The following is a 57,671-nucleotide window of genomic DNA, read 5'->3' on the forward strand; positions in this document are numbered from 1 at the left end:
CTGATCATTTAAAGGGATAAAACTAATTTTTTTAACCACTACGCATGGGCTTTCTTTAACAACTAAATGCTTAAAATCCTGTAATGGCTTGGTGTTTTGGTAAGGAGTTTGCTGAGCAATTTGGTCTTGTAATTGCTGGTTAAGCTCTTTTAAACGTTGATCTTGAAGCACCTGACTGGGCAAAGAAACGTCTTCGATGGCATAGACATATTGGTGAAAACCCGCAAAAAGAATAATAGAAGAAGTTATAAAGTTCTTAGTTAACATCTCATATACAGAATTGTACGTATAATCACATTATTTTACATAAACACAATATATATCTCAATATTTAAGAGCATAAAAAAAGCTAGACACACGCCTAGCTTTAAAAGCATTTCATCTTCTAGATTAAATATAATCAACCTTTTGAGCTTTTAAGATATCAAGCTGCAACATTTTTTTCTTTTTATATTTATAGGCAATAAATAAACCAATAAACCAGATTGGTGAACACTCAAGTGCAATTAAAGTATCATGGTCTAATGCTAAAATTACGATAGTAAACACTAAAAACAACATGGTCATCCATGCCATAAATAAACCACCCGGCATTTTATAGTTTGATTGGATGTGTAGTTCAGGGCTTTTCTTACGATAATAAATATATGAAAGCACAATCAACATGAATGTAAAAATACATAAAATTGAAGTGAGCGCTGAAATAATCGTAAATGCGGTCATAACATTTGGAACAATAAATAAAATAGATGTTCCAACCGTTACGCACGCCATTGAAAATACAAGTCCTCTAATTGGAACTTTTCTTTTCGATAATTTGCTAAAGCTTTTAGGTGCGTCGTTGTCTAAAGCCAAACCGTATAACATACGGCTGGTCGCAAAGATTCCACTATTTGCAGAAGATAAAGCTGAAGTCGCAACAACAAAATTGATTAAACCTGCCGCAATTGGTAATCCAACCAAGGTAAACATTTCTACAAACGGACTTTTTTCTGGTGAAACTTTTGCCCAAGATGTGACCGCAATAATACAAACCAACGCGCCCACATAGAACAATAAAATGCGTAAAGGTATAGAGTTAATTGCTTTCGGAAGTGATTTATGCGGATCTTTAGTTTCAGCAGCAGTTGTACCGACAAGCTCAATACCCACAAATGCAAAGATGGCAATTTGAAAGCCTGCCAAGAAACCAGTTACACCATAAGGAAACATCGACTCTGTTTCAAACAAATGGCTCATTGAGGCCTTAACCCCATTTGGAGAAGTAAATCCGGTACCAATTAAATAAATACCAGCCAGAATAAACAGAATAATTGCAGTAATTTTGATGAGTGAGAACCAAAACTCGAGTTCACCAAACAATCGAACGGCCACAAAATTGAGTATGGTCAAGATCGCTAATGATGTAAATGCTGGAATCCAGACGGGTAAATCAGGATACCAAAACTGCATGTACCCTCCGATCACAATCACGTCTGCAATCGCAGTAATAATCCAGTTACACCAGTAGGACCAACCAAGGAAAAACCCCGCCCATGGACCGAGATAAGCTGTTGCAAAATCGGCGAATGTTTTAAAATTCGTGTTCGCAAGCAACAATTCACCCATTGCCCGCATCACGAAGAAAAAGAAGAAACCAATAATTAAATAGGTTAAAACAATTGAAGTACCCGAAACACTTAATGTTTTCCCGGAACCCATAAATAATCCAGTACCAATTGCACCACCGATTGCGATCATTTGAATATGACGATTTGTCAATGAGCGCTGCAATTTCTCTTCTTCTTGATCAGTCATATGTTGACTACCAAGAAGATCTCCTTCCAGGAACTGCTTTCCGTTATTCTTACTCATGTAATATTTACTCCAATTTATAGCAACCGTCGTAAATGCTTTAATAATAAACAAATTATATGATTATTAATTTAGTCCATTAAACCATTCTAAAAAATATTATTAAATCACTTAAGACCTTATAAATTCCTTTTTAAAAGCTATCACCTATAACAATAAAAATTATTCATCATTCCTTTCCTTCATTATTATATTAGCCTGATTTCCAAAATATAATTTCGGTAAACATTTAAAATATATAGATTAATTAAATATTTTATTGATTTACCATTTATATAGAAAAACAGGCTAATTAATTCCAGCTCAGCGAGCAAGATTGTATTTATCCATATACCCAACTTGCGCTAGCGATAATATAGTATTCCTTCTTAAATTTGGTGAAATGTGTAGTAATTTCCGCTTAATTAACAGCCATTCGAAAATGTTCAGTCGCTTTGAGTTTATTGACCACTTCTGGACTCGAAATTTGTTTAACTTGAACACTTAGCACCCGAACTAAAGAGCCATTTTCCACATTCAATTGTTTTGCCTGTTCTTTTGTTAACCGCAATATGTTTTGGTGCGGTTTGCTATACACAAGAATGGCGCGATAATTTTCATAATCATCATTGGCCACAATGTAAGCTTCATCACCTACAGCGATATTTTCAGGTTGTTCAATTTGTACCGCTACAGACTGACTTTCTTTAATTGCCCGTAAATTTTCGATATCCGCTTGCAGCGTTGCGCCACCATCAAAAATATCGATATAGCCTTTATAGCGTAGCCCCTCTTCAAGCAAGAGATTATAGGCTGGTCGAGTATTTGGATGAACAATGCCAATCGCAGCTTTAGCATCGTCAGGTAACATATCGACATAGAGGGGATGTCTTGGCATCAGCTCAGCAATAAAAGCCTTTTGCCCGACTCCACTTAAATAATCAGCCTTGGTAAATTCGATATTAAAAAACTTATGGCCTACCGCATTCCAAAATGGTGACTGCCCATTGGCATCAGAATATCCGCGCATTTCGGCAACAATCGTTTCTTCAAAATATTGACGGAATGCTGAAAGAAATAAGAAACGGACTTTAGATAAAAATTTGCCATTTTTATTTAAGCGATAGTCAGGGTCTAAAAATAAAGTACAAAGCTCACTACAGTTGGTATGGTCGTTACTCAAATACAAAGTCGGTAAAGCGTTATAAACACTTAACGGTTCAGAAGCATGCACTTGTGTCCCAACATGGAAGTTATACCAAGGCTCTTTTAAACCAAGTGCAACTTCAATTCCGCAAACACCGACAACTTTGTTGAGTTCAGTATCTTCTAAAACAAATAAATAAACCTGATCTGCCTTTGGGAGTTCGCCTGTGACTGTTTTACAGGCCCGTTCAATACGTGCAGCCAACTTTTCCATATTGGGCTGCAAAGAAGTCAAACCAAAACCCGCTTTTTTTGCCAACAGGTAAAGGTCATTAACATCTTTAGGTTCGATGTAACGAATAATCATCATGCTGCTTGTACATCCTTTTGAATTTCCACAAAGCGAGCAAGCGCACGTTCAAAGCGTTTTAGACCTTCATCAATATCAGCAAATGGAATAATTAAAGAGGGCGTAAAACGGACAACATTTGGACCAGCAATAAGACTCAGTAAACCTTCTTCGCCCGCAAGGTTATTGATGTCTTTTGCTTTACCAGCGAATTCATCTTTTAACGCACAACCAATCAATAAGCCTTCACCGCGAATCGTTTTAAAGACTTCATATTTTTCATTTAATTTATTTAAAGCGTTTTTATAGTAGTCATGACGCTCTTTGACACCATTAAGCACTTCAGGCGTATTAATAAACTCAAATACTGCACCTGCTACCGCACTCGCTAACGGGTTACCACCATAAGTCGTACCATGTGTACCGACAGAAAAATGCGGAGCAAACTTATCGGTTGTTAACATTGCGCCGACTGGGAAACCACCACCTAGTGCTTTTGCAGTGGTTAATACATCTGGAATAACACCCGAGTTCATGTAGGCATACAGTGCACTTGTACGACCTACACCAGTTTGCACTTCATCAAAAATAAGTAAGGCGCCAAACTCATCACACAGTGCTCTTAAGCCTTTTAAAAATTCGATGTCAGCAGGAATAACGCCGCCTTCACCTTGGATTGGCTCAACAATGACTGCACAAGTTTGTTCATTAATGACCGCTTTTGCAGCTTCTAAATCATTAAAGGCAACATGGTTGATACCATTTGGAAGAGGTGCAAAGTCTTGTGAATATTTAGGTTGACCACCCGCCGAAACGGTAAATAAGGTACGGCCGTGGAACGCATTGTTAAATGCCACAATGCCACTTTTGCCAGCAATACCGCTGTCTAGTCCAACTTTACGAGCCAGTTTTAAAGCAGCTTCGTTTGCTTCTGCACCTGAGTTACAGAAGAATACTTTATCTGCAAATGTATTTTCAGTGAGTTGTTTTGCAAGGCGTAGAACGGGTTCATTTGTATAACCGTTGCCTACATGCCAAAGTTTTGTTGCTTGTTCTGTTAAAGCATTTACTGCCACTGGATGCGCATGACCTAATGCGTTTACTGCAATCCCGCCTGCAAAATCGATATATTCTTTATTTTCTTGATCCCAAATACGTGAACCTTCGCCACGTACCGGAATGAAATTTGCCGGTGCAAAAACTGGAACCATCCACTCGTTAAAGTCATTACGAGAAACTGCAAAATTATTCATCTTATCTAGTCCATTAAATTGAATTATTAGGTTTAACCGATGCCCCTATTATTCAAAATCAAATTGATTCACAAAATTTGTAATTCAGTCAAAAATGAATTAATTTTTACCAATCTGATAATTGACAATTACAATATGGATAACATTGATCAAATTATTTTAGGTTTGCTTAAAGATAACGCACGGATGTCTGTTACCGAGTTAGCCGAAAAAGTTCACGTTTCACGGGCAACGGTAAAAAAGAGAATCGAATATTTGGAGTCTTCGGGCATCATTACTGGATATACAGTACGGTTTAAACCCAATGCAGAACGGAACGTCATCCGTGCATGGATGAGCATTATGGTCGAAGGGACCAAAGCGCAGTCTGTAATTAAAGAATTACGCTTAGAAAGTGCCGTGGAATGTTTGCATAAAACCAATGGCAAATGGGACATTTTGGTCGAGCTACGTTCTGATACTTTAGAAAACTTCGATAAAGTTTTAGAAAGAATCAGGAACATTTCAGGTATTTATAACAGCGAAACTAGCATTCTTCTTGCGAGTCATAAGACCTAATCATCCACTTTAATTTCAATAAATAAGAACTCGAAATTGATGAGCTAAGCACAATGTTTGGCTCATCAAACTGCTTTCGATTAGAAAAATTATTCTATGATTTTTATCAAATCTATTGAACTATTACGACAATGAATCTTTCCTAAAAATCTTCAATAAATTTTTTAATTTTTTTAAATAATCAAATCAAAAACTTAAAATCCAATTTGATTTAAATTCCAACTTTTTTCACTCAATCCCCTCATCAAAGCATTTGACAGAAAATTTAAAACATAATACATATAGTATTATATGTTATATGTTAAAACCTAAGGACAAGGTATAAAAAATGGCTAAAACTCAACTAAAACACTTTATTAACGGCGAATATGTTGCTAGCAAAGGAAATGATTATTTCGACTTGGTAAGCCCAGTGACTGGTGAAGTTTATGCACAATCACCGAATGCAACTGAGGCAGAAGTTGATGCAGCTTATGCTGCTGCAAAAGAAGCATTTAAAATTTGGGGCCGCAGTACACCTTCGACTCGTCAAAAAGCATTACTGAATTTAGCAGATGCTATTGAAGCAAATGCAGAGCGTTTAATTGAGGCACAAAGTCGTAATACGGGTCAGTTAAAACACTTAATTGCATCTGAAGAAGTGGGTGCATCGGCAGATCAGGTTCGTTTCTTTGCTGGTGCTGCCCGCCTACTCAATGGCACTGCTTCAGGTGAATATTTAGAAGGTTTAACCTCTTCTATTCGCCGCGAACCTGTCGGTGTAGTTGGACAAGTTACACCTTGGAACTATCCACTCATGATGGCTGTTTGGAAAATTGCTCCAGCTTTAGCCGCTGGTAATACAGTGGTACTTAAACCAAGTGATACGACGCCTGAAAGTACGCTTTTACTGGCAGAGATTGCTGCACCATTTTTCCCTAAAGGTGCCTTTAACGTAGTGTTAGGCCAAGCTCAGGTGGGTTCAAAAGTTGTATCACATACAACCCCTGCACTCGTTTCTATTACAGGCTCAGTTCGTGCCGGATTACAAGTTGCAGCTTCTGCCGCAGCAAATCTAGCGAAAGCGCATCTTGAGCTTGGTGGTAAAGCACCTGTAGTGGTTTTTGAAGATGCTGACCTCGACAAAGCCGTTGAGATGATTGCTTTAACGGGCTATTTCAACGCAGGCCAAGACTGTACTGCGGCAACGCGTGTGATTGTGGCTGAATCTGTTCATGATGAATTTTTAAGCAAGTTAGTTGAAGCTGCAAAAAATACCCGTTTTGGTGAACCCGATGATCAAGACGCACTTTATGGCCCACTCAACAATGCCAACCAATTAAAAAATGTTAAAGCCTTTATCGACAACTTACCTGCTCACGCCAAAGTTGAAACAGGTGGAAAACAAGCAGACCGTCCAGGCTTCTATTTTGAACCAACCGTTATTAGTGGCTTAAAACAACACGATGAAGCAATTCAAAATGAAATTTTTGGACCAGTGATTACCGTTCAAAAATTTACCGATGAAAATGATGCGATTGAAAAAGCCAACGATGTTGAATATGGCTTAGCTTCAAGTGTTTGGACTAAAGACCATGCCCGCGCAACTCGTCTTTCTCGTGAACTCGATTTCGGTACAGTTTGGATCAACACCCATATTCCTTTGACCGCAGAAATGCCACACGGCGGTTTCAAAAAATCAGGTTATGGTAAAGATTTATCTGGCTACGGTTTTGAAGAATATACCCGTGTTAAACATGTGATGAGTTCAAACGAATAATAACAATGCGTTTTGAAAGGAGATCAAAATGAATAAGCAAGAAATGAAAGACTTGGTGACTAAAGCCCATCACGAGCTCTTTAATTTGCACGATACCACTGCTCTGGACCGTTATTTTTCTGAAGACTTTATAGAGCACTCACCACTCGTTGCAAATGGCATTTCGGGCCTTCGCCAATTGGTAGAAGACTGTCCTGACATGCAACACGAAGCTGTGCGTGTATTGGCAGATGGTGACTTGGTTGCAATTCATGGCCGCTTTCAGGGTCTAGATGAAAACCCTTTAGTTGGTTTTGATATTTACCGAGTGAAAGATGGCAAAATTGTGGAACATTGGGATGGTCTTGTGGCAGAAGCTGCGCCGAATGTGAGTGGTAGAACCCAATTAGATGGTCCAACTGAAATCGTCACTCACCATGATCCAGAGAAAAACCGCGAGATTGTGACCTCGTTCTTTAAGAAGTCATTAATTGATGGCAATTACGAAGCATTTAAAGAATACACTCACGACGATCAGTTCATTCAACATAGTCCAGACATTGGCGATGGTGTTAAAGCAGTTATTGATTTTTTGAACAATATCCGTAATGAAGGACAAGGTTTGGTATACTCCAAAACGCATCGCTCCATTGCTGATGGTCAATTTGTCTTGACACATTCCGAAGGAAGTATTGCCGGAAATCGACATGCCTATTTTGAATTATGGCGTGTGGATAATGGCAAAATTGTTGAACTTTGGGATGCAATACCAGCTGTGCCTGAAGATGAACAGGCAGTCCATCAATATGGCGTGTTTTAATCATTTATCCGTTTCATTAAGCTAAGTCTCTGACTTAGCTTTTAGAGAATTCGCCATGTCAGCATATACGATAATTTTTGCACCTATCGCTCAGGCAACTCGATCGGAACAAGTTGTGGAACGCTTGGAAAATGCAATTATCTCTGGATTGCTCAAAAGCAATGAACAGCTTCCTAACGAGGCGGATCTAGCTCGCTTAATGGGAGTGTCACCCATTACGGTCCGTGAAGCTTTAAATACTTTACGCGTAAAAGGTCTGATTGATACACGACGCGGACGAAACGGCGGAAGCTTTGTTTGCGAGTTGCCTTCCGATTTACTCTTAAACAAGCACCCTCTGCGTCAGGCTTCCAATGAATATTTAGCTGATTTAGGCGAGTTTCATAGTGCAATTTTAAGCCATGGTGCATATTTGGCAGCACAAAGAACTACTGAATATGAACTGGGTAAAATCAAAGAGCTTATTGATCAATTTGAACAAGCAGTTGAACCAGACATACGTGCCCAACTTGATTTACGTTGTTTGTTAACACTTACCTCTTTTGCTCAATCAGCTCGACTGGCAAATCAAGAGTTAACCATACAAGCCGAATGGGCACCGCTCATTGCTGTGCTTTACCAAGATGATCAATTTCATCAACTGGTCGTCGCTCAATACCACCAACTTTTATCATCTTTTGTTCAAGGCAATGAAGATGATGCTGTTATTCAAGCGCGAAAAATCATTTCGATGCTAACAGACCAAATGCTTCGATATAAGTTATCTATTGAATAAAAACAATAAAGTAGAGCACTTATAAAATATCGAGTGAGAAATACGGAATTTTAGGAGTTATAGGAATGACCCAACATTTAGATATAGAAGAGCTTCAAAATTTGTTAAAGACGGTGGTTGAAGAAACGACAGCCATTACAGAAAAGCTGGCAACTAAAGCGAGCAAAATTCTTTCAAAACATGAACCTGAAAAAACAAAAGACGTTAAGCTTTCAGGTTCAGAACGCACAGCTTTGCAAAAAGAAATTAAAAAGGCCTTACAGGAAAGCCATTACAGTCAAGGTATTGGTTTTGCAAGTTATAGCCCTGCAACGCAAGAAGAGCAAGATTATTGGACACTCGAATGGTGGTATAAAAAAGAAGATCAGTTACAACAAGCTAAACTTGAAAACTATCAAAATGCTCAGCGATTTCTAGACTTTCGCTCTTTTGAATGGTTCCATAAACCTGCTCAAAATAAAAGTCCGTGCATCCATGGGCCTTATGTTGACTACATTTGCAATGGCGCATACACCATCACCCTTGCCCATCCGGTCATGATTCGTGATCAATTTATCGGTGTGATTGCTACCGATATTTTAGTTTCCGCACTCGAAAAAATTCTTATGCCGAAACTTAAAAACATAAAACAAAAAGCAATTGTGATTAACGACTCTTCTAGAGTGATTACTTCAAATGATATCACCATCAGAACAGGCACATTATTTAAAGGCCAAAGCCCCGAGCAGTTTCTGTCACGACCGTGTCAATCTTTTCAACTGGTCGTGATCTAGAGTTATATCAAAGATATAAGTATTTGATCTTGCTTTAGGGCATCACCAAGGCGAAACATCCACCAACTTTTGTACAAACTTTCTCCAAATAGACTTGTTTATTCAAGTCTAGGGGAAGTTTTGGCTCAAAAATAGCATCGCTTTTCCGGATGAAAAGCAAAACAACGAATTTGAGGTTGAAATGACATGGAAAATAAAGCGTCTTCCTTAAAAAAACTGTCTCTTTGGCAAGTCACCATTATTGGTATTGCCTACATGACCCCTATGACGGTGTTTGACACTTTCGGTATTGTCTCTGGCATTACCAATGGACACGTACCACTGGCCTATTTACTCGCACTTGGCGCCATGTTACTCACTGCTTGGAGCTATGCAAGATTCAGTAAAAATTCTGAAAAATCAGGCTCGGCATATAGCTATACAGCTGAAAGTTTAGGGCCTAAAAGTGGCTTTTTTGTCGGTTGGTGCTCTCTGCTCGACTATTTGTTATTACCTCTCATTAATGTTTTGCTAGCTGCGATTTATCTGACCGCACTGATTCCAAGTATGCCTTACTGGTTCTGGGTAATTGTGTCGGCAAGCTTAGTCACTTTAGTAAACTGTTTCCGCATTCGGTTGCTCGCCAATTTAAGCCTGTTGTTTGTGTTTGCACCGATCATACTCATGGTCATTTTTGTTTATTTAGTGATTAAGGGTATTGGCTCGACTCAAGGTTATGAGCATGTGCTTACATTGGCGCCACTCTGGCATGAGCACCAATCTTTACTCCCTCTCGTTGCGGGTGCCTCAGTTTTGTGCTTTTCATTTTTAGGTTTTGATGCGGTTACCACGCTTTCTAATGAAACCAAACAACCCACCAAAAATATTCCCCGCGCAGTCATGTTAACGACTCTTGCAGGTGGACTTATTTTCTTCACAGCAGCTTGGTTTATTCAACTTTATTTTCCAAACAATCTTCGTTTTCAGCATCCATCTGAAGCGTTGCCTGAAATTGTGCTTTACGTGGGTGGTGCTTTTTTCCAATCTGTATTCTTATGCGGACAAATTATGAACACTGTAGCTTCTGGCCTTGCCTCTCATGCCAGTGCTTCACGTTTACTGTATATAATGGGTACCGATAATATTTTCCCTAAAAAGTATTTTGGGACAATTCATATCTCATTAGGTACACCATTTTTTTCGGTTTTGTTTGTTGGTCTTATTTCAATGTCCGCGGTTTTTCTAGATTTAGCCCAAATCGTAAGCCTCATCAGCTTTGGTGCCCTAGTCGCTTTTACAGCCGTAAATTTCTCTGTTTTTATGAAGTTTTATATTAAAGATAAACAGCGCGCAGGTTTTAAAAACAAATTTCTAAACCTATTTTTACCGCTTATTTCTGTGTTCAGCATTATTTGCCTCTGGCTTAATCTCGATTCATCTTCACTCATGTTTGGTTGTTTCTGGTTAGCTTTGGGTATTCTCCTATTTATCTATAAAACGATTAAAAAACAAAGTATTGCTATTAGTAATGTTTATTAATTTTTAAGGAACTTTATTATGAAAATTATTTCTAAACCTCAACTTTTAAAAGACGTGGAATATAAACCGAGTAAATCTCTACAAGTGGGTAAAGAGTGGAGCTGGTTAAATCCGAAACATGCAAAATTTGACTCAACTACTGTAGAAGGCACCTCGATAGATAACCCTGCAAACTATTATGAAAGCTCACTTTCTGATTGGCATACTTTTGACAGTTTAAAAGCTGATATTGAATGTGATGTGGTAGTTATTGGCGGTGGTTTATTGGGTTCATCTACGGCCTTACATTTAGCTGAACAAGGCGTAGAGACTGTTTTATTAGAAAAAAACCGTGTAGGTAGCGCAGCTTCTGGACGCAATGGCGGACAACTTACCCCTGGTTTAGCTCGCTGGGAAGCTCAAGAAATGGCTGATCGCTTGAGCTACGAAGATGCCAAAAAACTCTGGCATTTTACCTCTACGGAAGCAATGCAACTGATTGATGACATTTCGGAAAAATACCAACTCAACTTTGACCGAAAATACGGTCATATTACTGCTGCCGTTCATGAAGGACATTTAGTCGGTTTAACACAAGGCGCCGATGCACGAAAATATTTAGGTGAAGACCATACCCGCATTGTGGGTAAACATGAACTCATGGACTACATTAAGTCAGACTACTATACGGGTGGCTTAATTGATGAGTTAGGTGGACAAATTCATCCTTTAGCTTTAAACCGTGGCTTAATTTATGGATTTTGCCAAAATGGCGGTACTGTTTATGAACAAACAGAAGTCATTTCAATAGAAGAAAAAGCAGATGGTATTTATGTTCAAACTGCAAATGCGGTCGTAAAAGCTAAAAAGTCTGTGGTGTTAGCCGTGCACCATGCTTCTTTTAAACTTTTATCAGAGCAAAACAATACTACTATTCCGTTTTATACCTATGTTGCGACGACTGCCCCACTAGAGCTTGATACAAAAGAGCTACTGCCATTTGGGCATCCAGTCTATGACACTCAGTTCCAGATTGATTACTACCGCCCTGTGTTTAATAACCGCTTATTATTTGGTGGTCAAGGTACAGGAACATGCTGGGGACCAGAAAAAACATTAAATTATTTAGAACATCGAATTCACACTGTTTTCCCTCAAATTAAAAATCTAGAGATGGATTTTGTCTGGAGTGGCACCACTGATTTAACCGTAAATGGTGCAGTCGATAGCCGTAAATTTGGCAATAAATTCCCAATTTATGCTGTTCACGGCTGGAGCGGTCACGGCGTTGCTCAGACGGTACGTATTGGTAAAGCCATTGCAAATGACTTTGTTGGGCAATCTAACGACTTTGAAATGTTATCTAAAATTGACCATCAAAATATTATCTTTGGTCGTACCCTTGCACCCGTTGTTATTCCACTCGCTAAAAGCATGTATGGTATTGGTGCAATGATTAATCCGGGCAAAATGGTGTCTTTCTAATTTATTAAAATAACTAATTTTCAAAAAAAGGATTCGTATAGCTTTGTACGGATCCTTTTTATTTAGCTGAGTAAAATCCTTTTCAAACTAGGTTATCCCTAACCAATCTATTACAATAGCGCCAGCTTTTTTATTCAGCGCATATATTTTGAGCAATTCATCTTCCCAATTAAAACGCGGACTTAAAAATCGCCATATCCAGTTAATCGCTATGGGTGGTGCTGTCGGGACAGGTTTATTTTTAGGCTCTGCACAAGTCATCCAGTCTGCTGGTCCTTCTATTATTTTAGGTTATGCCATTGTCGGTTTGGTCGCATTTTTAATTATGCGCCAAATGGGTGAAATGATCGTAGAAGAACCTGTGGTCGGTTCCTTTAGTTACTTTGCACAAAAATATTGGGGGAAATTCCCCGGTTTTTTATCGGGCTGGAACTATTGGGTTGTTTATATTCTGGTCGCGATGACCGAACTGACAGCAGTTGCTAAATATGTGCATTACTGGTGGCCCCACATTCCTGCTTGGATATCAGCCTTATTTTTCTTTGTTTTGGTCACATGTTTGAACTTAGGCAACGTTAAATTTTATGGCGAATCTGAGTTTTGGTTAGCTATTATTAAAGTTGCGGCGGTCATTGCCATGATCGTGTTTGGCTTATATTTATTGCTTACCGCGGGTAATGACTCTATCGCTAGCTTCTCAAACTTATGGCAGCATGGCGGATTTTTCCCGCATGGGTTCTCGGGCCTATTTTATATGCTCGCCTTTTTAATGTTTGCTTTTGGCGGTATTGAACTGATTGGAATGACTGCCGCTGAAGCCGAAAATCCAGAAAAAAGCATTCCACAAGCCATTAACCAAGTCATCTTTCGAATCTTGGTTTTCTATGTGGCTTCGCTTGCTATCATCATGTCACTCATTCCGTGGAATCAGCTTGACCTCGGTGGTTTAGATAAAAGTCCATTTGTGATGATTTTTAGCCAGCTTGGTATTGGTTGGGCAGCGCATTTGCTTAACTTTATTATTTTAACAGCCGCACTGTCTGTTTATAACAGCGGCATGTACGCAAACAGCCGTATGTTATATGGCCTAGCAGTACAAGGCCATGCATCCAAAATTTTTACAAAAGTCAGTAAACAAGGGGTTCCAACACCTGCTGTTATCTTTTCTTCTATCCTAATTTTTGGTTGTGTATTACTGAATTATTTTATCCCAGAAGAAGCTTTAAGCTATCTCATGTACATGGCCGTGGCTGCACTAGTTTTAAACTGGGCAATTATTAGCTTTACGCATTTAAAGTTTAAACGCGCTATGAAACTTGAAAATAAAGTTGCCAAGTTCCCTGCATTAATTTCACCTTTAAGTAACTATATTGTTTTGATTTTCATTGGCATGATTTTATATATCATGTGGACTCAAGGATTTGAAAAATCGGTGATTTTAATTCCAATCTGGATTACATTCATGTTTGGATTATATAAATTTCTGAGTTGGAAAAAAGCACTCTAATATTCAAAAAAGGCTTATTCAAACTGGATAAGCCTTTTATCATTTATCAGCTTGTCACCCTAAGCAACTTCAGAAAATCTATTCAAAAAACCATTCACATTCTATTCATCATTATTAAATTGTTCTCTACTAGACACATGGATATGTAAGCCTTAGTCATTCTAAACATTGGTATTTAATGAGATAATTATTAAAGTACAAGTGTTTACATGATCTATAAATATTTGTGTCAATGTTCAGCTAAAATCAAAACAGACCAGTTTATCGTTACGATCACTCAATAGGCAAAAGATACTGCATCGCAAGACAGGTTCTTTACCCACTGCACTGATTTAGCCGTCAACTGTGTCACTCAATGATGAAAGACAGGAAATTTTATGGAAAAAGCTCTGCAATGTCCTAAGTGTGGTTCTACAGAAATTGAAGCACGTGACCATGACAAATTACTTAGAACAACTGGCGGTGTTTTACTCACAGCTGCCGGTACAACGGCAGGCACTGTAGGTGGCGCTGCGACCGGTGCTACTGTTGGAGCAGCTATTGGTACTGTTGCTGGTCCTTTAGGTGTAATTGTTGGCGGAACTGTAGGGACTTTTGTTGGTGCCATTAGTGCAGGAATTACTGGCGGTGTAGTTGGTAATATTTTTGGTAAGAAAGCTGGCGTAATAATCGACAAGAATATTTTTCAAGATTATCGCTGTTTAAAATGTAAATACCGCTTTAAGCAAAAGAAGTAATTTAAATTAAATAGGAGAACTAGTTGCTCTAGCTCTCCTACCTAATCAAAAAATTTATAAACTATCTGGAATAATAAATTTTTATCTAGCATTTCATATAATTAATCTAGATAGCAGCCTATTTTTAATAAAGTAAAACTTTAGTTAAGACTTTAATTTACTTAGCTACTACTCCATCTTGTTGATATTTTGGTGAACGTGGACCATATAACAACCCCATACCCGGATTATAAGTCGTCGGGGTAAAAAGTTGAGTATTTACCATACTCGCTAATGGATAAGCCCGATCAGTAAAGCTGCCAGCAATCTGTTCAACTAAAGCACCGACGACCATTCCGATTAAACCCGCATTACCATCATTACTTGCTTGAACAAGTTTTTTCTCACCTGTCCAAATCACATCTCCAGTTTTTAAATCAACAAGCTTTGCATCAGCACTTACTGTCGCGACACTCTGAATCACTTGGTATTTAGAACCATATTCTTTAATTCGAATATATAAAGCTGCGTCTGCACCAAAAATCTCTTGTAATTTCTGGGGTGCAATAGACTGAGCATCACTACCATTAGTAACCCCATTCTCTTTAAACATATTGTCTACGACAGAGATTGGGAAAACGTAATAACCAGCTTCTGCCACAGGTGCCACCACAGTAGGCCAATAACTATAAGTCGCTTTTACATCAGGCGAATCATTGACTGGAGGCAATACCAAAATCGATTTTGGCATATGAGCTTTATAAGCTGTAATATCTTTATTAGGTTGTGGAGTAACGGCACATCCAGTAAATGCAAGGCTAGAGATAACCAAACCAGCAATTAGAAATTTCTTCATCATGATTTTGCATTCCCACCATTAGCATTCATTTTTTGCAATAAGCGATCCATTAAAACTGTAGATTCTGGATATACTTGTCGTTCAAGCTGGAAATACTCAATTGCTTTTTGAGAATTATTCTCTTGTAAATACAATAATCCTAAATGTGCATATAAACCTGGCGGAACGGCTAAGCCCTTGCCTTTAGTTTTCTCAATTTCAGCTTCTAATTTTGTGATTTGCGTACTTGGTGTCGCTTTCTCAGGTGAGTTATACATCAAATAGGTTTGATGAGTATAAGTTCCCCAATTATATAAAGGTTGAGGACCAGCGGCACACCCAACCAATCCCATAGCAAGAAAACTGCTTAAAAGAATTTTTTTCATTTAACACATATCCAAAATTATTGAATTGACCAACGGTTATTTTGAATATCTGTTACAAGATTATTAACTGCTTCACGAACAGCTAAATCAAGTACTTTGCCATTTAAAGTCGAATCATAAGAAGCTGTAGAGCCAAAACCTAATACTTCACGAGCACCTAAGGCATATTCACCCGCACCTTGTACGGAATGCACGACTTCAGATGTTTTTACATCAACGACATTTAGATTAACTTTTGCATAAGCAACTTGCTGTTTACCGCGACCTAAAATACCAAATAATTGCTGATCACCTACTTCTTTGCGACCAAACTCAGATACGTCACCTGTGAGAACATAACGAGCACCTTTAATAGATTGGCTTGTATTACTATACCCAACTTCTTGTTTAATCTCAGATAAATTGTCTCGATTTAAAACTGTAAAATAACCAGTTTGCTGTAAATGTGTCTCAAGAATAGTTTTCGCCTGTCCGCCTAGACGGTCTACATTGTCAGAGAAAACACCTCTCATATAACTAGAGCGGTTATCAAACTTACCGATAGAAACAGGAGCCTTTACTCCCGTATATTTAATTTGTGATGTAGCTACAGTTACTTGCGGGCTTTGTATCGTTCTTGAAGTTTCAGTAGTTGAACAAGCAATTAAACCGAAAGAACTCAAAGTAGTAATGATTAATATTTTTTTCATGTTACTCTATAATGATTACAAAATATAAAGAATACATATTATATACAAAAAGACTATCAAATAGTCTAACAATTTAACCATTGAGTAAAAAATACTATTTTTTATTTTATGGATATTTAAATAATAAAAAGCTCCTATTTTGATAGGAGTTATTCGAGTTTGTTTAAAGTGCAATATGCCTGGCTGTCCACAGCATTTAAAAAATAATCCAACAATTGCTCCCTTTCACTAGCTTTATTTGGATCTAAAAGTTGGATGATTGCGCCATCAATCATAAATAAAATCATGTTTGCATCAGCTTTTAAGCCACGACTTTCTAGACTAAATATCAAATCAAAAAGTTCTTTAAGTAGCCATTTTCTATATTCAATCGCCATGCGGTAAGCTCGAGGATAAAGCAGTTTTAATTCAAAAATGGCTTTAAACAAAAGATGGTAAAGACTATTTATATCGACATGTAAGCGGACAATTTCTTTGAGTTTATCGGCTGCGTTTGGATAACGATGTGAATAGACAATTGCCAGTACTTCTTCTTTGAGTCGGCTTTTTTGAAAGATTAGACACATTTCAACAAGGCGTTCTTTCGAGTGAAAGTAGTTATAAAACGTCGCTTTTTGAATTTTGGATTTTTTGATAATCAGGTCTACACCTGCATTATGAAATCCATGCGTGGTAAAGAGTTGGATAGCGGTTTGAATAACCTGTAATTTTTTGGAAGATATTTCTAAAGTTGGCATAGTTTTACCGTTATAAATTCTTGTTGTTTCTAAATGAGATAAAAAGCCTGTGCCCTTTCTGGGAGAAAAAAAGGCACAGCAAAGCCGTAAGACGGTGCTTTGCACATCTCAAGTTTTGTTTTGCTAAGTTTTAAGTAAAAATGACTAAAGCCTGAAAAACCTTATGGCATTCAAGCTGCTGTAAATTTTTAAGTTGTGTCGATATAGACTTTGGCAAAGGCTGCCAAGAAATGATGGATGTGCATAGCCAACTCCTGATTTTGGGAGTTCTGCCAGACATTAATAGAAATTATGGTGGCAGAACGAAAGAGGGTTGACAGACTGGCTCAAGACCCAGCACACCCGAAGGTGTCCCCCTTCCGTCCTACCGCTACAAAAAGGGAGACGAACGGGTCTACATCAAAAAAACGAGTTTTTTCAATGTTCTTGAGCGCGGCCTGTCAAAGCCGGCTGGCAATGTGGCCAGCAGGCAAAGGATAGTGCTCTACCCTATTGCAGTCAAGCACACAAAACCACATTTGTTTTAAATTAGATCATTAAAAAGTAAGGGTAAATAATGAATGAGTTATTGTTAAAGTGGCGTTTATAACGGGATTGAATTTTATATAGATATATTAGTTATAACAGGTAAAATTAGAATATAAAAATGGTAAATGATGAAATTAATGATGTAGAAAGTTTTTCTTAGAATTACTACTAAATTTACAATCACAATAAGTCACCGATACCTTTAAACCTATTATTTATACTTCTCGCGATAAGCTTTCTGCTCCGAATAATTCAACAAAAAAGAGCTGATAAATTATTGCTTGCTTTTTATTCTATTTATTTCAATTTATAAAAAATATATAATATTCTCAATAGTTTTCTAATTATCTATTACATTCAATCAAGATCATATATTTTCAATAAAGAGAATAAAATGCAAGACCAAGCTTTAACCTCTCTTCCTCAAGATATAAATGAGGATCAAAATATTACAACTCCACCAATTTCACACTCAGGAATTCATCATTTTAAGTTTCATGGGAATGCCTCAGAATATTTTGGAATCTGGATCGTTAATATTCTTTTGACTATTATTACTTTAAGCTTATATGCACCTTGGGCTAAAGTTCGTCGCTTACGCTATTTCTATGGCAATACAGAATTTTTTGAACGCCGCTTTGATTTTACAGGGATTCCAACCAAGATTTTGATTGGACGTTTAATTGCATTAGGAATTTACGTCGTATTTGCAATTTCATCACAGTATTCAATGATTGCGACGGTGGTTGGACTAGTTGCGCTATATGCAGCAGTACCTTGGCTAATTCGCGCTACTTTGCGTTTTACTGCAAGAAATAGTAAGTTCGGCAACGCACGTTTTTACTTTGGTGGAACGATAAAAGAATCTTATAAAGTCTTTCTTTTGAGTATATTGGTATATATTTTCACTTTAGGAATCTTTACACCTGTAGCTATTTGGCTATATAAAAAATATTATCTTAATAACTTATATGCTGGACAATTAAATTTTAAATTAAACGCGAAATGGTCTGCATATATGGCTGCAGTTTATATACCAGTTTTTATTGCAATTGGTATAATTGCTATTTTTTCAATCATTTACTTTGCTATGGTAGGAACAATTTCTGGGTTCTCACCGAACGCTATATTCTTCGGAATATTTATGGTATATGCATTTATTGGATTATTTATTTATCCATTAATCGCTGCACGTATTTTTATTACGACATGGAACAATACTACAATTGGAAACAGTCAATTTAAAACAGACTGTAATCAATGGCGTTTTGCATGGATTGTAGCATCGAACTGGATTGTAAAAATCTTATCCATAGGTTTAATGTCTGCTTGGGCTGCAGTTCGTATTCACAAATATCAGATTGAATCGATGAGTTTAATTTTATTAGATGATCCAGATCAAATGATGAATCTAGCTCAACAAGAGCAAAGTGCTTTAGCTGAAGAAATCAGTGATATTTTTGATATCGACATCTCTTTATAATAATTTGAGTTTAATAATTTATGTCCCACGCAGTAGATATCACTTTCTATGATGGCCTAGTGTCTAAACCACACCCTGCTCAGATTTCAGCACAATCTGAATCTGAAGTTCTAATTCGGTATGGTGAGCAATTAGAACTTCAGCGTCATTATCAATATACTGATATGAAATTGATTGGTGCGCTGGGACAGTTACACCCAGTAATTGAATTATCTGATGATGCACGAATTGAGTTTCATAGCGCATTACCAGAATGGTTTAATTACACAACTAAAAAGGTTCAACATTCGATCTGGAAATTTGAACGCTCTCCGGGTCTTATTCTTTTTAGTGTAATTTTTGTGATTACTTTTGCGATCAGTCTAGTCAAATGGGGTGTTCCAGCAACATCCCATTATCTTGCTTTTCAATTACCTGAGAATACTTTAAAGAAACTAGGTGATGAAGCAGAGAATTATGTATTAAATAATTGGACTGCACCCAGCCAATTAGCACAAACCCAAAAAGATCAAATTACTAAACAATATTTGAATACTGTTGCTGAAAACAAACCAGCTAAATTAGTCTTCCGTAAAGGCGATCAGTTAGGGGCTAATGCTGTAGCGCTACCCAATAATACGATTATTATCACAGATGAACTGATCAAATTGGCACATACGAATCAAGAAATCTTAGGCGTATTAGCCCATGAACAAGGCCATTTGGTTTATCGCCATAGTTTGCAACAAGGGTTAACGAGTTTAGGCCTAAGTATATTATACATTGCAATGACAGGAGATAATTCAGACTTATTTACGTCCTTACCTGCCGCTATGATTGGTGCAAATTACTCACGTAAATTTGAATCCGAAGCCGATCTATATGCTTTACAGTTGATGGATAAGAAGCATATCGAAGTCTCACACTTTGCAAATTTCTTACAACGTTTAAGCGATACAACAGAAGAAGGTATCGATAAAAAGAATCAGGCCAACCCACCAACTTCTCAGGAAGAATCTTCAGCTAATAAACTATCTACAGCTGTTCTTGATGCTTTATCCTCTCATCCTGCAACCGAAGAGCGTATTCGAATGGTTCATGATTTTGAGAAAAAACAGAAAGGCGCACAAAATAATTTATAGGCTCACAAAGTCTATCTAGAAAATTTATGGTCTTTAGGAAGTGGAGCATCACATGGTTGATCTGTCTTTACGTTGACCATTTTCACAGGTCCATCATTGTAGATTGTTACCTTGCAGCCTTTTACGACATATTCCTGTTGAATACCACCGTACATTTCATCCTCAGAAACAGGAGATGCAACGTCACAAGCCTCGTCAGCACGGCATATATCCTCTTGCCCACCTACAGCTTCTGCTCCAGCAGCTTCCATTACATCTACAGCACTCTCCTGTACTTCAGCATCTACAGCTTGTATCTTTGCTGCATACGTATTTGAAAGATTTATCATAAGAAAAATTGCAAGAAATAACTTACTACATTGATTTATTAGATTCATGAACTATCCATACCTATTAATTGAAATTCGGTACATATCAGGCGATTTTAATTTGCAAGTTAGTGATGCAAAGGGCTTAGTATTATAAGGAGCTATTCTACCCATAATTATACATATAGCAGCAATAGTCGTCCCGAAAGAATTCATCAAACAATTACAAGATATTGACCATTATGAGGGTGCGATTAACTGCACAATATAAAATTAAACTGAAATCAAAATCTGTCTAACTCAATCCAAATTTTTATGTGGGGTAGAATGAGGGGTAAAATAATAGATATAAAAAAAGCCCCTGTTTTTAACAGGGGCTTTTCGAATTTGGCGGAAGCGGTGAGATTCGAACTCACGGAGGACTCACACCCTCGTCGGTTTTCAAGACCGGTGCATTAAACCGCTCTGCCACGCTTCCATGTGCGTAAGAATACAAAGCTTATTCATTTTATTCAAGAAAAATATCATCGCTTTGTGTTCAAGTGCATATTGTTTCATCAATTTTACAGTTGAGCAGCCAATTCTGCTCCTTCTTTGATCGCACGCTTCGCATCTAGCTCTGCTGCAAGCTTTGCACCACCAATAATATGGTAGTTCGCTATAGTCGACTCGCCTTCTTTTGGCATCAAGTCTTTTACTGACTCTTGACCTGCACACACCACAACCGTATCTACACGTAAAAGTTGATCTTGCCCATTGTGCTCAATCCAAAGCCCTTCATCAGTGACTGCTTTATATTGCACACCACGCAGCATACGTACGCCATGCTTTTTAAGCTGTGCACGGTGTACCCAACCCGAAGTCTTGCCAAGGCCAATACCGAGTGGTGTGGTTTTACGTTGTAATAAATAAATTTCACGGATCGCTGGTTCAACGACTGGCGGCTGCATCCCCCCTTCAGAAATATAGTTTGGATCTGGGTCCACCCCCCATTCACGTTGCCAGTCGGCTAAAGGTTGAGGCTGTGGTTGATGTGGCGGTTTAAGTAAAAATTCTGACACGTCAAAACCAATACCACCCGCACCAATCACTGCAACTTTTTGTCCAACTTCTGCTCCTTTTAGAACTTGAGCATAAGAAAGGACTTGTGGCGCGTCGCTTCCTTCAATTTTTAATGCACGAGGGATTACACCTGTTGCAACAATCACTTCATCAAAACCTTCACGTTCAAGCTGCTCACGATTTACGCGAGTATTTAAACGTACATCCACCCCTGTTTTTTCCAGTTGGACTTTAAAGTAGCGGATCGTCTCGTGAAATTCTTCTTTGCCCGGTACAACTTTGGCAAAGTTAAATTGGCCACCTACATCAGAAGTTGCCTCAAACAGCGTCACTGCATGGCCACGGCTTGCCGCAACAGTTGCCGCCGACATACCCGCTACTCCGCCGCCCACAACTGCAATTCGCTTAGGCTGTTTAGTCTTTAAATAGACCAGTTCAGTTTCATGGCCTGCACGCGGGTTAACCAAACAAGACACACGCTTATTTTTAAAAGCATGGTCTAAACAGGCTTGGTTACATGCAATACAGGTATTAATTTCATCAACACGGTTAGTCGCAGTTTTATTTACCCAAAATGCATCGGCCAATAAAGGACGCGCCATTTGAACCATATCTGCTTTACCAGTTGCCAAAATTTCTTCGGCAGTTTCAGGCATGTTAATTCGGTTTGACGCAATAATCGGGATAGAAATATGCTGTTTTACATGAGCAGTGTAGTCGACAAAAGCTGCACGAGGCACAGATGTTACAATGGTCGGAACACGAGCTTCATGCCAGCCAATACCGGTATTTAATAAAGTCACCCCTGCTTTTTCTAAAGCTTTGGCTACAGTCACCACCTCTTGCATGGTATTACCGTCATGGACTAAATCGAGTAAAGACAAGCGGAAACAAATAATAAATTTCTCACCAACTTTGGCACGGATCGCTTTAACAATCTCGACTGGAAAGCGCATACGGTTTTCAATTTCACCACCCCAACGGTCAGTACGCTGGTTCACGTGGCGACTTAAAAACTGGTTAATTAAATAACCTTCCGAGCCCATAATTTCGACACCGTCATAACCTGCTTTTTTGGCAATATCGGCGCACTGTGCGTAATCTTCTATTGTGCTCAGAATATTTTTTTCAGAAAGCTGGCGTGGTTTAAAAGGTGAAATTGGAGATTTAATTGCAGTTGAAGATACAACAAACGGCTGGTAACCATAGCGACCTGCATGCAAAATTTGCATTAAGATTTTTGAACCATGTTTATGCACAGCATGTGTAACCAGACGATGCTGTGGAATATCAAATAAGCTATTCATGGTTCCGCCAGCAGGTGCTAACCATCCTTGACGGTTCGGTGAAATACCACCTGTCACAATCAGGCCCACCCCACCTTTTGCACGCTCTTCAAAATAAGCTGCCAGTTTTGGGTAATTGTAAAAACGGTCTTCAAGCCCCGTATGCATGGAACCCATCACCACACGGTTTTTAATGGTAGTAAAGCCTAGATGTAATGGTTTTAATAAATTGGCGTAACTTGTCATGCTGCGTCCCAATAATTTTTTGCAACTTGTTGCATAGTACTTTAATACTTTTTTGATAATTTTGGATGACCATGCAAAGAAATTTATCGGAGCTTATGGTCAATCCATTTATTTAAGAACAATACTTCATTCACTTCTTCTTATTCTATAAATAGCCTTATATTTTTTATCAAATTAAAACTTCAAATCAGAACAAGTGAATTAATGCTTTTTTTGCGAAAAAAAGCACCATGAATAGTGCTACAATAGCCGCCATTCAGAATTCTCAAGACCGCCTATATGGGGTCTTTTTCATAAATGTTAGGATTAGCAATGACTGATAATGCAACTATCTTGCAGCATGTACCAGTAGGCAAAAAAGTTGGGATTGCCTTCTCCGGAGGCCTAGACACTTCAGCTGCCTTATTGTGGATGAAACAAAAAGGCGCAGAACCTTATGCATATACTGCAAACTTAGGTCAGCCTGATGAAGATGACTACGATGCAATTCCAAAGAAAGCAGAACAATACGGCGCTGTAAAAGCTCGCTTAATTGACTGCCGCTTACAACTTGCGCTTGAAGGTATTGCTGCGATTCAGTGTGGTGCATTCCATATCAGTACAGGTGGTGTTCCTTATTTCAATACGACTCCATTAGGTCGTGCAGTAACAGGTACAATGTTAGTTACTGCAATGAAAGAAGATGACGTAAACATCTGGGGTGACGGTTCAACTTATAAAGGTAACGATATTGAACGTTTCTATCGTTATGGTTTGTTGACTAATCCGAATCTTAAAATTTATAAGCCTTGGTTAGATCAAAACTTCATCGATGAGCTTGGCGGCCGTGCAGAAATGTCACAGTTCCTGATCGACAACGGTTTTGACTACAAAATGTCAAAAGAAAAAGCGTACTCAACTGACTCAAATATGTTGGGCGCAACTCACGAAGCAAAAGATCTTGAATACTTAAATGCTGGTATCAAAATCGTTGACCCAATTATGGGCGTTGCTTTCTGGAAAGATGAAGTTGAAATTACTCCAGAAGAAGTGACTGTACGTTTTGAAGAAGGTGTACCTGTTGCATTAAACGGTCAAACTTTTGACAATCCGGTTGAGCTTATTCTTGAAGCAAACCGTATTGGTGGCCGTCATGGTTTAGGTATGTCTGACCAAATCGAAAACCGTATTATCGAAGCGAAATCTCGTGGTATTTATGAAGCACCGGGGATGGCCCTTCTTCATATTGCTTATGAGCGTTTGGTTACTGGTATTCATAACGAAGATACGATCGAACAATACCGCATTAACGGTTTACGTTTAGGTCGTTTACTTTACCAAGGCCGCTGGTTCGACTCTCAAGCACTTATGTTGCGTGAAACTGCACAGCGTTGGGTTGCTAAAGCGATTACTGGTGAAGTAACTCTTGAACTTCGTCGTGGTAATGACTACACCATCATGAACACTGAATCTCCAAACTTAACGTACGAAGCTGAACGTTTAACAATGGAAAAAGGCGATTCAATGTTTACGCCAATGGACCGTATTGGTCAATTGACTATGCGTAACCTCGACATTACCGATACACGTGCAAAACTTGGTATCTATACAGATGCTGGTTTGCTTTCAATCGGCCAAGGTTCTGCTGTACCACAACTTGATAGCAAGAAAAAATAATTTTCTTACTTAATAAAAAAGCCACCGACAACGGTGGCTTTTTTATTTCAAATATTTGTGCTCAAACAAGTTCTGCTACTTCCAAAGGTTGATAATAAATCTGGTTACGTCCAAGCTGCTTAGCTCGGTACAAAGCTTGATCCGCAGCGTGAATTAATTTTTCCTGATTTACTTTAAAACCTTCTGTATAAACAGTAAAACCTAAACTAATCGTGACATGCTTAGAAACTAAAGATGCTGCATGAGGAATCGCTTGTCGCTCAATCGCTTTATAAATATTTGCAGCGACGGCATAGGCGCCTTGAGCAGGTGTTTTCGGTAACAGCACGACAAACTCTTCTCCACCATAACGGGCAACAAAATCAACATGCCGAATCGAATTTTTAATTGCAGCGGCAATAGATGAGATGACTTTATCCCCCATTTGGTGCCCATAAAAATCGTTATAATTTTTAAAAAAATCGATATCAATAAATAAAACAGCCAATGGGCGCTTTTCTTGCTTTGCACGATAGTAAAAAAAGTCGAACATCTCATCAAAAGTACGTCGATTTGAGATATTCGTCAGTGCATCCTGCTGGCTTAAATGAAGCAATTCAGATGCCTCAATACGTAAAATCTGTTCGTTAAGCTCAGCAAGCTGATTATTTAAAAAGAGGCTTCTTTCTCTAGACGTAAGCATCGTACTAATTGAAAAACCTAAAATACAACTTCCAAACAGCGCTCTTCCCAAAGCAATAAAATCACAATTCGCTTGCCATAAAATCAGTAGGGAAAAAACACAAAAGGCTGCTGTTAAACCTACATAAAGCATATGTAGAGGCTTTATTCCGCTTAAAATAAAACCAAGCATATACAAGAAGGAAAGTAGTAACATCGACTGGTTTTTAAGAGCAACATTTCCTACGCTAAGGAGCAACATTGCATTGATAATAATGGTCAAAAATACAATGCCACATGCAGCGATATAAAAATATTCAGTGAGTTTTTTAAACTTTGCAAAAACCCAAAATAACAGCAGTGCACAAGCAATATTAATTGCGCTAAGTAAACAGTAAATAAAATCCCAAGTAATATAAGGCACGCCTATGACCAAATAGTCTGTAGGTAGAGCCAGCAATATGAAAATGAGATAGGTTAAAATGCCACTTGCTAAAAACTTTGAGATATTCTGTTTAGTTCGCTCAAGATTTAGACACCAGAATTTTTTTTCTAATTGATGTGGCAGAGGTATATTGGCATAACGATGGGTATGTAGAGTTACTAAATATTCTATTTCTTCTTTTGCTTTGAGTAATTCATGTACATTTCCCCTATTTGCCACTACTTGATTCCTGCCTCTCACACATTAACAAAATATAACATTATTTTTTAAGGCCTCTGGCGCTTTATTTTGCCATTTGTCCGTAATTCTCGTTACCATTTTCACACTTTATCGATTATCATTTGTTTTATTTCGAAGTTTGAACTGCCTTGGACTCTATTACCCTGCTCCAGCCAGATGACTGGCATGCACATTTACGTGATGGTTTAGCATTAAAACGTACTGTACCTGATTTGGCCAAACAATTTGCTCGCGCGATCTGTATGCCAAACCTTGTTCCACCTGTAAAAACTGTGGAAGAAGCATTGGCTTACCGTGAACGTATTCTTGCTCATGTTCCAGAGGGTCTTAACTTTGACCCGCGTATGGTGCTTTATTTTACTGATTTCACCTCACCAGACGAAGTTCGTAAAATTAAAGAATCTGGACATGTAAATGCTATTAAACTTTACCCAGCAGGTGCGACCACCAACTCTGATAACGGAGTAAGTGACATCCGTAAAGTTTATGCAGTCATTGAGCAACTAGAAGAGCATCAAGTTCCGTTATTACTTCATGGTGAAGTGACTCATAACCACGTTGATATTTTTGACCGTGAAAAACGCTTCTTAGACGAAGTTTTATCACCGTTATTAAAACAGTTTCCAAAGCTTAAAGTGGTACTTGAACACATCACAACAAGCGATGCTGCGCACTTTGTTTTAGAACAAGACCGCAATGTGGCTGCAACCATTACGCCTCAGCATTTATTATTTAACCGTAATGATATGTTGGTTGGTGGTATTAAACCGCATTTCTATTGCTTACCAATTTTAAAGCGTCAAACTCACCAGACCACTTTGCTTGAAGTTGCAACGAGCGGTAACCCTAAATTTTTCTTGGGTACAGATAGCGCTCCTCACTCGCAAAATGCAAAAGAAAATGCGTGTGGCTGTGCGGGCTGTTATAGTGCGCCTAATGCAATTGAACTTTATGCTCAAGCATTTGACCAAGTGGGTAAATTAGAGCGTTTAGAAGGTTTTGCTAGCCTCTTTGGCGCAGACTTCTACGGCCTACCACGTAATACTTCTACTATTACTTTGGTAAAAGAAGATAACCTCGTTCCAGAATCTTTTGATTATTTAGATGATCAAAAAATTATCCCGCTGCATGCCGGGAAAACGCTGCAATGGAGAAAAGTGTGACACAAGAAACCTCTGTCCCGGTCATTGGCCAACGTTTTCGTGGCTTCTTACCTGTTGTTGTTGACGTTGAAACGGCAGGTTTTAATGCCCAGACAGATGCATTGCTAGAAATTGCGTGCATTCCAATTGTGTATGATGCTCAGGGACAATTTGTCCCTGGCCCAGCATTTCATGCACATATTAACCCGTTTGAAGGGGCTAATCTCGATCGCCGTTCGTTAGACTTTATTGGTATTGATCCATTCAATCCAATGCGTATTGCAATGGCTGAAGATGAACGCACTGCATTACGCCGTATTTTTAAATCGGTAAATGAAGTCCGTAAACAGCAACATTGTACACATGCTGTCTTAGTGGGCCACAATGCGCATTTTGACCTTGGTTTTGTACAAGCAGCAATTGCGCGTACAAGCACAAAAAACCAAAACCCATTTCATAGCTTTTCAGTGATGGATACGGTTACTTTAAGTGCTGTTATGTTTGGACAAACTGTGCTTGCGAAAGCTTGTATTCAAGCTGGAATTGAGTTCGATGGTAAAGAAGCACACTCTGCTTTGTACGATACTCAGAAGACTGCTGAACTGTTTTGCTATATTTTGAACAAACTGTCACCTTACCTCCTTGACAGTTTGGTGGCGGCTTCTTAAGATACCGCCATCCTCAACGTCCCTATCGTCTAGAGGCCTAGGACATCGCCCTTTCACGGCGGTAACCGGGGTTCGAATCCCCGTAGGGACGCCATATTCTTTTCTTATAGAATTCCTTTCTATTCCATTTTTAAACTTTTTTATATTTCTAGTTGTCTGTATTTCCAAATAAAATACACTTGTACATATATATCACCGATCCAATATTTCCTTTACATAGATTTACAATATAATAATTCTTATTTTTATACTGATATTTATTATCAACAAGGTTTTAAATGGATCTTAAACTTCGCCTCCTCTCCCTGAGCATCGCTCAACTCTGCTGTATCTCAAGTACTTTCGCAGAAACCAATAATTCCTCAACAACGCTCGCTACCATTAAGATTAAAGCCCAACAAGCTGCCAACCAAACTTATAAAGTCGATAGTTCAAGTAGCGCAACACGTAGTGAAATCGCATTAAAAGATACGCCACAATCTGTCAGTGTAGTGACTCAAAAAGTAATCGAAGATATTGGCGCGACACGTTTGATTGAAGCGCTTGATTTAGCTGGCGGTGTGACCCGTGCTAATAATTTTGGCGGTCAAGGTTTAACAGGCTTTAATCTTCGTGGTTTCACTAGCGGTGAATTTTATCGTAATGGATTCCCGATTAACCGTGGTTATCCAAATGCTCCAGATAGCAACACTATTGAACGTGTAGACGTTTTACGTGGACCCTCTTCTAGCTTATATGGTCGTGGTGACCCAGGTGGTACGTTTAACTTAATTTCTAAAACACCAAAGTCTGAACAACAAACCACTTTAGGGGCTCAGCTCAGTAGTGAAGGTTTATATCGCACTACGGTAGATACCACAGGTATTATCCCTAATACAGAAAATATAGGTTATCGCCTAAATGTGATTGCAGAAGGCGGTGATAGTTATCGCGATCATGTCGAGTCCAAACGATATGGAATTGCACCAGTCATTCAATGGCAAGCTTCTGACGCAACAAAAGTTACCTTTGAAGCCGATATTTTAAGAAATCAGCATCCACTTGATCGTGGTCAAACACGCTATGCAGGTCAGAAGTCTTTTAATAGTTCACCCGAAACCTATTTATGGGAAACAGGTAAATACAACAACCGACTCTACAATGATAACAATATGACTCAATTAAGAGTCGAGCACGACCTTGGTAATGACTGGAAGCTAAATGCTGGTGTGCAATATTTAAATGGTAAATTGCATGGCTATGCGGTAGAGGCAAATGGCATTCAAGATGACGGCGAAACTTTAAACCGAAATTACAACTATCGCGAATTAAAATGGCAAGATACCGATGCCCAAATTAATCTAACAGGTAATTTCCAACTTTTAGGTCTAGCTCATACTTTAGTGACTGGGCTTGAATACGAAAACTATGATTATAAGTCATATATTATTCGTTCAGATGCTAAGTCAAATAACTACCCGATCAATATCTATGATCCAGTTTTAGGCCAACCTCTACCCGAGCTTAAAAACATTACGACCCATGACCGTGAAAATTTAAAAACAACTGCCCTTTTTGTACAAGACCAAATCGATTTAAATGAGCGTTTAAGTGCACTAGTGGGTTTACGTTTTGAGCACTACGAACATGATTACAAAAATCTTTTACCGAATACTGCAAACTGGAATACCAGTCATGACGCATTTATTCCGCGTTTAGGTTTAGTTTTTAAAGCGCGTGATGACCTTTCAATCTATAGCAATGCTGCAAAATCTTTTAAACCTAACACTGGTGCTAGCCGTAATGGAGAGGGATTTGACCCAGAGGAAGGCATGGCTTACGAGTTAGGCTTTAAATGGCAAGCACTCGACAATATGCTATCGGTTGACTCTGCGATTTTTTATGCAAAAAAAGAAAATGTCTTAACTCTCGATCCTGTAGATTCAGCCTATAAAGTTGCTGCTGGTGAAGTTCGTAGTCAAGGTATTGAGCTAAATGTTGCAGGGCAAATCACTCCAGCTTGGAAAATTATTGGTGGATATGCCTATACAGATGCAGAAGTCAGCAAAGATAATACTTTGAAAAAAGGAACCACTTTAGCCAATATTCCAAAGAATAGTTTTAATCTTTTAAATATCTATGAATTTCAGGATGGCCCTTTACAAGGCCTAGGTCTGGGCATTAATCAAAAATATATTGATAAACGTGCAGGTCAAACAGCCAATAGTACTTACACAATGAAAGGTTATGCTGTTACAGATTTAGTTTCTTACTATCAGGCAACACCGAAACTTCGTATTAACTTAGATCTGAAAAATCTTTTTGACAAAGTTTATGATGAAAGCGCTTTCAATCTATATGCATATCCGGGTGAATCACGTACTGTTCAATTAGGTATGAGCTATACGTTCTAAAACAAATGCGCCATTTCAGTTATTGAAATGGCGCATTTGATTTACGCAGATTTACGTGAATTCACTTGTCCTTGAATCACCGCTTTAATATTGCCTTTGGCGTAATTTAAAAACACTACCAGTGGTGAAAGTTTTGGATTTGGCTTTTTACCCTTACCAATCGTTTTAAATTGAGCTGCATACCAAATAATTTCCATAATTGCCATCTTATCGACAAATGGTAAGCCTGTTTTAATTGGTTTTACTGCATAGCGAACATCTTGCCCTGCAATTAAACGCTCAGTTAAATCAGTTTCTACTGCAAATGGGCGAGCAATACCAATAAAGTCACATGCACCACTTTCAAGTGCGGCATTCATGCCTTCTACAGTACGGAAGCCACCTGTCACCATAAGTTTACACTTAACATGCTGGCGGATTTTTTCAGCAAAATCTAAAAAGTATGCTTCACGCGCAATCGTACTTGCTTTACGTTTGTCGGCCTTAGCTCCAGCCATTGCTGGTGCCTCATAAGTACCGCCTGAAATTTCAATTAAATCAATACCAGCTTCATCCACTGCTTTAAATACTGAAATTACATCTTCTTCGCTAATACCACCACGCTGGAAGTCAGCTGAGTTAAGTTTCACTGAAATGATAAAATTATCTGAAGTCGCTTCACGTACCGCTTTATAAACCTCTAGTAAAAAACGACTACGATTTTCAACTGACCCCCCCCACTGATCTGTACGCTTATTGGTTAATGGCGATAAAAACTGACTAATTAAATAGCCATGTGCACCATGTAATTGCACCCCTTCAAAGCCTGCTTTTTCACAAATGTGAGCTGCTGTCGCAAAACGTTTAATAATATCTAGAATTTCATCATGAGTAAGTTCACGTGGCGTTCCAAACATGGTTGCTAAAGCTGGGCTAAAAGGTACGGCTGAAGGCGCTACGGTTTCTTTATTTAAACCTTTTGGACACTGACGACCTGGGTGCGACAATTGAATCAACTGCACCATGCCATATTTTTTACCTAATGCCGCCCATTCTTTTAAGCGCTCTAGGTCACGTTCATTTTCGATAACAACAACACCTGGTTCATTTTTTGCGCCGGCATTTACCATGACATTACCAGTAATCGCACAGCCAAGCTCACCTTTTGCCCATGCACCATATAAACCCAAATGTAAGTCATTTGGTTGGCCTTCATAATTTGCAAGTGCCTCACTCATTGCACCTTTAATAATTCGGTTTTTAAAGGTGGTATTGCGAATTGTGATGGGTTGAGCAATCTGGTTCATGGTTAACCTCTGTTCTTTGAGTTTTAGAGCAATTACTCTAATTTAAATGAGTTATTGGTCATGTCAAGTCATAATCGATAACTGACAATAGCACATGTCAATTTTAAAAAAAATAAAAATATGCAACTTTTTGCATTAGAAGTTTAACTAAAATTTATTTATATAAAACAATAAATTATAAAAATATCTTTAAAAGGATGCTTTAATTAACTGTTTCGTATATTCACTCTGAGGCTTAGAAAATAAGAGTTCAGTTTCCTGATATTCAACAACTTTGGCATGACGTAACACCATTACTTTATGGCACAGTGCTTTTACTATATTGAGATCATGACTGATAAAAATATAACTTAACTGCTCAGTTTGCTGTAATTGTCTCAACAACTTGATCATGGTTTTTTGCGTGGTCCGATCTAAGGCCGACGTAGGTTCATCCAGAATTAAAAGTTTAGGCTGAACCACCAAAGCTCTGGCTAAGGCGACACGTTGACGTTGACCGCCTGAAAGCTCATGAGGATAACGATGTTGAAAATCTTCAGCCAATTCAACTTTTACCAAAGCAGATTCAACTTGCTGCTTTATCTCGTTTTCATTCACAGCTTTTAATTTTAACCCTTCCGCGATAATCTGCCCTACTGTCATACGCGGGTTTAAACTGCCAAATGGATCTTGGAATACGAGTTGAAAATCTGATCTCATCAAACGCAAGGCTTTTGGCTGTAACTGATTTAAATATTGACCTAAGAAAACAATCTGTCCTTTGCTCTGAATAAGCTGAACCAAAGCCAGAGCTAAAGATGACTTACCCGCACCACTTTCACCAACTACCCCAAGTGATTCACCTTGAGCAAGATCGAAACTCAAATCTTCTATTGCGGTGAAATATCCTTGAATGCGATTTAAAATTCCTTTTCTTATAGGAAACTGCACGCTGAGTTGTCGAACTGATAAAACATTCTGTTGAGCAGGTCTAGACTCTACTTTTCCAAAATCATGATCTAACAACTGTGCTGTATAACTTGTTTTAGGATTTGCAAAGATTTGGCTCAGTTCACCTTGCTCTACTACACGCCCACTTTGCAATACAATCAGTTTCTCAGCATAGCGATGTACTAAATTGAGGTCATGGCTAATTAAAATAAGTGCCATTCCATATTTTGCTTGTAAAGATTTTAATAGCTCTAAAATCTGTATCTGTAAGACCACATCCAACGCAGTAGTAGGTTCATCAGCAATCAGAATTTTAGGCCGAAGTGCCAATGTCATCGCAATCATGACACGTTGTCTTTGTCCACCAGAAAGCTCATGCGGATAACGTTTTAAAATTTGTTCTGGTTCAACAATTCCAACATCTTTTAACAGTTCAAATATTTGCTGTCGAACTTCAAGTTTTGAAAACCCAGATAAAAGAAGGTTTTCCCCTATAATTTTTTCAACCCGATGGAGCGGATTTAATGCAGTAGCAGGCTCTTGAAAAATCATAGCGATTTTTCGACCACGTAAATTTGATTGAGCTCTTTCATCTAGCTCAAGCATATTTTGTGAACCAATCCAGACCTGACCCGTTATTTCTAATTTTTGTTGTAGCAAGCCCATTATTGCTAAGCAGCTCATCGATTTACCTGAACCACTTTCCCCCACAATAGCCAGTGTTTCCCCTTCATTTAAGTAAAAATTTAGATTTTCTAATAAAATCTTTTGGTCTTTGGTTTGAACTGAAAGATGTTCTACCTTCAATAACGTTGAAGCAGTATTTAAACTATTTTCTTGGGTCAAACGCATCACGGGCCGCCTCCCCAATATAAATTAAAAGTGAAAGAACAATCGCCAGACTAAAAAAGCCTGAAATTGCTAGCCATGGCGCATCTAAATTATTTTTACCTTGTAGTAATAATTCACCTAAAGAGGCCGCATCTGGCGGTAGACCATATCCTAAAAAATCAAGAGCAGTTAAAGCGCTAATATTGGTCGTTAAAATAAAAGGTAACTGAGACAAACTCGAACTAATCGCATTTGGCAAAATATGCCTAAAAATAATCGCACGATCAGTCACTCCCAATACTTGGGCTGCACGAACGTAATCAAGCTGACGAGCTTTTAAAAACTCTGCCCTAACAATGCCCACCAAAACGGTCCAGCCGAAAAACAACATAATGAAAAATAGCCAATATACATTTGGAACAAACATACTCACTAAAATCATGACCATAAAAAGCATGGGTAAGCCATTCCAGACTTCAACTAAACGTTGCCCCAATAAATCGACCCAGCCGCCATAATAGCCTTGAATAGCACCAACGGTAATTCCAAATAAAGCAGAACAAAAGGTTAAGGCTAAGCCAAAAAGCAACGATACTCTTAAGCCATACAGAATACGGGCAAGAACATCCCTTCCTTGATCATCTGTTCCCAACCAGTTTTGCTTGGAAGGTGGTGATGGCACAGGAACTGCCAAATCTAAATTGGGAGTTTGATATGAAAATTGAATGAGGGGCCAAACTGCCCATCCTTTAGCTTCAATAAGCGCTTGTACGGCGGGGTCTTTATAGTCAGCTTCTGTTTCAAACACCCCACCAAACACAGTTTCAGGATAAGTTTTTAACACGGGTAAATAGTAAGAATCTTCATACTTCACTAATAGCGGTTTATCGTTAGCAATTAACTCCGCGGCTAATGACAAAACCAAAATTAGACTAAATAATATAAAGCTGGCCCAGCCCAATTTATGTTGTCTAAAACGTTGTAATCGTGTTCGCACAATCAAAGACATTATTTGCCTCCTTGCGCATCAAAGTGGATTCGCGGATCAACCCATTGGTACAACACATCACAAATGAGACGTAAAATTAGGCTAAATAAAGTAAAGAAAAACAAAACACCAAAAATAACAGGATAATCACGTTGGACAATAGCTTCAAAGCCCAACAAACCCACCCCATCTAGGTGAAAGATAATTTCTACAAATAGGTTACCTACAAAGAAAATACCTGCTAACGCTTCTGGCAATCCTGCGAGCACAACTAAAATGGCATTACGAAAGACATGCTTATATAAAACTTGCTGGCTGTTCAAACCTTTTGCATAGGCTGCCAAAACGTAGGTTTTATTGAGTTCTTCTAAAAATGAGTATTTAGTTAAATAGGTTAAACTGGCAAAACCGCCTAATACCATCGTAATGAGTGGCAAAGTCATATGCCATAAATAATCGGTAACTTTGCCCCAAAGACTGAGTTGATGGAAGTTATCTGAGACTAAATTTTGTAATGGAAACCATTGAAAATAAGATCCACCTGCAAAAAAAACAACTAACAAAATGGCAAATACAAAACTTGGTACAGCGTACCCCACCACAAGCACTAAAGAAGTGGATCGATCAAACCAAGAGCCCTGCTGCTTTGCCTTTTTAATTCCCAGCGGAATAGAAATGAGATAAATGAGAAAAGTACTCACCAGCCCAAGTGAAATGGAAACAGGCATTTTTTCCCATAACAATTGCACGACAGATTTATCTTTAAAGAAACTTTGTCCAAAATCTAAAGTTAAATAGCCCTTTAACATTAGAAAAAAACGTTCAGGAGCAGAACGATCAAAGCCGTACTGAGCCTTAATTTGCTCAACCATTTCAGGGCTTAACCCCTGAGCACCTTGATAATAAGTTTCTGCACTCAATGCACGACCAATTCCCAAATCGCTTTGTGCCTGATGTATTGCTTGCTCAACTGGCCCACCCGGTGCAATTTGCACAACCACAAAGTTAATCAATAGAATGACAAACAATGTGGGAATCATTAAAAGAAGTCGCTTGAGAATATATGAACCCATATAACAGGATTTCCTTTATGGCAGCTGCTTTTTATTGTTGATGTAAATATTTGGCAACTTTTTGGGCCTTGTTTGCATCACTCCACCAATATTCTATCCCAGAAGAAAGTGCTGGTTTAACTTTAGGTTGTTGATACATATTCCAATAAGCATACCAGTTTTCACCTTTACCATAGGTCGGGATTTGATAATAGCCAGCTCTAAGCAATCGATCGAGAATGCGAGTATAAATAACCTGCTGTTCACGATTTTTACTCGCAACGAGTTTTGAAATCACTTGATCAATTACTGGATTGCGAATTCCAGCATAATTGTAATTTCCATCCTGAGCTGCGGCGATACTCCCCCAAAACTGAGTTTGTTCATTTCCCGGATTTAGAGATTGCGGCAAATTCATTGTGGTCATATCAAAATCGTAACGGCGAGTCCGTTCTAAATATTGCGGAGCATCAACCTGACGCAAATTAACTGCTATACCTAATTTTTTTAAGTTACGAATAAAAGGTAAAAGTGTTCGTTGTTTACCATCTTGCTGAATTAAAAATTCGAGCTGAACTTTCTTTCCCTCAGGCGTAAATAGCTGCCTTTCTTTAACTTTATAGCCAGCTTGTATAAGCAATTGCCGCGCAGTTAATAAATTCTGACGGTTAAATCCACTCGCATCTGACACTGGGTATTTCCAGTTTGCTAAAACACCTTGTTGCATAAGTGGAGATAACTTAGGCAATAACGGTTTTAACAACTCTAATTCAGGTTTTGAAGGTCGACCTGTTGCTGCTAATTCACTATTTTCAAAATAACTTTGTAGGCGCTGATATTGTCCATAAAACAAAGCTTTATTCTGCCATTCAAAGTCATAAGCATAGGTTAAAGCTTGTCTAAAACGAATATCATTTAAAGGTTTTCGTCTCGTATTAAAAACATAGCTTTCAGTGGCGATAGGATTATGATGACGAAACTTATATTGAGAAACCAACCCTGCTTTTACGGCTGGAAACCGGTAATCAGTTACCCATTTTTTAGGATTAGTTTCTTCATGCAAAGTGTATTGCCCAGATTTAAATCCTTCAAAAGCAATATCCCAATTTCGATAATAGACATATTTTAATCGGTCAAAGTTATAACGCCCCTTATTAATAGGTAAATCTTTTGCCCAATAATTCGGGTTTCGTTTATAACTAATGCTTCTGCCCGGATCAATTCGTTCAACCACGTAAGGTCCCGAACCAACAATCGGTTGTAAGGTAATTCGGCTAAAATCTCTTTTTTGCCAATCTACTTTTGAATAAATGGGTAAGGTTGCCAAAATGAATGGCATTTTAGGGTTATGTGTAGACTTAAAACTAAACTTTACTTGATGAGCATTTATTACTTCTGTTTTAGCCAAATCGGCAAGGTACATTTGTAAACCTAAATTGGACTTGGTCTGATAAGCATCAAAACTAAATTTAACATCTGCCGCAGTGACTGGCTGTCCATTACTAAAACGCGCTTTAGGGTTTAAATAGAAAGTCACTGATTGCGTTTTTTCTGGGTCATAACTCACTTTCTGAGCCAAAAGCGGATATAAAACTCCAACCTCATCAAGTGATTGAGTCATTAAGGTATCAAAAAGATAATTCACGCCTTCTGTAGCATTCCCTTTCCCATTCATACTATTGAGGTTATCAAAAGTTCCTTGAGCTGCCTGACTTAATAGGCCACCTTTAGGTGCATTAGGGTTTGCATATGGCATAGCCATCATTTCTAAATATTTAGGCTTAGAATGAATCGCTATATATGAATTGGTTTGTTGTGCAGAAAAAACACTATGGGAAATGACACTGAGCCCGACTAGCAGGCTCAGTTGAAAATTTAATTTATGCATAAATGACTAATTATTTTACAAATTAGGCACTTTAATCACATCACCAATGCGAAGCTGAGTAGAAGGCGTTAAATTATTCAGCTCAGCTAATAAATTGGTTTCTAAACCATATTTACTCGCAAGACCGATTAAAGTATCACCACGCTTCACTTTGTATTCCACGACAGTTTTTGGAATCACAATATTCTGACCGCGCTGTAAGTTAGCATTTGCTTTTAATGCATTCATTTCAGCCAGTTCACGCACTGAAATACCAGCACGGCTCGCGATACTATTTAAAGACTCACCAGATTTAACCGTATATTTTTCAGTATTTTTACCAGCGGCAACCGTTTTAGTTGAAGACTTAGTATCTGCTTTAGCTGTTTCAACTGTAGGCACATCACCCGTTAGCTTTAAACGCTGCCCCACACGAACGCTACTATTGCGTGAAAGACCATTTAATGAAGCAAGGTAGTCCAACTGTAAGTGGTAGCGATTAGCAATATTACCTAAGCTATCACCAGATTTAACTGTATAAGTTTCTGGTGTTTCTTCTTTGGCGTTTTTAGAAGATTTAGTTGGTACTTCTTCAACCGTACCTGTTAGTTTTAAGCGTTGACCAGCACGCAAACCAGCAGTACGAGACAAACCGTTTAGGTCAGCCAAATAGCTTGTTTGCAAATTATATTTACTCGCAATCGCATTTAAACTATCGCCAGACTGTACAACGTATTGTTCTGGAACACTTAAGCCTGCCGGTACTTTTAAAGTTTGACCAAGCTGCACATGGCTATTTGCTTTTAAGTTATTTAACTCGGCTAACTCAGCTAGGCTAATTTTTGATTTAGTTGCAATACTCGATAAAGTATCACCACGTTGTACTTTATAGCCTTCTGTTTTATAAGAAACACTTGCCGATGCTTTCTCAGATTTACTAGAAGCCTTAGTTTCAGCAACTTCATCTATAGAAATATCTTGTGTAGGCACATTAATTTTTTGGCCTACCATTAAGTTACTGCCCGCAGTTAATCCCGGTGTTAATTCAGCAAGTTCCTGATTAGAAAGCGCATAACGATCTGCAATCAATTTAAGGTATTCACCGCGCTTCACAGTATAGCTCTTAGTTGCTATACGTTTTGCACTTGCCTGAACAGCTTTCGGTTCTGCTTTAGCACTTGAGCGACTATTTTTTGGTTCTTTTAACTGTAGTTTTTGCCCAACAAATAAGCCATCAGTCACTGATAAATCGTTATATTCAGCCAATTGTCTTACTGACAAATTAAACTGGTTAGCCACACCGCTTAAACTATCGTTAGCCTGAACGACATATACATCTGGTTTAGCTGTGCTTTTTGAAGTCGTTTGAGTTTCTTGTGGCTTAGCATCATAAAGGTAAAGCGTTGAACCAACATATAACGTCTTTTCAGGATCAATCTGGTTCCACTTAGCAACATCGCGCCAGTTTACGCCGTTTTTCATCGCAATAACGGCTAAAGTATCACCCGGTAAAACTGTATAGGTACTACGTTTGCCTTTAGGCTGCACAACCACTACATCTGTGTCAGTTTTAATGTAAGGCTTGTCTTTATTACGCTGCCCATCTTCAGAATTAGCTACAGTCACGTCTTCAGCTAAAGTTTTTGGATATGCAAAACCTTTACTTACTTCTTTACCTTGTTGCTCTGCAACTGACTGACTTGTTTGAATCGCAGTTAACTTAATTTTGCCATCATAAGGATCAACAATTTCTGTTCCTTGTGGTGCAATAGCTTTTAACTCAGCAACTACTTGATCTTTTTCAGCCTGCGTTGGTTGTGGCTCTAAAGCTTGTTGAACTGTTTCTTTCTCACCTTCAGCTCGAACTGCCGCTAAAATCTTTTCACGTTCTGCAGCCGAGATTGGTGGCTCTGTCTTCACTTGCTTAATATTTGCCGCAGGTGTTACAGCAACAGGAATACGTGGAGCACTTGGTACATCAGCCGAAGCTGCAAACGCGGCTAAAGCATCAGACCCACGAGGAGTTGAAGTTTTTACCGTGGTAGAGCTACTCGTTGTTTTAGTAGGTGTAGACGGTTTAACCGGTTGAACCTGATTTGCAGGCGTGGTTTTAATTGTCACAGATGTTGAAGCACTTACATCTGGCTTAGATGGTGAGGTCACATTTGCCCACCAACCTGAACCACCGCCTGACTTCATACCTTTTAATTTATTATCAATTGAAGGACTTAAATCGGCTGGAATCAAGATACGCATTGGACTCGCTGGGTCTACCATTTCACCACGATATCCCGGGTTTAATGCATAGAGTTCCGAACGACTTAATCCAGCTACAGAAGCAATTTCATTTAAAGATAAAGGTGCAGATAAAGTCACTTCACGGAAATGGGGTCTATTTGCAATTGGTGGTAAAGAAATACCGTAAGCTTTTGGATTTTTAATAATTTGGGCAACAGCCAAGAAACGAGGAACATAGTTCATGGTTTCTTGAGGTAATTTTAAAGACCAATAATCAGTTGGTAAACCTGCTGCCTGATTTCGGTTAATTGCTTGTTGAATACGTCCTGGTCCAGCGTTATAGGCTGCTAAAGCAAGCTCCCAAGAACCGAATTGATTATATAAGCTTCCTAAAAACTCATAGGCAGCACGAGTCGACTCAACAACATCTCGACGGCCATCATACATGCCTGTTTGCTTTAAGCCATAAATACGGCCAGTACTCGGAATAAACTGCCATAAACCTGCTGCTGCAGCACTACTTGTTGCAGCTGGGTCATATGAACTTTCAATTACAGGTAAGAGTGCAAGTTCTGTCGGCAAACCACGGCGTTCAGCTTCTTTAACTGTATGGTACAAATAACGACTTGCGCGGGCACTTAAACGATCAAGATAAGGCTGACGAGAAATAAACCAACTACGCTGAGCTTCAATACGTGAATCCCAATGGTTCAAATCCATTTTGAAACCAACAGACATACGTTTCCAGACATCACCGTGCTTTAAAATAAGCAGGCGGTCACCCTCTACAGCACGCATATCAGTTGCTGAAAGTAAGTCTTCCAATGAATCAAGACTACTCGCATCTAAATAACCTGCACCACTGACCTGTTTCGATTTTGAGGTTTTTGCAGATTGCGGAGTCGATGAACAGCCTGTTGTAATACCCAACGCAGCTAACGCAGAGCTAAGTACGGTAATTTTAAACAATGATGCTGCAGATGGCTGCCACACAAATGTGGTTGGTTTATACATAAAAACTTCCAAACAACTCGCGTAATATTTTTTTGGGGTCTGCCCACAAACCCTAGGTCTTCGATGCCATTGTAGTAAAGCATGCAAGATAGACAAGGCAATAATTTAATGTCATTTGCATGGAAATGTTACAAGAAATTAAAAAAACCTTGCTTTGATACAATGGAACCGAACTTTTTGCGTATACAATACACCATATTCAGTTCTTTTTCTTTTAGTTTAGGTTTCGATTTATGTCTCAAACAATCACACTGTATGTTGATGGTGCATGTCGTGGCAATCCGGGTTTAGGTGGTTGGGGCGCGTATGTCATTACTGAGCAGGGTGAACATAAATTATTTGGCGGTGAGCCTGATACGACCAATAACCGTATGGAACTCACTGCTGCCATTGAAGGTGTTTCATTTTGTCCAACCGATGCACATTTGATTATCTGGACAGATTCAAATTATGTGAAGCAAGGTATTACTGAGTGGATTCATGGTTGGAAAAAGAAAAACTGGAAAGATGTAAAAAATCCTGACCTTTGGCAGAAATTAGATGCTGTCTGTGCAGGTAGAAATATTGAGTGGAACTGGATTAAAGGCCACGCAGGACACCCTGGCAATGAAATGGCAGACCAGCTTGCTAATTTAGGTGCAGACAAAACTGCGAAAGAACTCAAGCAACCACAGTCTGCCACTGTATCGCAAGATATAAAAAAGCCTGAACAGGACTGGTTGCTAGATGACCCTTTCGGGTTTGACCTAGCTGAGGCAACAGAAGAAGAAAATATTCATCTTGAAGCATCTGAAGAAGTTGAGATGATTATTGTGGAAGAAGAAATTATTGAAGTTGAAACTGCCGAACAAGAAAGTAAGCAGCCAACCAACAACATTCATCCTCAAATCGTTGTGACCGAAGCCAAATTAAAATTACAAGGGCCTCGACAACTGATTCTCGATACGGAAACTACTGGTTTTTATTTCCAAGATGGCGACCGCATTATTGAGGTGGGCGCGATTGAGATGATTAACCGTAAGCTTACGGGTAGCTCGATTCATATTTATATTAACCCACAAAAACCAGTGGGAGACTCAGAAAACATCCACGGCATCAGTGATGATTTCTTAAAAGATAAACCGCTCTATGCGGACATTGCTGACACCTTATTTGACTATCTCAAAGGTGCAGAGATTATTGCCCATAACGCGACCTTCGACATGAACTTCCTTGATATGGAGTTTAAACGCGTAGGGCTTCCTGCACTTTCTGAAGTGTGTGAGGTAACGGATACTTTAGCTTTAGCGAAAAACAAACATCCAGGACAAAAAAACTCCCTTGATGCGCTTGTAAGACGTTATGAAATTCCAGCACGTGACCGTACTTTCCACGGCGCATTACTCGATGCTGAAATTCTTGCTGATGTTTACTTGGCAATGACTGGTGGTCAGGTTTCTTTTGATATAGATGCCTTATCGCAGAGTGAAAATAGCCAGCAAACAACCAATAGAAGCAGAGTTCAAATTGACCTCCCTGTAATTTACCCTTCAGATGAAGAGTTAAATACACATGAGACTTGGGTCAAAGAATATGAGGAAAAACACGGAGAACCTTGCCTTTTTGCAAAATAAATTTTTGATTCTTTAGTGTTTTTAGCTTTTCCCCTTTGTAAGTTAAGTTATATTAGTCGCATAGATTTTTAGCTCAAATTATTGAGCACTACGAATATAACAATTGATTTTTTTGCAAAGGGGAACGTTTATGTCTGAGCATACGTCGATTCATTTCGATCCAACAGCTTTACTCATCATTAAACATGAAATTGATCGTTCAATAAAACTGGTTGAAGGTGCAGTAAGTACCTTAATTGAAGAACAGGCTCTCCCTTTTGGTATTGATGATGCATTAGAACAATTTAAACAATGCACTCAAGTTCTACGCTTAATTGATGTTCCTTATCTTGCAAAAATCACTCAATATTCGACTGAGTTGATGCAAAAAATTATTGCGAATCCAACCCAAATTAATACGGATGATGTCGTTGCCCTAAGCGAAGGCACGACCATGGTAAAGCGCTATATTGAATTTATCTGTTTGCGTGAAATACAAGTTCCACAATTTCTTCTTACGACTGTAAATAATTTAGAATTGGCTTTAAATAAGCCTCTAACTACATCGGGACAAGCTATTGTTCCTTTACTTACAAATACTTCGCTTGAACTACCCTTGCCTGAAATATTAATTAGTGAAAAAACTCAGTTCATCCATCAACTATACAAACTATCTTTACACCAATTTTTAAAAAAGACAGCCTCAGCTCAGAATTTTCAAGCCTTTAAACTTATTGCAACCTATTTGGTCAGCATGGCGAACACTCAGCTAAGCCAAAAATATTGGCAGCTCGTCAATTACGCTTTTAACCATATTGATGACCTCCTTTTAAATGATTCACGCCTACGTGTACTGATTAATATTGAAAGTCATATTGCTCTATTTTTGGCAACACCCGAAAGTTTTGAACCTAATTTAGCGGCATTCGCAGATATTTTAAGTATTGTCATCGCTCAAGAAGATGAGATTGCTCACCTTATTCGTAACCAGCTTCATATTGGTGATGAAACACCGACTGATACTCAATTACTCGTTTTAAGTCGCCATCTTTTTGGTCCGGACTTTGACACGATGCACACAGTCAGCCAATTAATCTTGGATGAAATGAATAAGGTGCGGAACGATATTGAATACAACTATCAAAATATGTCGCCTGAAAAAGCACAGCAACTACAAGCGAGCCTTTTACAACTGGCTCATACCTTTAGACTACTAAACCTTGATGAAGCCGCCTCTGCTCTTTCTCAACAAGCCAGCAGTTTAAGTCAACTTAACATTTTAAGTGATGAAAACTATGCTCAGCAGCTGATGAATAGTATTTTATCTGCTATGAACTCAATTGGTATTTTGGTACGCAATTACACGTCAAATCGTCTACAACTTAGCGTGAATAATACGGCGATTTCTTTAGACCGTCTTGATGAAGCTCATCAAGCTTTGCTTACCGAGACAAAAAATTTAATTGATTTTATCTGTCAGAGTCTTACGTTGTATGCCAATGACCAAACACAAAATATTGAAGCCATTGCAGGTTCATTAAAAGAGTTAGCAGGTGCAGCCGAATTTTTAGGAAGCACGACTCAACAACATGCTTTACTCCAAACTGCCCAATTTGTTCAAGAGCAACTTGAACAAAACCAGCCTTTTAATACAGACCAAATTCACTGTATTTTTAACGTATTAGCAGGCATTGACATGTTAGTTGACAATTTAAAAGATAAACAACCTGTTCTACAATCCATGTTTAATGTAGCATTGTCGAGTAGTCAACAACTTCAAAAAAAGGCAGCTTAATGTCTGAATTATCACTTGCTTATATTTTCCATCATCAACAATTACTGGTTGACCAGAATCTCCAACTACCCAAAGTCGAAAAGTTAGCAAGTGATTTACTTTTCACTCATGATGAGCAGGTCATTGCACGTGACTTGCTTGCTGAGGAACCTATCCCCGAAGGCTTACAACTTGTCCCAATTCGCCAGCTTATTACCAGCTGGTCGAAAGAACAGTTTTTGCAAGCGAGCCGTGCTGTTCAATTACTTGAATGGCGACGTAACCATAAGTTTTGTAGCCACTGTGGACATCCGACAGAAGTTCATCCAACCGAATATGCAATGGTATGCCCTTCTTGTCGCTACCACCAATATCCTCGTGTAAACCCTTGCATTATTACCGTCATTACTCGTGGTGATGATGAAATCTTGCTGGCTAAGTCAGTTCATAACAAAACCAATATGTATGGTTTGATTGCAGGTTTTGTTGAGGTGGGCGAAACACTTGAAGAAGCAGTACAACGTGAAGCTTTTGAAGAAGTCGGTTTAAAACTCAAAAATATTCAGTATATGTCAAGTCAGCCTTGGCCATTCCCGAGTAACCTTATGGTTGCATTTCGGGCAGAATATGAGTCGGGTGAAATTAAGCTTCAAGAAGAAGAAATTGCAGATGCACAATTCTTCAAAATTGATCAATTACCTGAGATTCCGTTTAAAGGAAGTATTGCTCATTCAATGATTATGCAGATTACCCAAGCTGGGTAATCTGCCGTGTTTTAAACGAGACTCTCGTTTAAAACACTTCTTCGAGAAAATGTAAGATCGTTCTTTTCGTTCTGAAATAGTGGCTAATAAAGCTAGAAAGACTGGCCAAAATTGTAATATGTCCAGTTTTAGGAATCACAGCGATATGGCTGTGATTTCCACTCTGTCTTAAAGCCCGATCCAAATCCAACGTATTTTCTTTGCCGACAAGCTGATCATTTTCAGCCATGAGCAAGTAATGTTTAATACTATTTTGATTGACGAAATAGTATGGCATCACTTCTTGATAAGAAATACTTTGATCAAAAGCATCTTCGGCAAGTGGGTCACCCTTATAATCAAAATGATAAGGTCCAGCTAAACCGAAAATCGCCTTAATATTTCCTAAACATTGAATAGGATTTGGTTTTGGGTGATAAACAGCAGACATTACATTAAATGCCCCTGCTGAATGCCCCATAAGCACAACATTTTCTGTAGAAATTTCTAGTTTGTCTTGGTTTTGATGTAAATAATTCAGTGCCTGAGTCAAATCATCAACAAAACTCGGAAAAATATTTTTAGGAGCTAATTGATAGTTGATAACTGCAACGTCATAGCCTTCTTTAGCAAACGTCTCACCAATAAAAAGATAATCTCGCTTATTACCATGCTGCCAAGCACCACCATGTACAAAAACAATAAGAGGCTGATGTGCTAGTTTTTTAACAGATCGGTAAATATCCAAACGGTGACGCGGCTTTAGACCATAACGTACATTTGCGACCTGTTCAAAACCATCTTTTGGCGTAAAACGGTTTAAAGCAAAACTCCCCAAATCATAAAGGCGGAACTCTTTATAAAGAGTTCGCGCCTGTTCAATTTTACTTTGTAGTTGTTCAATCAGATTCATATATTACTGTGCATTCGAAGCTGGATCTGTTTGGTCAGGATCAATTGCAACAGGAGTTTGAACTGTTGGTTGAGCAATGACGTTATTAATAATTGGTGTAGTCGTTGCACTAGCAGTACTCGCCGCTGGCGCAGGTGCTAAATCAACGTTATCAATGAGTGTCACAATTTTGGTCACGTTACCAACATTTTGAAGCACATTATTTAAATCATTAATTTCAGCTGTATTTAAACGGCCCATTACATAAAGTACGCCGTCTTCGGTATGGACAAGTACTTTACTGTCCGATACAACTGGCGCTTTCATTAATAGAGCACGTGTATTTGCAGTTACACCAGCATCTTGCATGATCGTGTTATAGCTGACCTTATTACCCACGGTAATGTAGTTATGTACAGCTTTTACATCACTCATGGCTTTAAGATTGTCTTCTGCCAATTGTTTCAAGTATGGGTCTGGCACTTGTCCTGTTAATAAAACAGTACTATGGAAACTTTCGATATTAATACGTGATTGTTTAAAACGCTGATCAAGCTTATAGAGGTTAATATTCGCTGTACGTTTAATTGAAGAATCAATGAATACCTGACCTAAGCTACGTACACCACTATCTGTTCCGACTGGAGCTGTACCTGTTCCACCAGAAATAAAACTTGCGCAACCTGACAAACTTGCGACACAAAGCGCTGTTACAGCAATACGTTTCAACACTCCACCAGACTCCTATCAATCTCTTCTTGGCTTGATCATAAAACATCGGTTTTAATTTGCTCAAAAGAGTAATGAACTCTTAATCCAAAGTAAATGCATTTTCGATCCATTGCAGATCATAATGGAAATTTGAAAAGTCTTGCTGTACTGTTTTTGCAATTTTCTGTGGAAAATCAAAACAAATCACATCAAAACGACAATAAAAATCCTGATAAGATGGGTAGCGCTGTAAAAAACGCATCGCGGTTTTAATAATTTTCTTCTGCTTTGTTCTCGTTACCATTTCGCAAGCTTGTCCATAATTTCCTATAGTACGCGCTTTTACCTCGACAAAAACCAGTTCTTGTCCTCTTTTAACAATCAAATCCACTTCACCACGGCGTGAATGATAATTACTGGTTACCCATACATAGTTTTGCTTTTGCAACAGGTTTAAAGCCGTTTGCTCTGCCCATTTACCCAACTGCTGCGCTAATAGCATTCTTATCTTCCCCAAATTAAAAGTAGCACCACATATTTTGATGCTTAAATTATTTCGTTAAATCCACCCGTACTTTTTGATTTAAATTGAACAAATGAAAATCAGATCATTTTGGAAAAGCAAAGGTTGGCAGACATTGTTCACGCCCAAATCATAATTTCGGGTAAACTACCCCATTAAAATTGTTTATCTGTACGGAGTAAAACCAAATGAGTGCTCAGTTATTCGTTGTAGCCACCCCAATCGGGCACTTAGATGATATGACTTTCCGTGCAATTGATATTTTAAAATCAGTTTCTATTGTAGCTGCCGAAGATACGCGTCAATCAGCACAATTATTTAAGCACTATAATATATCGACTCAACTTACTGCATGTCATGATCACAATGAAAGTAATAAAATTGAGCAGTTAGTTCAAAAATTACTTGCAGGCGATGATATTGCTTTAATTAGTGATGCGGGTACACCGCTTATTAGTGACCCTGGTTTTAAGTTAGTTCGAGCTGCTCAAGAACATGGTATTAGGGTTGTTCCCGTGCCTGGCGCATGTGCTGCGATTGCCGCTTTAAGTGCAGTAGGCCTACCGAGTGATCGTTTTGGTTTTGAAGGATTTTTGCCATCAAAAGCTTCTCAACGTATTTCTCAATTAGAAAAACTCAAAAATGAAACTCAGACCTTAATTTTCTATGAAGCACCACACCGTATTTTAGAATGTGTAAAAAATATGGCTGAGGTATTTGGTGAAAACCGCCCTGTAGGTTTCGCACGTGAAATTACCAAAACCTTTGAAACCATCAAAAAAATGACTTTAAAAGATTTGGTCAGTTTTATAGAAAATGATCACAACCAAGAAAAAGGCGAAATTGTTCTTGTAGTTGGCGGTGCACCAGAAAAAACAGATCTGGAACAAGAAAAACTAGATGAGCTTTTAAAGCGCTTACTTCAAGATTTATCTGTTAAAGCGGCATCTCAACTGGCTGCTGATTTAATAGGAGTTAAGAAAAAAGTCGCTTATCAACGTGCGCTTGAGTTAACACAATCTTAATCTTTTGATTAAGCACAGTGATGAACAATAAATAGCCTTCATCATCACTGTGCATGAATTTTGCATAATAATATTAAAGATAAAAATAAGAGTATTTACATGAATGTACAGCTTGGAAAACTTGGGCCGCATGAAGAGTGTGAACTAGAATTACTACTTTCAGGCGAGAAACCCATCGCTTTGTTTTATGATCTATTACCTACCGAGTTTTTAGAGCATCTCGAGCAAGGTACTTTATCTATGCTGAGTAAAGATATTGAAACCTCTTTACCTTTACCATTTTCAATTATGCTGATCTATAAAAATGCTCCTTTAGCAGATTTAAATGAACTTGTGTTATGTATTGAAAAATCACTAAAGGAGACTCAACTCGAAGATCGCTTAGAACTTGACCGTAGAATCGGACAACTTTTAGGTTACTCAACACAAGATATAGAGTTTTATATTCAGCATGTTTCAAATTTTTATGCCCGCTCAGGGACTTAAATTTATCTCAATATCTTTTTTGCTGATTGAACAATTGTTTCAGTTAATACATCAAGTTGCTGTGACTGTCTTTTCCAGTGGTGCCAATATAAAGGAACATCAAGTTCGGCTTCAGGCATAATATCAACAAGTGTTCCATTTCCGAGTAGTGGCTGAACCTGCAACTCGGGCACCATGCCATAGCCTAAACCTAATTGAATTGCTTTGACGAAAGCATCTGTTGCTGGAATAAAACTATAAGGATAACTTTGCATCGGTAAACCGTATCCTTTTAGTAAGACCTCTGAATGCATTAAGTCTTTATGATTAAAAATAACTGCTGGTGCTTTTCTTAATGCGTCTCTATTCACTCCGGCACTAAACCATTTATTTACAAATTCAGCAGAGGCCAACATTTTATAACGCATTTTTCCTAGTGGTTGAGCTAAACAACCTGACATGACCTGCTCTTCTGCCGAAATACAGGCATTGACTTGTCCTGTCTCCAATAAAGTGTGCGTGTGAGATTGATCATCAATTTTTAGTTCTAAGACTATTTTTTCTTTAAAAAGTGTTTGCTGAATATTTGGTAAAAGCCAAGTAGCTAATGAATCTGCATTTGAAGCTAGAGCAATTTTATAAAATTCAGATTCTGATGATTTTCCCATCAAACCTTGTAATAAATTTTGCTCCATTAATCTCGTATGACGTAAATGTTGCAATAAAGTTTGCCCCGCTTGAGTGAGCACACAAGGGCGACCTCGTATAATTAGAATTTGTCCTAAATACTTTTCTAAAGCCTGTACGCGTAAGGACACTGCCGAGGGTGTAATATATAAATGCTCCCCTGCCGCATCAAAACTTCCCAATTCTGCGACTGCAAGAAAGGCTTCACATTGTTTGCTATCTAACATATCAAACCTAAATTTTTTTTAGCCAAACCTAAATATTCTTAATTTTACTTATTTCTTAATAAAAAGTCAGATAATTCCCATATCTGATTTTTTCACCTTATTGTTATGTTCTCTCTTAGTATATTTTTTAAAGGTTTCGGTATTGGTAGCGGGCTTATCGTAGCAATTGGAGCTCAAAATGCTTTTGTCCTCAAACAAGGGCTTAAACAGCAATATGTATTCTGGTTGTGTTTAATCTGCGCACTGTCCGACTCAATTTTAATTGCATGTGGTGTATTAGGTTTTGCAGAAATCATGACGGCATCACCTATCTTAATTACCGTGGCTAAATATTTAGGGGCAACGTTTTTATTCGTTTATGGTGTCAAAGCATTTTATGCTGCATTTAAGACTACCCAAAGTATGGACCTTGATAGCAGTCAAAAACAAACATTAACTCAAGCATTAGTGACCTGTCTTGCCTTTACTTGGCTTAATCCTCATGTCTATTTAGACACTATTGTTCTGATTGGTTCAGTTGCAACTCAGCTTGAAGATAAAGTGAGTTTTGCTTTGGGCAGCATTCTTGCCTCTTGGGTTTTCTTTTTTAGTCTGGGCTATGGTGCAAGATTATTAAAGCCACTATTTACCAATCCTAAAGCTTGGAAAATTTTAGATTTCATTATTGGTTGCGTTATGTGGAGTATCGCTATAACCCTCTTGTTTTAACGGCTTAAAATTAAAAAAGGATCATAAAAAGATCCTTTTTTATTACTCTTTAGTATTACGCTTCACTGGCAACTATAACTCTTGCCTGTTTTCTTTCTTGTTGTGACTGTTTTATAACAGCATAGCCAGAAGATACACCCAAGTATGCAATGACAAAGGCAACAAATAAATCGGGAAATACACTGCCTGTTCCAAATACCCCAACCGCCGCTAAAATTACAGCAATATTAGCAATTGAGTCATTTCTACTGCACAACCAAACAGAGCGCATGTTGGCATCACCATCACGAAATGCATAAAGCATAAGCGCCACAGAAACGTTAGCAATTAGAGCCATTACACCAATTGCCCCCATCACCATTGGTTCGGGTGAAACACCATAAAAATACGACCAGACCACTTTCGCAATGACAAAAACACCGAAAGCCGCCATCGTTATTCCTTTAACTAATGCCGCTGTCGCACGCCAATATAAACTCATCGAAAGAACGACTAAAGATAGTGCATAGTTTGCTGCATCTCCGGCGAAGTCCAGTGCATCTGCCCAAAGTGAAACAGATTGGGCCTTATAACCTCCCAATATTTCTACCACGAACATTAAGGCATTGATTACAAGTGCAATCCATAAAGCTTTTCTAAAACGCGGACTCATTTTCTTTGAAGGAGAACATGTTGAAGCACAACCACATCCAGCCATTTTATTTCCTCAAAAACTCTTTTATAGTGATTAAAAACCCTCGAGTAGCTCCAGAGTCAAGTCTTATGAGTTTTTCTATTGGTCAATTATCAAAAAAAGCGGATATTCCAATTGATACGATCCGTTATTACGAAAAAGTAGGTGTACTTGATCGCATCCAACGTTCAGAAAATAATTATCGTGTTTATACCGAACAAACACTTGCAGACCTTTTATTTATTAAGCATTGCCGTGAATTAGATATTTCACTAAGTGATATTAAAATATTAAAAGAAATGAAAACTCAGCCTAAACAGGCCTGCACAGAAATTGATAATTTAGTCGATAAATACTTAAAAGAAGTATCAGAAAAAATCGAACGATTATTACTTTTAAAAGAATCTTTAATTGATTTAAAACAGCATTGCTCTACCAATCGAACAGTAGATGAATGCGGGATCCTGAGAGAACTGCAAAACTCGCTTTAAAAATAAAAAAAGCATCACTCATGTGATGCTTTTTAGGATTAATGGTCGCTATGTTCATCTGGAGGAACTTCAGTAATTCTCCCCCCTCGAGCTAAAAATGCGGCAACTTCATCTTCCAGCGCTTGGCGCTGTTTTTGCTTAGCAGTCACAGTCAGTGTTTCTGCCTCAGCAATATCAGTATCATTAATACTGCTTGCTTCTTCATCAGCTGCACCGCTTTCAGCTGCTTTCGCTTCATCTTCATCTACAGCAGAATCTTCTGCATCTTCATAATCATTGATATCTGACATTTTTCACTCCCCAGAATGATTTCTATTGCATCATCGCTATGGTCCCAAGACCTCAGAAATTTAGCAATCTCTTTGCATTTAGCAAAGAGCCAAATTGGTCAAATGTGTATCTTTTTCAACCCAATTGGTAATGATATATAAATGATTGCTTAAAAAATATCTACTGATATTTATTTAGACCAGTAGAGCATAAACTTCGTAATTATTTTAACGACTATACTGGGTGTTTTGTAAAGACCCTAAACCGTTTGCTTGTTGCATAAAACGCTCTTTTAAGAAGGAAATTTGTTCAACCTGCTTGAGTCCCACATTCCGAGCCCAGATAAATGGAAATAGCTCACTACTTTCCAACCAGCCAATTGCCGACATGCTATGCATCATTGCATCATTTTGGCCTTTACGGCGATGCTCATAACGCAACAATGTCTGTTCATTTGCCCATACGCCACGCGCTAAGTCATGTAGTAATGCATCACAGAGTACAGCTGCATCTAAACAACCAATATTTACGCCTTGTCCAGCAAGTGGATGAATCACATGTGCTGCATCCCCAATTAAAGCTAAACCAGCTTTCACATACTGTTTTGCAGCGCGCGCTTTGAGCGGGAATTGGGCTCTTGAACGTACATCTAATACTTCACCCAACATATGTTGGCTTTCACGAGTTAAAAGCTGCATAAACTCATGATCGGTTAAAGCAGAATATTCATCGGCATAATCATCAGGTAGTGTCCAGACAATTGACTGCCAGTAGCCATTTTCATTTTCTTCAAGACTTGCCATTGGCAAATATGCTAAAGGCCCTGTAGGTAAGAAAATTTGCCGAGCAACATGATTGTGGGGTTTAGATGTTTTAATGGCACAACTAATCGCTGCTTGCTTGTAATCTAAGACATCTAGGTCAATAAAGGCCTGTTCTCGTACAAATGAATTGGCACCATCTGCACCAATCAGCAGTTTTGTTTTAAGTGTCGTACCATCTGTCAATTGAATATGCCAACAACCAACACCTTGCTCAATGCGAGTCACACGAACTTGAGTACGATAGTCTGTTAACTGCTCAAGCATTTTTTGTTGAATAGCAACATTCAACACACTTGGCTCAACCATAGAACCCAAGGTCTGTTCTGGCATTGGTCTTTGTACGGACTCGTGACCAAAATTAATTTCACCATAGCCATTCAGATTCCACACTTGCATGCCTGTATATGGCATTTGACGTGCTAGATCATCCCAAATATTGACAGTTTTAAGTAAATGAATGGTCGCTTGGCTCAGTGCTAAAACACGTGGGTTCATCACACTTAGTGTTTTTTCAACATCCAGTACAGGAGCAGCATCAAGCACAGTAGGCTGTACCCCACCTTGAGCAAGTAATAAAGCTGTTAAACCACCAACCAATCCACCACCAACAATGACAACATCTAGTACTTCACTCATGCCTTTAACCCCATTGCATAGTTCGCTACCAGTGGTTTAACACCTGGAATGACATCAAATGCAATTAATCCCGTATTACGAATTAATTTTAATAATGGATTTTGGTTACTAAAACCACGAACCACGGTGTCACAGAACTTAATCACTCGTTGTTGATCTGACAAACGAGCTTGTTCATAAGCCAGTAAATTATCTGGGTTACCAATATCGTCAGAAGCGGTTAGCTGGTTCACTAAATACCGTACTAAAACATCCGCATCACGTAGACATAGGTTAAAACCTTGTCCTGCAACAGGATGGATTGTATGCGCTGCATTCCCCATTAAAATAACGCGTCCGACAGCTTGTTTATGTGCGAGCACTTGTGAAAGCGGATAACTAAAGCGTTTGCCGGTTTTTTCAAATTTACCAGCTCGGTCACCGTAAGTTTGTTGTAACGCACTTAAGAAATGCTGATCATTTTCATCGCCTAACCACTCACTTTCAGTGCCTTTTTTAACAGGCCATACAACCGAACGGCGATATTCGCCCGGTAAAGGCAACAAAGCTAAAGGACCTAATGCACTAAAACGCTCAAAACCTACTTGCTCATGGGGTTTTGAAGTCTGAACGGTAGTGACAATTGCAACCTGATCGTAATCATGAACATCAACACCGACGCCAATTGCCTGACGACAAAAAGAGTCACGTCCATCTGCGGCGATTAGTAGTTTTGATTCAAGTTTTAAAACCTCATCATCACGTTTGGCCTCAATATGTACTTGCTCAGCATCTTGAGTTAAAGCAGTCACTTGAACGCCATCAATTAGCTCAATCAAAGGCTGCTGACGTACTTGAGTCAATAAAACACGACCCAGCCAAGCATTTTCAATCACCTGTCCAAAACTTTCGACTTTTTCTTGTTCTGCAATTAAACGCGCCTTACCAAAACTGCCTTGTTCAGTAATGTGAACTTGTAAAATTGGAGTCGCGTGCTGCTGTAATGCATCCCATAACTCCAGCTTCTGATAAATCTGGACGCTACGACGCGATAAAGCCGTATTACGCGCATCGAAACTGGAATGATAAGGGGCAACATTTTGATCATCATAGTTTGGGTATTTCACAGCTTCTAATAGCTTTACTGCAATATTAGCCTTCGCCAGCATGAGTGAAAGACTAAGTCCAACCATTCCCCCACCTACAATAATCACTTGTTGTTGCATCGAGTTGTGCTCCTTTGGCGAATACGTTTAATTATGATTTAGCTTGCGCCATTAAATGTTCAATATCTGCAATATTTTTAACTACATCAGCAGTTAAAACTCGTGGACCTTTTGATGTTGCGACCACATCATCTTCAATACGAATACCAATACCACGCCATTTTTTATCTACAGTTTCATCGTCTGGTGCAATGTATAGGCCGGGTTCAACGGTAACGACCATACCTTCTTCATATTGACGCCAGTCTTCACCTTTTTTGTAAGACCCGACATCATGTACATCCATTCCTAACCAATGGCCTGTACCATGCATATAAAATTGACGGTATGCTTCGGTTTCGATAAGTTCGTTAACATCACCTTTGAGTAAGCCTAAAGCAACCAAGCCTTCAGTTAAAATTTTAACGGCTACTTCGTGAGGCTCACGGTACGAATTGCCAATGTGTACTGCATCAATCGCTGCATATTGAGAAGCCAATACAACTTCATATAATGCTTTTTGTTCAGCACTAAACTTACCATTGACCGGAAAAGTACGGGTAATATCTGAGGCATAGAACTCATATTCGCATGCCGCATCAATTAAGACTAAATCACCGTCTTTAAGAGGTTGGTTATTTTCAACATAGTGCAAAATACAGGCATTAGCCCCACCACCAACAATACTGTTATAAGATGGGACACAGCCGTTTTGCCCAAATATATAATTGAGCTCGGCTTCAAGCGCATATTCCATCATACCTGGCCGCACCATCTGCATCGCACGAGTATGTGCCTTAGCACTAATTTTTGAAGCAGTTTGCATCAGCTCAAGTTCTTGTGGTGACTTGATTAAACGCATTTCATCGACAATACGGTCGAGCTGTACCAGTTGAGCTGGAGCACCTTGATGTCGATGCTCAGCATCTGCTTTTTTAATCCACTGGCTCACTCGTGCATCAAACGCAGCATTTTGCCCAATCCGATAATAAAGGCGTTCTTTATTTAATAACTTTTCAATAATTTCTTCATCAAGCAGATCAATTGCATAGGCTTCATCTGCATCATAGTCTTCGATTGCACCGTCAATTCCGGCACGGTAACCATTCCAGATTTCCATCTCGCGGTTACGTTCACGGCAAAAAAGACTATAGCTATAGTCAGTTACATCCTCAAAAGTTTCAATAACTGCAACTGCCTCAGGCTCAGTAAAGCCCGTCAAATAGAAAAAACTACTATCGGCACGGAATTTATAATCCGCATCACGATTACGATACATCTCCTCACGCGTTGCAATAATTGCAATACTGTTAGGACCCATTTTTTCTGCTAAACGGTCTCTACGATGTTGAAAATCAGCTTGAGGCAATTTCATAATGATCTACTTGATTTAGAATTTTAAAGTCAAAAAATAAAATACAACCAATAACACATCGCCTCAATTAGCTTGGACGATGTGGTGTGAACATTTCTACAATATTCTGATCTGTACCTAGAGCCGCAGTTTTACTTTTTGCATGAAAGTTTTTCAATAATGAACTTTCAGCTACAGTGATTTTTTTTCTACCAATCGACAAGCTCACAGGGATTAAGCGTACAAATTCATACAATTCTTCGTAACTGCTTTCGCCTTCCTCATCATTGTCAGAATCTTCAAATTCAACTGCTGCAACATCTTGAAGGTGTTCAATCAATTCACGCTCATCACTACGAACATGACCCGACGCCAAACCGAAACCTAACACAACACCTGCACACCAATCAGATAGTGCTTGCACACGCTCTTGAAGTAAATGTTCATCATCTGGAAGCATTGGTAGATAATCTAATTCATCTTCAGATAAAGCATGAACCACATCTTCTGCTTCGTCAGTCAAAAGCGCTAAAGCATCTTCACTTAACTCTGGCACATTAAGGGTTGTTAAAATTTGTGACCATTCTTCACGCGTAGGCGCTTCTGTCACACAAACAATACCTGTTAATAGACCATGTAACTCACTAGGGCTTGAAATTTCTTCAATTCCTTCAAAATGAGCGTTCCAATCTGTCCAGCCTGAAATATCGTCTTGCATTCGTTTATCCAATCTCTATACTTTGTATATATTACCTTTGATTGCAATTCTGTGCGACCTCGTTATGTTAGAACAATTACAGCGGCTACAAGCGCATATTAGCGTTTTAAAAACACGCTTACATCATTTAGAGAGTGAACATGCGGCACTCTCGGAAGCTAAAGAACTGGCTGAAACAGAGCATCACGCACAAGTTGTGCAAAAAAATAGTATTATCACTAAAAAACAAGAGGAAATTGAGTCGGTAACTGAGCAACTTTCTCAGCTAAAAGGCCAATTTCAACAATTGAATCAAGATGCTAACACACTTGCCGAACGTTATAGCCGATTAGAAAAAAGTACGACTGATTTGAAAAATCGTTTTCAAGAAATTCTTGCAGAACGAAATGAATTACGTGTTGCAAAAGAGAAGTTACAAGCTCACCAGCGTCAAACCCAACAAGAGCTGCATGATTTACAACAAGATCGTGACCGTTTGTTACAAAAAAATGAGCTTGCCAAATCAAAAGTTGAAGCCATTATTCAGCGTTTAGGAATTTTAGGCACTGCTCAAGATCAACACGCTCAAGAAATCCAGCAACTTGCCCATCCTAATGCTGAAACTGGTGAGGAGATCCAATCATGAGTGAACAAGTCATGGTAGAGCTTAGGCTGATTGAGCAAACTTTTAGACTCGCGACTACCTCAGATAAAAAAGATGAACTTGAACGCGCAGCACAACTTCTCAATGAGAAATTTAATGACATGCGCCGTAGTGCCCCACGTGTTGAGCACAACAAACTAGTCATTATGGTCGCTCTACAGTTAACTCAAGAAGTGCTAAGCCTTAATAAATCTTTGCAGGAATACACTCACTGTGAACGCCTACTGCAAGCGATTTTAGAAGATGTGGAACAGGTTATTTAACAAGCTTTGATTACCACAAAATGCCTTGCTCTATAAATCATAGATGCAAGGCTTTTTTTATTTTGACTATCAACTACAGTTGAATATCGTTTTATCCACGTTCAATGTACAAAGCTTCATCAAACGCAAACTAAGTTTACAGTTCCATAGACTCAAGTGATTGCCAACATAGTCAGATCGGTTATACTTAAGCTATCTCTGGGATGTTCGCCAGCGGGTCTATTCCCCTGCCGATACTTAAACTTATGGATTGCGTTCTGTATATTTAGAGTGTATGCCTACCTTCGAGTAGGAAACCCAGCAAGTATACGTCGCGTCCACCTTGAACTCATCGGGTTCAGGGTAACGACACATGCAGCGGCATCTTCGGAGCATTTACTTTTAACTAAATAATAAAATTTCAAATATTTATTTTAATTTGCCTTTCAATACAGACCTGTCGGTACGATCTTTTTCTCAAGCATTCAATAAGCATCACATTATTATTTTAGAGATGAATAAGTCTCTGCATTCAAAATTACTTTTCTTTTCTACTCAGGCATTCTTGATACCAAGCTGTTTGAAAATCTTCTATCGCTTTTCTTTTAAAGAAGCTGGTCTTGAATACTTTGGTTGAGTAAGCAGAAGTAATTAAATCTTGATAAAGTTTTTTTGCCTTTGGATCTTCAAGACTATTCGCTATATGCTGCAATTCTTCAGATGGGACTTTTTGTTGACGCGCTTC

General features: G+C 38.6%; 51 protein-coding genes, 2 tRNA genes, 1 other RNA gene and 1 pseudogene (1 of these 55 running past the window's edge). 26 read left to right on the plus strand and 29 right to left on the minus strand.

Annotation, left to right across the window (positions count from 1 at the left end; genetic code table 11):
- From ACO6UW_RS03765 to ACO6UW_RS03780, 4 genes and pseudogenes are all read right to left on the minus strand, one after another.
- Nucleotides 1–267 (minus strand): annotated as a pseudogene (locus ACO6UW_RS03765) (ShlB/FhaC/HecB family hemolysin secretion/activation protein); the annotation flags it as partial.
- Nucleotides 268–390: 123 nt separating this feature from the next.
- Nucleotides 391–1,854: an amino acid permease gene (locus tag ACO6UW_RS03770; RefSeq protein ID WP_005070451.1), complete on the minus strand. Its 1,464-nt coding sequence runs from the start codon at nucleotides 1,852–1,854 to the stop codon at nucleotides 391–393.
- Between the two features lie 400 nt (nucleotides 1,855–2,254).
- The gene (astA, locus tag ACO6UW_RS03775; RefSeq protein WP_057062127.1) at nucleotides 2,255–3,349 is read right to left on the minus strand and encodes an arginine N-succinyltransferase; all 1,095 of its coding nucleotides are present in this window, start codon (nucleotides 3,347–3,349) and stop codon (nucleotides 2,255–2,257) included.
- A complete protein-coding gene (locus tag ACO6UW_RS03780; RefSeq protein ID WP_057076725.1) occupies nucleotides 3,346–4,581 on the minus strand; it encodes an aspartate aminotransferase family protein in 1,236 nt (411 codons plus the stop codon). The genes astA and ACO6UW_RS03780 overlap by 4 nt, the downstream gene beginning before the upstream one ends.
- A gap of 135 nt (nucleotides 4,582–4,716) precedes the next feature.
- Here ACO6UW_RS03780 and ACO6UW_RS03785 point away from each other — a divergent pair, with 135 nt between their 5' ends.
- From ACO6UW_RS03785 to ACO6UW_RS03825, 9 genes are all read left to right on the plus strand, one after another.
- Nucleotides 4,717–5,139 carry an Lrp/AsnC family transcriptional regulator gene (locus ACO6UW_RS03785; RefSeq protein WP_002120489.1) on the plus strand — a complete coding sequence of 141 codons (423 nt, stop codon included), beginning with the start codon at nucleotides 4,717–4,719 and terminating at the stop codon, nucleotides 5,137–5,139.
- A 328-nt stretch (nucleotides 5,140–5,467) separates the two neighbouring features.
- Complete coding sequence (locus tag ACO6UW_RS03790) at nucleotides 5,468–6,898, plus strand: gamma-aminobutyraldehyde dehydrogenase (RefSeq protein WP_057062178.1); 1,431 nt, start codon at nucleotides 5,468–5,470, stop codon at nucleotides 6,896–6,898.
- A gap of 28 nt (nucleotides 6,899–6,926) precedes the next feature.
- Complete coding sequence (locus tag ACO6UW_RS03795) at nucleotides 6,927–7,697, plus strand: nuclear transport factor 2 family protein (protein WP_016802970.1); 771 nt, start codon at nucleotides 6,927–6,929, stop codon at nucleotides 7,695–7,697.
- Nucleotides 7,698–7,752: 55 nt separating this feature from the next.
- Nucleotides 7,753–8,472, plus strand: coding sequence for a FadR/GntR family transcriptional regulator (locus ACO6UW_RS03800; RefSeq protein ID WP_005075620.1), 720 nt, complete (start codon nucleotides 7,753–7,755; stop codon nucleotides 8,470–8,472).
- A gap of 65 nt (nucleotides 8,473–8,537) precedes the next feature.
- Nucleotides 8,538–9,245, plus strand: a complete 708-nt coding sequence (locus ACO6UW_RS03805) for a cache domain-containing protein (protein ID WP_005070463.1) — start codon at nucleotides 8,538–8,540, stop codon at nucleotides 9,243–9,245.
- Between the two features lie 186 nt (nucleotides 9,246–9,431).
- On the plus strand, nucleotides 9,432–10,763 hold the full coding sequence (locus ACO6UW_RS03810; RefSeq protein ID WP_057062177.1) for an APC family permease: 1,332 nt from the start codon (nucleotides 9,432–9,434) through the stop codon (nucleotides 10,761–10,763).
- An 18-nt stretch (nucleotides 10,764–10,781) separates the two neighbouring features.
- The gene (locus ACO6UW_RS03815) at nucleotides 10,782–12,227 is read left to right on the plus strand and encodes an NAD(P)/FAD-dependent oxidoreductase (protein ID WP_057062176.1); all 1,446 of its coding nucleotides are present in this window, start codon (nucleotides 10,782–10,784) and stop codon (nucleotides 12,225–12,227) included.
- A 148-nt stretch (nucleotides 12,228–12,375) separates the two neighbouring features.
- Nucleotides 12,376–13,734: an amino acid permease gene (locus ACO6UW_RS03820; RefSeq protein ID WP_005802857.1), complete on the plus strand. Its 1,359-nt coding sequence runs from the start codon at nucleotides 12,376–12,378 to the stop codon at nucleotides 13,732–13,734.
- A gap of 377 nt (nucleotides 13,735–14,111) precedes the next feature.
- Nucleotides 14,112–14,471 (plus strand): hypothetical protein, encoded by a 360-nt coding sequence (locus ACO6UW_RS03825; protein WP_002120526.1) that lies wholly within the window; start codon nucleotides 14,112–14,114, stop codon nucleotides 14,469–14,471.
- A gap of 157 nt (nucleotides 14,472–14,628) precedes the next feature.
- Here ACO6UW_RS03825 and ACO6UW_RS03830 read toward each other — a convergent pair whose 3' ends face one another.
- From ACO6UW_RS03830 to ACO6UW_RS03845, 4 genes are all read right to left on the minus strand, one after another.
- Nucleotides 14,629–15,309 carry a DUF799 domain-containing protein gene (locus ACO6UW_RS03830; protein ID WP_002120567.1) on the minus strand — a complete coding sequence of 227 codons (681 nt, stop codon included), beginning with the start codon at nucleotides 15,307–15,309 and terminating at the stop codon, nucleotides 14,629–14,631.
- Nucleotides 15,306–15,674 (minus strand): DUF4810 domain-containing protein, encoded by a 369-nt coding sequence (locus tag ACO6UW_RS03835; RefSeq protein WP_005070471.1) that lies wholly within the window; start codon nucleotides 15,672–15,674, stop codon nucleotides 15,306–15,308. The genes ACO6UW_RS03830 and ACO6UW_RS03835 overlap by 4 nt, the downstream gene beginning before the upstream one ends.
- A gap of 17 nt (nucleotides 15,675–15,691) precedes the next feature.
- Nucleotides 15,692–16,363: a CsgG/HfaB family protein gene (locus tag ACO6UW_RS03840; RefSeq protein ID WP_002120578.1), complete on the minus strand. Its 672-nt coding sequence runs from the start codon at nucleotides 16,361–16,363 to the stop codon at nucleotides 15,692–15,694.
- 149 nt (nucleotides 16,364–16,512) lie between these two features.
- Nucleotides 16,513–17,100: a TetR/AcrR family transcriptional regulator gene (locus ACO6UW_RS03845; RefSeq protein ID WP_057062175.1), complete on the minus strand. Its 588-nt coding sequence runs from the start codon at nucleotides 17,098–17,100 to the stop codon at nucleotides 16,513–16,515.
- Between the two features lie 922 nt (nucleotides 17,101–18,022).
- Here ACO6UW_RS03845 and ACO6UW_RS03850 point away from each other — a divergent pair.
- Together ACO6UW_RS03850 and ACO6UW_RS03855 are read left to right on the plus strand one after the other, a co-directional pair.
- A complete protein-coding gene (locus ACO6UW_RS03850) occupies nucleotides 18,023–19,111 on the plus strand; it encodes a YjgN family protein (RefSeq protein ID WP_057062174.1) in 1,089 nt (362 codons plus the stop codon).
- 20 nt (nucleotides 19,112–19,131) lie between these two features.
- A complete protein-coding gene (locus ACO6UW_RS03855; RefSeq protein ID WP_057062173.1) occupies nucleotides 19,132–20,232 on the plus strand; it encodes a M48 family metallopeptidase in 1,101 nt (366 codons plus the stop codon).
- Nucleotides 20,233–20,243: 11 nt separating this feature from the next.
- On the opposite strand, the gene ACO6UW_RS03860 is transcribed toward ACO6UW_RS03855, so the two are convergent.
- The 3 genes from ACO6UW_RS03860 to ACO6UW_RS03870 all read right to left on the minus strand — a co-directional run bounded on the left by ACO6UW_RS03860 (nucleotide 20,244) and on the right by ACO6UW_RS03870 (nucleotide 23,134).
- Nucleotides 20,244–20,561, minus strand: coding sequence for a hypothetical protein (locus tag ACO6UW_RS03860; protein WP_014206119.1), 318 nt, complete (start codon nucleotides 20,559–20,561; stop codon nucleotides 20,244–20,246).
- 367 nt (nucleotides 20,562–20,928) lie between these two features.
- Nucleotides 20,929–21,018: transfer RNA gene (locus ACO6UW_RS03865), tRNA-Ser, on the minus strand.
- 85 nt (nucleotides 21,019–21,103) lie between these two features.
- Nucleotides 21,104–23,134: an NADPH-dependent 2,4-dienoyl-CoA reductase gene (locus tag ACO6UW_RS03870; RefSeq protein WP_002120519.1), complete on the minus strand. Its 2,031-nt coding sequence runs from the start codon at nucleotides 23,132–23,134 to the stop codon at nucleotides 21,104–21,106.
- Nucleotides 23,135–23,431: 297 nt separating this feature from the next.
- Here ACO6UW_RS03870 and argG point away from each other — a divergent pair, with 297 nt between their 5' ends.
- Nucleotides 23,432–24,790, plus strand: a complete 1,359-nt coding sequence (gene argG, locus ACO6UW_RS03875) for an argininosuccinate synthase (RefSeq protein ID WP_014206117.1) — start codon at nucleotides 23,432–23,434, stop codon at nucleotides 24,788–24,790.
- 61 nt (nucleotides 24,791–24,851) lie between these two features.
- Here argG and ACO6UW_RS03880 read toward each other — a convergent pair whose 3' ends face one another.
- Complete coding sequence (locus tag ACO6UW_RS03880) at nucleotides 24,852–26,114, minus strand: GGDEF domain-containing protein (protein ID WP_032004106.1); 1,263 nt, start codon at nucleotides 26,112–26,114, stop codon at nucleotides 24,852–24,854.
- A 149-nt stretch (nucleotides 26,115–26,263) separates the two neighbouring features.
- On the opposite strand from ACO6UW_RS03880, the gene pyrC reads away from it, so the two are divergent.
- From pyrC to ACO6UW_RS03900, 4 genes are all read left to right on the plus strand, one after another.
- Nucleotides 26,264–27,298, plus strand: a complete 1,035-nt coding sequence (gene pyrC / locus ACO6UW_RS03885) for a dihydroorotase (protein WP_057062171.1) — start codon at nucleotides 26,264–26,266, stop codon at nucleotides 27,296–27,298.
- Nucleotides 27,283–27,945 carry a ribonuclease T gene (gene rnt / locus ACO6UW_RS03890; RefSeq protein WP_002117536.1) on the plus strand — a complete coding sequence of 221 codons (663 nt, stop codon included), beginning with the start codon at nucleotides 27,283–27,285 and terminating at the stop codon, nucleotides 27,943–27,945. Before pyrC ends, rnt begins: the two co-directional genes overlap by 16 nt.
- Before the next feature lie 18 nt (nucleotides 27,946–27,963).
- Nucleotides 27,964–28,039 (plus strand) — tRNA-Glu (locus ACO6UW_RS03895).
- Nucleotides 28,040–28,223: 184 nt separating this feature from the next.
- A complete protein-coding gene (locus ACO6UW_RS03900) occupies nucleotides 28,224–30,338 on the plus strand; it encodes a TonB-dependent siderophore receptor (RefSeq protein ID WP_057062170.1) in 2,115 nt (704 codons plus the stop codon).
- A gap of 41 nt (nucleotides 30,339–30,379) precedes the next feature.
- Here the strand turns inward: ACO6UW_RS03900 and ACO6UW_RS03905 are convergent, their stop codons facing one another.
- From ACO6UW_RS03905 to ACO6UW_RS03930, 6 genes are all read right to left on the minus strand, one after another.
- Nucleotides 30,380–31,624, minus strand: a complete 1,245-nt coding sequence (locus tag ACO6UW_RS03905; RefSeq protein ID WP_057062169.1) for an NADH:flavin oxidoreductase/NADH oxidase family protein — start codon at nucleotides 31,622–31,624, stop codon at nucleotides 30,380–30,382.
- Between the two features lie 189 nt (nucleotides 31,625–31,813).
- Nucleotides 31,814–33,409, minus strand: a complete 1,596-nt coding sequence (locus tag ACO6UW_RS03910; RefSeq protein WP_422405518.1) for an ABC transporter ATP-binding protein — start codon at nucleotides 33,407–33,409, stop codon at nucleotides 31,814–31,816.
- Nucleotides 33,384–34,394, minus strand: a complete 1,011-nt coding sequence (locus ACO6UW_RS03915; protein WP_044100647.1) for an ABC transporter permease — start codon at nucleotides 34,392–34,394, stop codon at nucleotides 33,384–33,386. The genes ACO6UW_RS03910 and ACO6UW_RS03915 overlap by 26 nt, the downstream gene beginning before the upstream one ends.
- Nucleotides 34,394–35,446 carry a microcin C ABC transporter permease YejB gene (locus ACO6UW_RS03920; RefSeq protein ID WP_057062168.1) on the minus strand — a complete coding sequence of 351 codons (1,053 nt, stop codon included), beginning with the start codon at nucleotides 35,444–35,446 and terminating at the stop codon, nucleotides 34,394–34,396. The genes ACO6UW_RS03915 and ACO6UW_RS03920 overlap by 1 nt, the downstream gene beginning before the upstream one ends.
- Nucleotides 35,447–35,477: 31 nt before the next feature.
- Nucleotides 35,478–37,313 carry an extracellular solute-binding protein gene (locus ACO6UW_RS03925; RefSeq protein ID WP_057062167.1) on the minus strand — a complete coding sequence of 612 codons (1,836 nt, stop codon included), beginning with the start codon at nucleotides 37,311–37,313 and terminating at the stop codon, nucleotides 35,478–35,480.
- 15 nt (nucleotides 37,314–37,328) lie between these two features.
- Nucleotides 37,329–40,544 (minus strand): lytic transglycosylase, encoded by a 3,216-nt coding sequence (locus ACO6UW_RS03930; RefSeq protein ID WP_057062166.1) that lies wholly within the window; start codon nucleotides 40,542–40,544, stop codon nucleotides 37,329–37,331.
- 233 nt (nucleotides 40,545–40,777) lie between these two features.
- Here ACO6UW_RS03930 and dnaQ point away from each other — a divergent pair, with 233 nt between their 5' ends.
- The 3 genes from dnaQ (at nucleotide 40,778) to nudC (ending at nucleotide 44,674) form a co-directional block, all read left to right on the plus strand.
- A complete protein-coding gene (gene dnaQ, locus ACO6UW_RS03935) occupies nucleotides 40,778–42,157 on the plus strand; it encodes a DNA polymerase III subunit epsilon (protein WP_057062165.1) in 1,380 nt (459 codons plus the stop codon).
- A 130-nt stretch (nucleotides 42,158–42,287) separates the two neighbouring features.
- Nucleotides 42,288–43,931: a hypothetical protein gene (locus ACO6UW_RS03940; protein ID WP_057062164.1), complete on the plus strand. Its 1,644-nt coding sequence runs from the start codon at nucleotides 42,288–42,290 to the stop codon at nucleotides 43,929–43,931.
- Nucleotides 43,931–44,674, plus strand: coding sequence for an NAD(+) diphosphatase (gene nudC / locus ACO6UW_RS03945; RefSeq protein WP_005070517.1), 744 nt, complete (start codon nucleotides 43,931–43,933; stop codon nucleotides 44,672–44,674). Before ACO6UW_RS03940 ends, nudC begins: the two co-directional genes overlap by 1 nt.
- Before the next feature lie 28 nt (nucleotides 44,675–44,702).
- Here the strand turns inward: nudC and ACO6UW_RS03950 are convergent, their stop codons facing one another.
- The 3 genes from ACO6UW_RS03950 to ACO6UW_RS03960 all read right to left on the minus strand — a co-directional run bounded on the left by ACO6UW_RS03950 (nucleotide 44,703) and on the right by ACO6UW_RS03960 (nucleotide 46,758).
- Nucleotides 44,703–45,566, minus strand: a complete 864-nt coding sequence (locus tag ACO6UW_RS03950; protein WP_002117650.1) for an alpha/beta hydrolase — start codon at nucleotides 45,564–45,566, stop codon at nucleotides 44,703–44,705.
- Nucleotides 45,567–45,569: 3 nt separating this feature from the next.
- Nucleotides 45,570–46,277, minus strand: coding sequence for a BON domain-containing protein (locus tag ACO6UW_RS03955; protein ID WP_002117601.1), 708 nt, complete (start codon nucleotides 46,275–46,277; stop codon nucleotides 45,570–45,572).
- Between the two features lie 79 nt (nucleotides 46,278–46,356).
- A complete protein-coding gene (locus tag ACO6UW_RS03960; RefSeq protein WP_005070523.1) occupies nucleotides 46,357–46,758 on the minus strand; it encodes a YraN family protein in 402 nt (133 codons plus the stop codon).
- A 209-nt stretch (nucleotides 46,759–46,967) separates the two neighbouring features.
- Here ACO6UW_RS03960 and rsmI point away from each other — a divergent pair, with 209 nt between their 5' ends.
- The gene (rsmI, locus tag ACO6UW_RS03965; RefSeq protein WP_057076715.1) at nucleotides 46,968–47,804 is read left to right on the plus strand and encodes a 16S rRNA (cytidine(1402)-2'-O)-methyltransferase; all 837 of its coding nucleotides are present in this window, start codon (nucleotides 46,968–46,970) and stop codon (nucleotides 47,802–47,804) included.
- A gap of 99 nt (nucleotides 47,805–47,903) precedes the next feature.
- On the plus strand, nucleotides 47,904–48,290 hold the full coding sequence (locus tag ACO6UW_RS03970; RefSeq protein WP_057062162.1) for a hypothetical protein: 387 nt from the start codon (nucleotides 47,904–47,906) through the stop codon (nucleotides 48,288–48,290).
- Between the two features lie 2 nt (nucleotides 48,291–48,292).
- Here the strand turns inward: ACO6UW_RS03970 and ACO6UW_RS03975 are convergent, their stop codons facing one another.
- Complete coding sequence (locus ACO6UW_RS03975) at nucleotides 48,293–49,183, minus strand: LysR family transcriptional regulator ArgP (RefSeq protein ID WP_005070528.1); 891 nt, start codon at nucleotides 49,181–49,183, stop codon at nucleotides 48,293–48,295.
- Between the two features lie 105 nt (nucleotides 49,184–49,288).
- Here ACO6UW_RS03975 and ACO6UW_RS03980 point away from each other — a divergent pair, with 105 nt between their 5' ends.
- Nucleotides 49,289–49,891: a LysE/ArgO family amino acid transporter gene (locus ACO6UW_RS03980; RefSeq protein WP_057062161.1), complete on the plus strand. Its 603-nt coding sequence runs from the start codon at nucleotides 49,289–49,291 to the stop codon at nucleotides 49,889–49,891.
- Nucleotides 49,892–49,946: 55 nt separating this feature from the next.
- On the opposite strand, the gene ACO6UW_RS03985 is transcribed toward ACO6UW_RS03980, so the two are convergent.
- Nucleotides 49,947–50,588, minus strand: coding sequence for a cation transporter (locus ACO6UW_RS03985; RefSeq protein WP_057062160.1), 642 nt, complete (start codon nucleotides 50,586–50,588; stop codon nucleotides 49,947–49,949).
- Nucleotides 50,589–50,653: 65 nt separating this feature from the next.
- On the opposite strand from ACO6UW_RS03985, the gene ACO6UW_RS03990 reads away from it, so the two are divergent.
- On the plus strand, nucleotides 50,654–51,055 hold the full coding sequence (locus ACO6UW_RS03990; protein ID WP_057062159.1) for a MerR family transcriptional regulator: 402 nt from the start codon (nucleotides 50,654–50,656) through the stop codon (nucleotides 51,053–51,055).
- Between the two features lie 38 nt (nucleotides 51,056–51,093).
- On the opposite strand, the gene ACO6UW_RS03995 is transcribed toward ACO6UW_RS03990, so the two are convergent.
- From ACO6UW_RS03995 to ACO6UW_RS04015, 5 genes are all read right to left on the minus strand, one after another.
- Entirely contained in the window at nucleotides 51,094–51,345 is a 252-nt protein-coding gene (locus ACO6UW_RS03995; protein ID WP_002117665.1) for a hypothetical protein, read from the minus strand.
- A gap of 207 nt (nucleotides 51,346–51,552) precedes the next feature.
- Nucleotides 51,553–52,785 (minus strand): FAD-dependent monooxygenase, encoded by a 1,233-nt coding sequence (locus ACO6UW_RS04000; RefSeq protein WP_057062158.1) that lies wholly within the window; start codon nucleotides 52,783–52,785, stop codon nucleotides 51,553–51,555.
- Nucleotides 52,782–53,990 carry a 2-octaprenyl-6-methoxyphenyl hydroxylase gene (gene ubiH, locus ACO6UW_RS04005; RefSeq protein ID WP_057062157.1) on the minus strand — a complete coding sequence of 403 codons (1,209 nt, stop codon included), beginning with the start codon at nucleotides 53,988–53,990 and terminating at the stop codon, nucleotides 52,782–52,784. The genes ACO6UW_RS04000 and ubiH overlap by 4 nt, the downstream gene beginning before the upstream one ends.
- A 31-nt stretch (nucleotides 53,991–54,021) precedes the next feature.
- Complete coding sequence (pepP, locus tag ACO6UW_RS04010) at nucleotides 54,022–55,344, minus strand: Xaa-Pro aminopeptidase (RefSeq protein WP_057062156.1); 1,323 nt, start codon at nucleotides 55,342–55,344, stop codon at nucleotides 54,022–54,024.
- Nucleotides 55,345–55,411: 67 nt separating this feature from the next.
- A complete protein-coding gene (locus ACO6UW_RS04015) occupies nucleotides 55,412–56,041 on the minus strand; it encodes a UPF0149 family protein (RefSeq protein WP_002117501.1) in 630 nt (209 codons plus the stop codon).
- Nucleotides 56,042–56,105: 64 nt separating this feature from the next.
- On the opposite strand from ACO6UW_RS04015, the gene ACO6UW_RS04020 reads away from it, so the two are divergent.
- The 3 genes from ACO6UW_RS04020 to ssrS all read left to right on the plus strand — a co-directional run bounded on the left by ACO6UW_RS04020 (nucleotide 56,106) and on the right by ssrS (nucleotide 57,324).
- Nucleotides 56,106–56,666 (plus strand): hypothetical protein, encoded by a 561-nt coding sequence (locus ACO6UW_RS04020; protein WP_002117619.1) that lies wholly within the window; start codon nucleotides 56,106–56,108, stop codon nucleotides 56,664–56,666.
- The gene (locus ACO6UW_RS04025) at nucleotides 56,663–56,947 is read left to right on the plus strand and encodes a cell division protein ZapA (RefSeq protein WP_002117766.1); all 285 of its coding nucleotides are present in this window, start codon (nucleotides 56,663–56,665) and stop codon (nucleotides 56,945–56,947) included. The genes ACO6UW_RS04020 and ACO6UW_RS04025 overlap by 4 nt, the downstream gene beginning before the upstream one ends.
- Nucleotides 56,948–57,139: 192 nt before the next feature.
- Nucleotides 57,140–57,324, plus strand: a non-coding RNA gene (ssrS, locus tag ACO6UW_RS04030) — 6S RNA.
- Nucleotides 57,325–57,464: 140 nt separating this feature from the next.
- Here ssrS and ACO6UW_RS04035 read toward each other — a convergent pair.
- Nucleotides 57,465–57,671 carry the 3' portion of a hypothetical protein gene (locus ACO6UW_RS04035; RefSeq protein WP_002117636.1) on the minus strand. It continues 114 nt past the right edge of the window, so the window shows 207 of its 321 coding nt (coding positions 115–321); the start codon falls outside the window, past its right edge; the stop codon is at nucleotides 57,465–57,467.

Source organism: Acinetobacter sp. JADD-222 (assembly GCF_049310645.1).

Excerpts from the sequence above, each read along its gene's own strand:
- ACO6UW_RS03770 (WP_005070451.1), bottom strand. The coding sequence starts at position 1,854 with ATGAGTAAGAATAACGGAAAGCAGTTCCTGGAAGGAGATCTTCTTGGT.
- rnt (WP_002117536.1), top strand. The coding sequence starts at position 27,283 with ATGGAGAAAAGTGTGACACAAGAAACCTCTGTCCCGGTCATTGGCCAA.
- pepP (WP_057062156.1), bottom strand. The coding sequence starts at position 55,344 with ATGAAATTGCCTCAAGCTGATTTTCAACATCGTAGAGACCGTTTAGCA.
- ACO6UW_RS03860 (WP_014206119.1), bottom strand. The coding sequence starts at position 20,561 with ATGATAAATCTTTCAAATACGTATGCAGCAAAGATACAAGCTGTAGAT.
- ACO6UW_RS03905 (WP_057062169.1), bottom strand. The coding sequence starts at position 31,624 with ATGAACCAGATTGCTCAACCCATCACAATTCGCAATACCACCTTTAAA.
- ACO6UW_RS04015 (WP_002117501.1), bottom strand. The coding sequence starts at position 56,041 with ATGCAAGACGATATTTCAGGCTGGACAGATTGGAACGCTCATTTTGAA.
- ACO6UW_RS03830 (WP_002120567.1), bottom strand. The coding sequence starts at position 15,309 with ATGATGAAGAAATTTCTAATTGCTGGTTTGGTTATCTCTAGCCTTGCA.
- ACO6UW_RS03870 (WP_002120519.1), bottom strand. The coding sequence starts at position 23,134 with ATGACAAGTTACGCCAATTTATTAAAACCATTACATCTAGGCTTTACT.
- ACO6UW_RS04020 (WP_002117619.1), top strand. The coding sequence starts at position 56,106 with ATGTTAGAACAATTACAGCGGCTACAAGCGCATATTAGCGTTTTAAAA.
- ACO6UW_RS03800 (WP_005075620.1), top strand. The coding sequence starts at position 7,753 with ATGTCAGCATATACGATAATTTTTGCACCTATCGCTCAGGCAACTCGA.
- dnaQ (WP_057062165.1), top strand. The coding sequence starts at position 40,778 with ATGTCTCAAACAATCACACTGTATGTTGATGGTGCATGTCGTGGCAAT.
- ACO6UW_RS03990 (WP_057062159.1), top strand. The coding sequence starts at position 50,654 with ATGAGTTTTTCTATTGGTCAATTATCAAAAAAAGCGGATATTCCAATT.
- ACO6UW_RS03855 (WP_057062173.1), top strand. The coding sequence starts at position 19,132 with ATGTCCCACGCAGTAGATATCACTTTCTATGATGGCCTAGTGTCTAAA.
- ACO6UW_RS04025 (WP_002117766.1), top strand. The coding sequence starts at position 56,663 with ATGAGTGAACAAGTCATGGTAGAGCTTAGGCTGATTGAGCAAACTTTT.
- ACO6UW_RS03925 (WP_057062167.1), bottom strand. The coding sequence starts at position 37,313 with ATGCATAAATTAAATTTTCAACTGAGCCTGCTAGTCGGGCTCAGTGTC.
- argG (WP_014206117.1), top strand. The coding sequence starts at position 23,432 with ATGTTAGGATTAGCAATGACTGATAATGCAACTATCTTGCAGCATGTA.
- ACO6UW_RS03835 (WP_005070471.1), bottom strand. The coding sequence starts at position 15,674 with ATGAAAAAAATTCTTTTAAGCAGTTTTCTTGCTATGGGATTGGTTGGG.
- ACO6UW_RS04000 (WP_057062158.1), bottom strand. The coding sequence starts at position 52,785 with ATGAGTGAAGTACTAGATGTTGTCATTGTTGGTGGTGGATTGGTTGGT.
- ACO6UW_RS03780 (WP_057076725.1), bottom strand. The coding sequence starts at position 4,581 with ATGAATAATTTTGCAGTTTCTCGTAATGACTTTAACGAGTGGATGGTT.
- ACO6UW_RS03815 (WP_057062176.1), top strand. The coding sequence starts at position 10,782 with ATGAAAATTATTTCTAAACCTCAACTTTTAAAAGACGTGGAATATAAA.
- rsmI (WP_057076715.1), top strand. The coding sequence starts at position 46,968 with ATGAGTGCTCAGTTATTCGTTGTAGCCACCCCAATCGGGCACTTAGAT.
- ACO6UW_RS03980 (WP_057062161.1), top strand. The coding sequence starts at position 49,289 with ATGTTCTCTCTTAGTATATTTTTTAAAGGTTTCGGTATTGGTAGCGGG.
- ACO6UW_RS03975 (WP_005070528.1), bottom strand. The coding sequence starts at position 49,183 with ATGTTAGATAGCAAACAATGTGAAGCCTTTCTTGCAGTCGCAGAATTG.
- ACO6UW_RS03840 (WP_002120578.1), bottom strand. The coding sequence starts at position 16,363 with ATGAAAAAAATATTAATCATTACTACTTTGAGTTCTTTCGGTTTAATT.
- ACO6UW_RS03940 (WP_057062164.1), top strand. The coding sequence starts at position 42,288 with ATGTCTGAGCATACGTCGATTCATTTCGATCCAACAGCTTTACTCATC.
- ACO6UW_RS03995 (WP_002117665.1), bottom strand. The coding sequence starts at position 51,345 with ATGTCAGATATCAATGATTATGAAGATGCAGAAGATTCTGCTGTAGAT.
- ACO6UW_RS03985 (WP_057062160.1), bottom strand. The coding sequence starts at position 50,588 with ATGGCTGGATGTGGTTGTGCTTCAACATGTTCTCCTTCAAAGAAAATG.
- ACO6UW_RS03950 (WP_002117650.1), bottom strand. The coding sequence starts at position 45,566 with ATGAATCTGATTGAACAACTACAAAGTAAAATTGAACAGGCGCGAACT.
- ACO6UW_RS03795 (WP_016802970.1), top strand. The coding sequence starts at position 6,927 with ATGAATAAGCAAGAAATGAAAGACTTGGTGACTAAAGCCCATCACGAG.
- ACO6UW_RS03845 (WP_057062175.1), bottom strand. The coding sequence starts at position 17,100 with ATGCCAACTTTAGAAATATCTTCCAAAAAATTACAGGTTATTCAAACC.
- ACO6UW_RS03960 (WP_005070523.1), bottom strand. The coding sequence starts at position 46,758 with ATGCTATTAGCGCAGCAGTTGGGTAAATGGGCAGAGCAAACGGCTTTA.
- ACO6UW_RS03805 (WP_005070463.1), top strand. The coding sequence starts at position 8,538 with ATGACCCAACATTTAGATATAGAAGAGCTTCAAAATTTGTTAAAGACG.
- ACO6UW_RS03930 (WP_057062166.1), bottom strand. The coding sequence starts at position 40,544 with ATGTATAAACCAACCACATTTGTGTGGCAGCCATCTGCAGCATCATTG.
- ACO6UW_RS03970 (WP_057062162.1), top strand. The coding sequence starts at position 47,904 with ATGAATGTACAGCTTGGAAAACTTGGGCCGCATGAAGAGTGTGAACTA.
- ACO6UW_RS03915 (WP_044100647.1), bottom strand. The coding sequence starts at position 34,394 with ATGTCTTTGATTGTGCGAACACGATTACAACGTTTTAGACAACATAAA.
- ACO6UW_RS03810 (WP_057062177.1), top strand. The coding sequence starts at position 9,432 with ATGGAAAATAAAGCGTCTTCCTTAAAAAAACTGTCTCTTTGGCAAGTC.
- ACO6UW_RS03825 (WP_002120526.1), top strand. The coding sequence starts at position 14,112 with ATGGAAAAAGCTCTGCAATGTCCTAAGTGTGGTTCTACAGAAATTGAA.
- ACO6UW_RS03920 (WP_057062168.1), bottom strand. The coding sequence starts at position 35,446 with ATGGGTTCATATATTCTCAAGCGACTTCTTTTAATGATTCCCACATTG.
- ACO6UW_RS03900 (WP_057062170.1), top strand. The coding sequence starts at position 28,224 with ATGGATCTTAAACTTCGCCTCCTCTCCCTGAGCATCGCTCAACTCTGC.
- astA (WP_057062127.1), bottom strand. The coding sequence starts at position 3,349 with ATGATGATTATTCGTTACATCGAACCTAAAGATGTTAATGACCTTTAC.
- ACO6UW_RS03790 (WP_057062178.1), top strand. The coding sequence starts at position 5,468 with ATGGCTAAAACTCAACTAAAACACTTTATTAACGGCGAATATGTTGCT.
- ubiH (WP_057062157.1), bottom strand. The coding sequence starts at position 53,990 with ATGCAACAACAAGTGATTATTGTAGGTGGGGGAATGGTTGGACTTAGT.
- ACO6UW_RS03785 (WP_002120489.1), top strand. The coding sequence starts at position 4,717 with ATGGATAACATTGATCAAATTATTTTAGGTTTGCTTAAAGATAACGCA.
- nudC (WP_005070517.1), top strand. The coding sequence starts at position 43,931 with ATGTCTGAATTATCACTTGCTTATATTTTCCATCATCAACAATTACTG.
- ACO6UW_RS03850 (WP_057062174.1), top strand. The coding sequence starts at position 18,023 with ATGCAAGACCAAGCTTTAACCTCTCTTCCTCAAGATATAAATGAGGAT.